The following is a 57,671-nucleotide window of genomic DNA, read 5'->3' as shown; positions in this document are numbered from 1 at the left end:
ATTGAGGGAGGTAGACGGTGCCAAGGGGCCGCGAACCGCGCCCGCCGGGGCTCAGCGACCGACGGTCGCCTCGGACCCGGCTTCCGCCGCGGCTTCCTCGGCCTTCCGGGTCTTCGCGGTCGCCCGCTCGACGCGCACGACGTGAGCGAGCAGGCCGAACCAGACGAGAGCCAGGCCGGCGACCGACAGCCACACCGAGGAATCCGAGAGCCCGAAGGCGAGCAGGATGGTGCGGACGTTCGTGAGGATGATGATTCCGCCCGCGGCGACCGCCAGCACCTTGGCCGGCAGCAGCTTCACCAGCCACGCGGCAAAGGGTGCTGCGATGACACCGCCGACGAGCAGCGCCGCCACGATTGTCCACTCGATGCCCTGTGACCCGAGCGCGATGAGGAACCCGAGCGAACCGCCGACGGCCACGACGAACTCGCTCGTATCGATCGACCCGACGACCTTCCGCGGTTCCAAACGTCCTGATGAGAGCAGCGTTGTCGTGCCGACCGGTCCCCAGCCGCCCCCGCCGACCGCGTCGAGCGTCCCGCCGACGAGCCCGATCGGGACGAGCATCGTCGCGCTCGGCCGCGACTTGAACGTCGGACGCGCACCGCCGAGTGCGAGGAATCGCCAGACGACATAGACGCCGAGAGCCAGCAGGATTCCTGAGATCCACGGGGTCGCAGCCTCCCCGTCCAGGCTGGCGAGGAGCGTCGACCCTGCGATCGCCCCGACGAACCCGGGACCGGCGAGAATCGCGACGGTCCGCCAGTCGACATTGCCGAACTTGTGGTGCGAGATCCCCGACATCAACGTCGTCCCCAATTCGGAGAAGTGCACCGCCGCCGAGGCGGCCGCAGGTGCCGTACCCGCCGCCAGCAGCAGCGTGGTTGAGGTGACCCCATAGGCCATGCCCAAGGACCCGTCGATGAGCTGAGCGATGAGACCGACGATCCCGAGGACGATGAGCTGACGCATGTGCTTGCCTTTCGTAAATGAAGCGAAGGAGGAGGCGCGGAAGGTGGACAAGACGCCGAAACTGCGGACGGTGCCAGGAGCGCAATGACGCGTTGACAACACACACTAGCGAAACTGTTGAGCAGAATGGAAAACTGCTGGCAATTCTACGAACTCGGTCGCCGTATGTCGAAAGATGACGCGAAGTGGCGAAATGTCGCTGATGAACAGCATGTGTGCAGCGTTGAGGCCGATGGGTTACGCTGTGCGAATGCATTCAATCGTGACGATCCCACCTCTCCGCAGTCGCGCAGTCGTTGAGCAATCGTGCTGTTCGGTTTCCTCGGTGGCTCCGCCACCCGCGGCGAGCCGGATGCGGGTGGCCGCGCACACGGTGCAGAGAATCGTGGCGGAGCGTGCACGGTGACTGCGCTGCCGTCGGTGGGGCTGATCTCCCACGGAACCTCATCGCCCACCGGGCAGGTCCTCATCGAGGTGCTCGCGGCCGAGGTCGCCACAGACCTGCGCATTCGTGGGATTGCCGACGAGGTCATGCTCGGGCATGTGGACGTCCAGAAGCCCGATGTCGATGAGGTGATCGCCCGACTGCCCGCCGACCGTCCGGTGATCCTCGTGCCGCTTCTGCTCTCGCCGGGATATCACGTCCATGTCGACCTCGCCGAGGCGGCTGACCGTGCCGAGCGGATGCCCCCGAACGGGGACGGTGAACCGGGCTTCGGGCCGCGACGTGTCCGACGGGCGCCCACGCTGGGACCGGATCCGAGGCTTGCGGAGATCCTCGCCGATCGGCTTCCGGCGCTGAGTGACAACGATGGCGTCATCCTTGCCGCTGCCGGCTCGAGCGACGAACGGGCGAACGAGGCCTGCTGTGAGATGGGCAGGCTGCTGGCGGCGAAGCTCGAGCGTCCCGTCGAGGTCGGATTCCTCGCCGGTGCCGGAGTGCCGTTGAGGGACCGTGTCGAGGAGGCGCGGAGCCGCGGAGCCCGCCCCGTGCTCGCGAACTACCTGCTGGCCCCGGGATTCTTCGACGACCTTGCCCGCAAGCTCGTCGACGGTGGCACTGCAAGCATCGGCAGCGTGAGTGGTGGCAGTGCGAGCATCGGCAACGCGAAGAGTGGTGATGCAGGCGGCGGACCCGCAGGCGTCCTCGCTCCGCCGCTGCTCACCGGTGGCGGAAGTGCTTCCGCCGTTCCGCCCCAGCTCGTCGACATCGTCCGCGATCGAGTCCGCGAAGGCATTCGCGCCCACGGCCACGCACACGCCCGAACCCATCAGGTCGCGCCGGAAATGCTCAGCGCCTGACCACACCCACGGCAGACCGTGACGCCATATGTCATTCCATGACACAATCACCTCCGGTGAGTTGTTGAGCAATTCGGCATTCATGTAGCGTGATTCATCACTGGTTCCCCTCAGCGTTTGGAGACGGCAATGTCCACTCAGGTGGAAGAGAACACGGAAACAGCAGGTAAACGAGCCGCAAAGCGGCCCGTCCGCCAGAAGAAGTCCAATGGGCAGTGGAAGATCGACGGCCATGAACCGTTGAACAAAAACGAGAACGATAAGGCCGAAGACAACGGCCTCAACGTTCGCGCCCGGATTGAGACCATCTACGCCAAGCGCGGATTCTCTTCGATCGACTCCGACGACCTGCACGGCCGCTTCCGCTGGTGGGGTCTGTACACCCAGCGCAAACCGGGTATCGACGGCGGTCGCACCGCGAAGCTCGAGCCGCATGAGCTCGAAGACGAATACTTCATGCTCCGCATCCGCATCGACGGCGGCAAGCTCACCACCGAACAGCTGCGGGTCATCGCGGACATCTCCAACGAATTCGCCCGGGGCACCGCCGACCTCACCGACCGGCAGAACATCCAACTCCATTGGGTCGAGATCGAGAGCATGCCGGGGATCTGGCGCCGCCTCGAAGCCGTCGGCCTGCAGACGACCGAAGCCTGCGGCGACGTCCCCCGAGTCATCCTCGGCTCACCCGTGGCCGGCATCGCCGCCGACGAACTCATCGACCCGACCCCGGCAATCGAAGAGATCTCACGCCGCTACATCGGGGATGAGTCACTGGCGAACCTGCCGCGCAAATACAAGACCGCGATCACCGGCCACCCCAGCCAGGACGTCGTCCACGAGATCAACGACTGCTCCTTCGTCGCCGTCGACCACCCCGACCACGGCGTCGGCTACGACCTGTGGGTCGGCGGCGCCCTGTCCGTCGTCCCCCGCTTCGCCGAACGCCTCGGCGCGTGGGTCGCCCCCGACCAGGTCGTCGACACGTGGCTCGGCGTCACCCAGATCTTCCGTGACTACGGCTATCGCCGCCTGCGCAACAAGGCCCGCCTGAAGTTCCTGCTCGCCGACTGGGGTCCGGAGAAGTTCCGCGAAGTCCTCGAAACCGAATACCTCGGATTCAAGCTCGCCGACGGACCGGCACCGGCCAAACCGATCACCGCCGGCGACCACGTCGGCGTGCACAAACAGGCCGACGGCCGCTACTACATCGGCGTCACCCTCATCGCAGGCCGCGCCTCGGGCACCCTGCTCGGACAGCTCGTCGACCTCGCCGAGAAGTACGGATCCACTCGGCTGCGCACCACCCCGCACCAGAAGGTCCTGCTGCTCGACATCGACGAAGCCGATGTCGATGACGTCGTCGCCGGCCTCGATGCGCTCGGCCTGTCGAGCCGCAAGGACCTCTTCCGTCGCTCGACGATCGCGTGCACCGGCATCGAATTCTGCAAACTCGCCATCGTCGAGACCAAGCAGACCGCCGCCGACGCCGTCGAGAAGCTCGAAGCCCGCCTCGCCGACATCGAGGAGCTGCCTCACCCGATCAGCTTCCACCTCAACGGCTGCCCGAACTCCTGCGCCCGCATCCAGACCGCCGACATCGGGCTGAAGGGGCAGATCGTCACCACCGACGAAGGCGAACAGGTTCCCGGATTCCAGGTCCACGTCGGCGGAGGCTTGGCCTCGAAAGACCGCGACGAAGCCGGACTCGGTCGCACCGTCCGCGGACTCAAGGTCACCGCGGAGAACCTCACCGAGTACGTCGAAACCCTCGTCCGTCGCTTCCTCGCCGGACGTGGGGAGACCGAGACGTTCTCTGAATGGGCCAACCGCGTCGACGAAGAGGAGCTGAAATGACCCACACGAACACGACCGCAGCCCCCACCGAGGCGGCCACCACCGCGACCGGTTCCCCGACCGAAACACGGTCCCGACCGGAACCGCGTCCCGTCGAGGAACTCAAGGCCCTCGCCGAGGCGGGTGCCCGGGAACTCGCCGGCGACCCGGAGAACGGTGTTCCCGAGGCCAACCCGGCCGACGTCATCCGCTGGGTGTCCCGGCACTTCGACACCGCGGCCTGCGCCGTGGCCTGCTCGATGGCCGACGCCGCCCTGCCGCACTACGTCGCCCAGTACCAGCCCGGCGTCGACGTCCTCTTCCTCGACACCGGCTACCACTTCCGGGAAACCTATGACACCCGCAACGAGGTGGCCCGCCGTGTCGACGTCCACATCGTCGACGTCCTCCCGGAGCAGACCGTGGAAGAGCAGGACGCCGAATTCGGCAAGGACCTCTTCGCCCGCGACCCAGGCCTGTGCTGCGCCCGCCGCAAGGTCGCACCACTGAAGAAATCGTTGAACGGCTACGAACTCTGGTTCACCGGAGTTCGCCGTGACGAGGCTCCGACCCGGACGAACACACCGCTGATCACCTTCGATGAGAAGAACGGCCTGGTTAAGGTCAACCCCCTGGCCGCGTGGTCGTTCGATGACCTCCTCGACTACTCGCGCGCCTTCGACGTCCCGGTCAACCCGCTGCTTGACCAGGGGTACCCGTCGATCGGCTGCCAGCCCTGCACTCGCCCCGTCGCCGAAGGGGAAGACCCCCGCGCCGGCCGCTGGGCCGGATCGACCAAAACAGAATGCGGACTCCACACATGAGCATCGACACCCAGTTCAGCCACGACACCCCCACCACCGAGGCGGCTTCGACCTCGCTGTCCACCCTCGACGTCCTCGAATCCGAAGCGATCCACATCATCCGTGAGGTCGCCGCCGAGTTCGAACGCCCCGTGCTGCTGTTCTCCGGCGGCAAGGACTCCGTGACGGTCCTCCACCTCGCGGCGAAGGCGTTCTGGCCGGCGAAGATCCCGTTCGGACTCCTCCACGTCGACACCGGACACAACTTCGACGAGATCATCCGCTTCCGCGACGAGACGGCCGAGAAGTACGACCTCGACCTCACGGTGGCGAAGGTCCAGGACTACATCGACGACGGTCGCCTGCGCGAACGCCCCGACGGAACCCGCAACACCCTGCAGACCCAGCCGCTGCTCGACGCCATCACCGGCGGGAAGTTCGACGCCGTCTTCGGCGGTGCCCGCCGCGACGAGGACAAGGCCCGGGCGAAGGAACGCATCCTGTCCCTGCGCGACGAATTCGGCGGCTGGAACCCCAGCAGCCAGCGCCCCGAACTGTGGAACCTCTTCAACGGACGCCACCTGCCCGGCGAACACGTCCGCGTGTTCCCGATCTCGAACTTCACCGAACTCGACGTGTGGAGCTACATCGCCCGCGAAGGCATCGAACTGCCCGAGCTCTACTTCGCCCACGAACGCGAAGTCTTCCAACGCGACGGCATGTGGTGGGCCACAGGCGAATTCTCCACCCCACGCGAGGACGAGACCGTGACGACCAAGAAGGTCCGCTACCGCACCGTCGGGGATATGAGCTGCACCGGAGCCGTCGAATCGACGGCAGATGACCTCGAGTCCATCCTCGCCGAGGTGGCCGCCACCACTGTGACCGAGCGCGGAGCCACTCGCGCCGACGACCGGATCTCGGCCGCGGCGATGGAAGACCGCAAGAAGGACGGGTACTTCTGATGACGACCACAACCACCACCGAAACAACCACCACCGAGGCGACGCCGACGTTGGACACTACGACGAAGACGCTGCTGCGCTTCGCCACCGCCGGATCCGTCGACGACGGCAAATCCACGCTCGTCGGCCGGCTCCTCCACGATGCGAAGGCGATCCTCGCCGACCAGCTCGCCGCCGTGACCGCCACCAGCCGGGAACGCGGATTCCTGGGAGGTGAGTTCGACTTCGCTCTGCTCACCGACGGTCTGCGGGCCGAACGAGAACAGGGCATCACCATCGACGTCGCCTACCGGTACTTCGCCACCGACCGTCGCTCGTTCATCCTCGCCGACTGCCCTGGACACGTGCAGTACACGCGCAACATGGTCACCGGAGCCTCGACCGCCGATGCCGTCGTCGTCCTCATCGACGCCCGCACCGGAGCCACTGAGCAGACCCGCCGGCACCTCACCGTCGTCTCCCGACTGGGCATCCGCCACGTCATCATCGCCGTCAACAAGATCGATCTGATCGATTACGAACAGGAGGCGATCGAGACCGTCGAGAACGACATCAAGTCACTCGCCGACGAGATCGGCCTCGAGACCCCGCACCTCATTCCGATCTCCGCCCTGGCCGGGGACAATATCGCCACCACCTCGGACAACACTCCCTGGTATCAGGGGCCGGCGCTGCTCGAACTCCTCGAGACCCTGCCGAGCGCGGACGAAGACACCGCCGACCTCGAAGCATTCCGCCTCGACGTGCAGACCGTGCTCCGTCCGCAAGGGGGACTGGCACCGGGACTCGACCCCGAGGAATTCCGGGACTACCGGGCCGTGGCCGGACAGATCACGGCCGGGCGGGTCAGCCTCGGCGATGAGATCGAGATCCACCCTGCCGGGCTGAAAACGACGGTGACCGGAATCGATACCGCCAGCGGACCGCTCACGACCGCGAGTGCGCCGCTGTCGGTGGCACTGCGTCTGGCCGATGACGTCGATACCGCCCGTGGCAGCGTCATCGCGGCGGCCGGCACCCTGCCCACCCCGCGCCGGGAACTGCGCGCCGAGGTCTTCCCGTTCACGGCCGAGGGCCTGCGCACGGGGGATCGGGTGCTCGTCAAGACGGGGACGACGACCGTGAAGGGGATCGTCAGCATCGAGGCCAAACGCAACCTCGAGACCTCCGGGCTGGAGCCCGCCGAGGTGCTCGCCGGCAACGACATCGGCCTGGCCCGGGTGAAGCTGTCAGCCGAGCTGCCGGTCCCGGATTTCCGCGACCACGGCACGGCGGGAGCTTTCGTCGTCATCGACCCGCAGACGGGAAATACGCTCGCCGCGGGAATCCACACCCCCGCATCAGCAGGGGAAGCAACCGAGGAACCGACGTCATGACACTCTTCCTCCCCCAGCAGCCAGGCACCGTGCTGCTCGTCGGTGCCGGACCGGGCGACCTCGGACTGCTCACCGTCACCGGTCTGCGCGCATTGGAACGTGCCGATGTCATCGTCGCCGACCGCCTCGGCGCCAGATCGGTCATCGACCAGCTTGAAACCGAACGCGGTGCACACCTGGACGCCCAACTCATCGATGTCGGGAAGCAGCCGGGGCACCATCCGGTGCCGCAGAGCGGGATCAACGACATCCTCATCACACAGGCGAAGCTCGGCCGTCGGGTCGTCCGCCTCAAGGGCGGGGATCCGTTCGTCCTCGGACGTGGGGGAGAGGAGGTCATCGCCTGCCGGGCCGCCGGAGTCGATGTCCGCGTCGTCCCCGGGGTGACCAGCGCGAACTCCGTGCCCGCGGTCGCCGGAATCCCGCTGACCCACCGAGGTGTCGCCACCGCATACACCGTCGTGACCGGTCACGACCAGTTGGAGGAGATCGGCGGGGGACGCGACCACACCGTCGTCGTGCTCATGGGAGTGGGCACACTCATCCACTCGGCCGGGGTGCTCGCCCGCTCGGGGCGCGGGGACGACTGCCCGGTCGCAATCGTCGAAGACGGCTTCGGTGAGAACCAGCGGGTGACCGTCGGAACCCTCGGAGACATCGCCTTCCGCGCGGCTCGCCGAGGCGTCCGGTCACCGGCCGTCATCGTCGCCGGTGATGTCGTGACCCTGAGCCCCTACGCCGATGGTGCGTTCACCTCGGCAACTGAGCCTGTGGCGACCGAGACTGCGGCAGCGCACGCATCCGACCTCGTGAGGAATCCATGACCTATATCATCGCCCAGCCGTGCGTGGATCTTAAGGACCGAGCCTGCATCGAGGAATGCCCGGTCGACTGCATCTACGAAGGCACCCGCTCCCTCTACATCCATCCCGACGAATGCGTCGACTGCGGGGCGTGCGAACCCGTGTGCCCCGTCGAGGCGATCTTCTACGAAGACGATGTGCCCGACGAATGGGAGGCCTACTACAAGGCGAACGTCGAGTTCTTCGACGATATCGGCTCCCCGGGCGGTGCGGCCGCCCACGGGGTCGTCGACAAAGACCATCCCTTCATCGCCGCTCTGGCACCGCAGAACACCGACGACTGACCAGCAGCGAGTCCTCGCTGACCTAAGACGAGCAACTTCTCTCAACTAAGACGAGCGACACTTCGCTCACCTACGACTGATCAAGGAAACTCATGCCCACCATCCCATTCCGAGTGGCCATCATCGGCGCCGGTCCCGCTGGCATCTACGCCGCCGACTTGCTGACCAAGGCCGAACATGACCTGGAACTGAGCATTGACCTGTTCGAACGGCTGCCCTCACCCTTCGGGCTCGTCCGCTACGGGGTCGCCCCCGACCATCCGCGGATCAAGGGCATCATCAATGCGCTCATCAAGGTCCTCGACCGCGGCGACATCCGCTTGTTCGGCAACGTCGAATACGGGGCCGACATCAACCTCGGCGAGCTCACCGACCGCTACGATGCGGTGATCTTCTCCACCGGCTGCTTCGTCGACGCACCGCTGTCGCTGCCCGGCATCGACCTGCCGGGTTCCTACGGGGCGGCCGACTTCGTCAACTGGTACGACGCGCATCCCGATGTCGCCCAGACCTGGCCGCTGGAGGCGGAGAAGGTCGCGGTGCTCGGCAACGGCAACGTCGCCCTCGACGTGGCCCGGGTGCTCGCGAAGCAGGCCGATGACCTGCACACCACGGAGATCCCCGACCACGTCTATGAGGGGCTGAAGTCCTCGAAGGTCACCGATGTCCACGTGTTCGGACGGCGTGGCCCTGCGCAGGCGAAGTTCACTCCGCTCGAGCTGCGTGAGCTCGGTCAGGTCGAAGACGTCGACATCATCGTCTACCCAGAAGACTACGAATTCGATCAGGGGTCGCTCGAGGCCATCGAGTCGAGCAATCAGGTCAAGCAGGTGACGAAGACGCTCACCGGCTTTGCGATGCGGGAGGAGACCGGGGCGAAGCGGCGACTGCACCTGCACTTCCTCCACGCACCGGTGGCCATCCTCGGCGAGGATCGGGTGACCGGTCTGCGCACGGAACGTCAGGAACTCGACGGGACCGGTGGCGTCAACGGTACCGGGGACTTCCACGACTGGGACATCGATGCCGTGTACCGGGCCGTCGGCTATGCGGGTACGCAGCTGCCGCAGCTGCCCTTCGACGAGGGTAAGAAGGTCATCACGAATCACGAAGGACGCGTCGTCGACGCCGATGATCAGGCTCAGGCCGCCGAGGCGGACGTCGTCCCCGGCGTGTACACGACCGGATGGATCAAGCGCGGCCCCGTCGGGCTCATCGGCCATACGAAGGGCGATGCGCTCGAGACGATCGGGCACATCCTCGACGATCAGGCCGCCGGGGCGCTCACCGAGCCTCTATACCCGGAGGAGTCCTCGATCGTCGAACTGCTCGAATCGAAGGGCGTCGACTTCACGGATTGGGAGGGCTATCACCGGCTCGAGGCTGCGGAGAAGGCCCTCGGTGAGGCTGAGGGCCGGGAACGCGTGAAGATCGCGACCCGTGAGGCCATGCTCGCCGAGGCACGGGCCCACCTGACAGCGGACGCGAACGCCGGGAGCTGAGACCGCGCGCATCACACATAATGAGCCGAAAAGAATTTTCACCGGATCTGGAGCCGCAGGAGAGCATAATTGGTCCTGGTTTCCTTGGAAGCCTCCTTAGTTATTGCCCTGGAACTCGCCATGGCTCTGGCCGTCAAAGTTGCGTTGGTCACCGGAACGATAATCAATGATCTGGACGTCGATAGACATTAGGTCTGGACCAATGTTGTTCACAGTGATATTTGCCGAGTTGCCTGGGCTTCCATCCGTGCGGGTGAAGCTGCGGATTAGCAGAGTGCCAAAAACGTTGCCACGTGAGTCCTTCCGCAAGTTGTTCAAAGCATGCTCTGCAGCGGGAACAATAATGGTGAAGGAGCAGAAGCTAGCTTCGCCATCTTCGTAGGTGCCGTTCCGCTCGTTTTACACGCGTGGAAAGTGCGCAATGCGTCCATTTGCGAAGGTCTTGCCGGCGCCAACTACGCGCGGTTCAAAGTCTTCAACAAGTCGTGCAGCTGGAACTGCAAAGGGTAGTGCTATGAGCCAAAGTAAATGTCCCTTTCAAACAATTGAGGCGGTGTTGCCTCTGAAGTACGTGAGCTCTCGACGAAGGATCGTTGGCTGAACTCAACGACTACCGTGTCGGCGATATTTGGATGGCCAAGCCATTGCTGGTCACCTGTGAGTTGCACAGGTTTAACTACACAACCACAGGATTGGAAGCTCTAACAATGGGCGCTGTGATGGCCCTCGTAAGTGGCACCCGGACTCACATGCATGTATCGTGCAAGGATCAGGTCTATGAACAAGATCAACTGCCGGGCCTCGGTCGCGTCCTTAAGCGGCGAGAGCTCGGGCGACTCTTATGAGTTGTCGTTAGAACTCAGAATGGCTGTTTGGCAGTCAACAGATCGTGATGGTTACCAGCCACGTCGGCATCTGGCATGATTCTGGCGTTAGTGTTCGGCACACTCTTTATAGCGTGAAAGCGTCACGGCAAGCCTAAACGAGGTCTAGGTGACGGCCTTCTCCACCTTGACTACCTGTTGAACCAGGCTCTCTTGACCGGAATCCCGTCTTTTCTGATCGCCAATTCCCGGTCGCATTGCAGGTTCAGTGACGCCTGCACATCACGCATAGATTAAAACTAACTACACCCGACTGTGGGCGCTAGAAAGGGCACATTCTTGACCAACTCACGGATTCTCAGACGCTTACAAGTGGTGGTCAGTCGATTTGGTCAGTGTGCCGCGAGCATTCACTACAAAGCTCACCGTCTCAGCACCAGAACGCTACCCGCCTGTCAGTCACAGGGTCGGAGGTGAATTCCTCTTCGCGCAATCGCTCAAGCTTGTTACAGCTCAGCCTACCCCTTGGCCTAAGCCCCGAGCCATCCTCCGTCAACGTTCAGCAATGTCCCGGTGACGTAGCTAGCGGCGTCTGACAGTAAGTACACGCAGGCGTTTCCGACGTCCATGGGGTCGCCAAGCTTCTTCTGTGGAATTCTCGCCATTATCCTTGCTTCGTCAGCGCGATTAGCTAAGAGGTCTTCGGTCATTTCGGTGGCGAAGTAACCGGGGCCAACAACGTTCGCTCGAATGCCGGCGGCTGCCCATTCCGCTGAAAAAGCACGCGCAGCTCCAACCAAGCCCGTTTTCGCCACCACATACGGCGAGATTCCTGGAAGCCCGATACTTGAGTTTAGCGAACCGATGAACACGTGCGAACCGACTCGTTGCTCACTCATTTGTTTCCGTGCGATCGAAGTGCTTAAAAAATACGGAGCATGGAGGTTCACGGTTTGGACACTTAGAAAATCTTCTGGGCTAATTTCCACCGCTGGCTTTCTCAGCTGTATTCCTGCGGCGTGCACGACGCCAGTGATAGGTGCACGTGCCGAAATATCATTTACTAGCTCGTCAACGTTTCCAAGCTGCCCGACGTCGGCGGGATGGGCATACGCTCGGGGCGAGAACATACCCGCATGTTCAAGTTGCTGGTTCAATTCATCTGCTGTTGTCTCCGCCTGTTTGGAATTGCGTGCAATGATCGTCACTGTTGCACCCGCGTGCGCAACCGCTGTAGAGATGGCCCGGCCAAGCCCTCGACTGCCGCCGGTTACGACAATGTGGGAGCCATCGAGTTGGAACGGAGTGCGCTGATTGGAAGAGGACATCGACTTCTTTCGTCTAAGTATTGGTTTGGTGGGGCGAACGTGAATGACTCTGCGAATGCTGTACGGGCAATCCGCTGCTCTGACAGGTCAAGCGGTGTGCAAACTGGTTAGAGAACCCTCCGAGACAAGTTTTGCCGCGGCGGCACTGACACGAGTGATGTGAGCTGCGGCGAGAGCCTGTGCACGGTCCGGATCCTTATCGGCAACAGCTTCTGCGATAGCCGCGTGCTCCGCGTGTGTCTTGGACTGTTCTGGCGCATAGCCGGCGCTGTTTTGGTAGGTCGAGGTCAAGATCTCATTGAAGGGCAGTGCCAGGTGAATAAAGAACGGATTCTGTGTCGCACGGGCCAAGGCAGTGTGAAAGCCGAGGTCGGCGGCGATGTAGTTGGCACGCGCTTCAGGCGAGTCTTCTGACAGTGGCTCGATTTGATCGACAAGGTTCTGAAGCTCGGCTACCGCTTCCGTTGGCCGGCGAAGCGCGGCGTATGCAGCCATATCCGGTTCAATAGCGCGTCGAACCTCGATTAGCTGCGAGAACGTACCACCGCCAAGGCGAAGCATTAACGCAATCTGGCCAGTCAGGTTCTTCTCGTTGAACGGCGCAACCTGCATGCCCCGTCTCGGGCGAATACTGACAACGCCGCGTGCCACAAGAATGCGCCCAGCTTCTCGAATCACGGTGCGGCTGACATCATACTCGTCAATTAGTTGCGGCTCTGTTGGGAGTTGATCACCTGGCTCCAAGTTCCTCGCCAAAATACTTGCCATGATGGAATCAGCAACTTGCTCTGAAAGTGGTCGCCGTGCAGCGACGGAGTCAAATGGGGACATTCTTCATCTATTCTTGTGTCGTATTATGCAACCGGGCAACGAAGCTCGGCGCCTTCTAACGCGCGTATTGCTTCTTCACTAGCAAGGCGCTGGAGGTTGTCAATTGACTCTTCATCGTAAAACGCGGCGTGTGGAGTCAGCAATACGTTTGTAACTAACCGAAGCCTCGAATCTTTAGGTGCTGGTTCAGGACGCGTAACATCAAGAAGTGCTCCGGAGAGATGACCTGAATCGACAGCTTCAGCTAAAGCATCCTCGTCAATCAGTCCACCCCGAGCAGTGTTAACGACGAACGCACCTTGAGGCATTTTCGCAAGAAAGTCCTTGCCCACCACGGATTCCGTTTCTGTTGTGAGTGGTGCATGAACTGACAGCGCAGTGGTACGTAGGGCCAGCTCATTAAGATCCACCTGCTGAACACCGAGTTCGTTAAAGATGCTCGGGGGCGCGAATGGATCATATGCGATGGTCGTGACTCCGAACGGACGCAACCGTTTATGTACGGCCTGCGCGATTCTGCCAAAACCAAGCAACCCGAGCGTATGCTGTCGCATGCTCAAAATCGGTCCGAGGCCAGTGGGCTTAATCCAACCGTGGTCATGGATCTCTCTGTTGAAAGAAGCGATTCTCCGAGCCAGCGTGAGTAGAGCCGTTGCTGCATGGTCCGCAACTGTCTCAACGCCATAGTCTGGAATATTCGCCACTCGAACCCCTGCAGTTTTTGCGGCCTGCAGGTCAACGTTGTCAAATCCAATGCCGTACCGAATCACGGTGCTTCCGCGTTTCATAGTGCTGAGCACGCGAGAGGTCATGGGAGCGAAGTTCACAAACGCCACGTCGGCTCCTTGGACAGCCTGAATTGCGGCGTCTTCCGTATCAACTGAGTACTCGGCGAACTCAGCCCCGGTGAGTGCCGCAGCAGCCTGTTCGTGTTTGGTGTCCGCGAAAGCGTGGTCCGTGACCACCATGCGTGGTGACATGAATTTCCTCGATCTTCGTCATTGAATTGGATGCTTCCTCCTTTGACTGCAACGACCCCATGGTCCCACTAGCCAGTCTGAGGGAAACGCAAATTCTTGTTCTCGGATGGACTTAGCTGTCATCCTATCATAGTATGAATAACGGTAAGCGGAATGACTGACCAAAGAAGGAGGCATCCGTGGGGCTACGAACGATGTGGTTGAAGCCACGAGCGTCGGGGAAGTTTGCGCTATTGGAGGGGCCCCTAGCGCTTCGCCAGCGCGTGAGGATTTGCCGCCCAACTAGTGCCTCGATACTTCAACTGGGCCAGCCGGCGGAATCATGCAAACAGAGAACCAGGCTCACGGTTGCACTGAAACGTAAGGAGGCGTGAATGATTCGTAAACCCACCACCGCGGATCGCGAACTTTATTCCACGGCAAGAAGACTAATGGAACAGCATCACGATCCTGAACTGCACCAAGTGGCTGCGGCAGCCAGAGGTGATGACGGACAAATCTACTGCGGTATTCACCTGGGGTCACGGCGCGTGAATGTTTGCGCTGAGTCGTCAGCCGTAGCGAATGCTGTTATGGCGGGCGCTGAGAAAATTACCGCAATCGTCGCGGTCTGCAAGAACGACCAGGGTGACGTAATCGTCACTAATCCGTGCGGAGTTTGCAGGGAGCTTATGGACTCATATGCGGATGACATCTCCATCATGATTGATAGCGCCGGCGAAGTCACCATGGCCTCACTGAATGAGCTCATGCCCCACCGGTGGATGTTTCCCCACGAAAACGATTGGACACCTAATGACCCAAGTATCAGCCAGTAATCAAGCACCCCAGCGGCATCCCAGGATGACCGATGTCTGCTTGGTCGCGCACGATATTGAGAAGAGTGCGAGATTCTATACAGAGAAGCTTGGATTCAAACTGCGTAGCCGTATGCCCGGGTTCGCTGATTTTGAAGGCCCAGGGGTGATCCTCGCGCTTTGGGAGGGCCCCCATCTCGAGGAGAATACGGGAGTCCCTGGCCGTGATCCGCGTGGTACGGGCAGGAGCGTCATGCTCGCCTGTGAGCTGGAGTCTCCAGCAGCGGTAGACCGAACGTATGCAGAGTATCGGGCGCGTGGAGTTGAATTTTATAGCGAACCGAAAGACTTTCCGTGGAATGCGCGATGCGCGTATTTCGACGGACCAAACGGTGAATTCTGGGAGTTCTTTGCCTGGTACGAGGGTGGAGAACCTGGCATCGCCTCAGACAATAACCACGATGAAAAGAGAAACCGTTGAACGCACCACGAATTCGAGCAAGTGACATATTGCCCGCACAGCGCGGTGGTTTCCACGTTGGCAGAATATTCAACCCGGAGGTTGGCGGGCCTTCGATCGTGCTGGCTGACGGTGAAGAACTCATTGACATCACCGATTTAGGGCCGACGACTTCCGTGCTCTTTGCCAGAGAGGATCTTCTTGCTACGCTACGCGATGCGCAAAGCGACCACGAGCGTCAACGCTGGCTGCTTCAGGATGCGCTTGAGTTCGATCCGCAAATTTCACCTGCAAGCGATTTGCGTCTGCTTTCGCCCATTGACCTGCAAGTAGTGAAGGCCGCGGGAGTTACCTTTGTCGAATCGATGCTCGAGCGCGTAATCGAGGAGCACTCGGGGGGCGATTCCACCAAGGCAGAGGGGATCCGCAGTCAACTTACCGAATCGATCGGCGGGGCGATCTCTTCCATAGAACCCGGCTCTCCGGACGCCGCGAAAGTCAAAGACATACTCAAGGCCGAAGGACTTTGGTCGCAGTACTTGGAAGTCGGCATCGGACCCGACCCTGAAATCTTCACGAAAGCTGCAGTGCTGTCATCAGTGGGTACAGGCAGTCTCATCGGGGTGCATGCAAAGTCTAGTTGGAACAATCCCGAACCAGAAGCGGTGATTGTGGTCCGATCTGACGGGCAGCCAATAGGCGCAACGCTCGGAAACGACGTGAACCTGCGTGACTTCGAAGGGCGCAGTGCACTCCTACTCACCGAGGCAAAAGACAACAATGCGTCATGTGCGATTGGACCTTTTGTTCGTATCTTCGATGAGGACTTTGATATGGATTCAGTTCGCAACTTGGACGTGGATCTCAGGGTTGAGGGCGAAGACGGCTTTGTGCTCGAAGGCACTAGCTCTATGAAGAACATCAGCCGAGACCCGGTAAGTCTCATAGCGAGCGCTTGGGGTGAGCACCACCAGTACCCAGACGGCTTCGTGCTGTTTACCGGAACACTGTTCGCTCCAACACAGGACCGGCACACAAAGGGCGGTGGGTTTACGCATGATCTTGGTGACATCGTTCGTATCTCTACACCGTCGCTTGGTGCGCTTGTGAATGAGGTAACGCAATCACAGGACGCGCCAGAGTGGACAGACGGAATATGGAACTTCATTCAAAACCTTAGTGCCCGCGGGCTGCTGAAAGCCGATCCCGCCTAGGACTTGATCGGTACTTAAGCGTCTCCAACTTACCCAAGCACGAAAGATAAGGACTTACACAATGTACGCAGTAACGAACCCGGCAACCGGTGAAACAATCAACACTTTCGAGTCTCTTACCGACGACGAGCTCCAGCTCGAGGTTGAACTGGCCGCTGCTGAATTTGCAAAGTGGAGCGCACGAACGCGCAAGGATCGCGCCGCGATTGCGAATAGAGCTGCCGATCTATTCGAAGAGCGCACCGAAGAATTCGTCACAATCATGACTCGCGAAATGGGTAAACTTAGTGACGAAGCGCGTGGTGAAATGGGGCTCGTCGTTTCTATCTTCCGCTACTACGCGGACAACGCTGAAACTCTTCTAGCGGATGAAGAACATGACATTGAGGGTGGCCAAATCACGATTCGCCGGCGCCCAACCGGTGTAATTCTTGGCATTATGCCGTGGAACTTCCCGGTGTATCAGGTTGCTCGCTTTGTTGCGCCAAACCTTGTGCTCGGGAACACTCTGCTACTTAAGCACGCATCGAACTGTCCTGAATCAGCTCTTGCCATCGAACAGGTTCTCCACGATGCCGGCATGCCTGATGGCGCATACCGCAACCTGTTTGTTTCAAGTTCGAAGGTCGAACAGGTAATCGCACACCCGGCGGTGCAAGGTGTTTCTTTGACAGGCAGTGAGGCTGCGGGGCGCTCCGTTGCAACACTCGCGGGCAAGCACCTGAAAAAGGTCGTCCTTGAGCTCGGCGGTTCAGATCCACTGATTGTCTTGGACTCCGACGACATTCAGCAGACTGCTCAAGATGTGGTTGAAGCTCGCTACAGTAACGCGGGTCAAGCGTGCAACGCCCCCAAGCGCATCATCGTGCTTGACGACCTGTACGACGACCTCGTTGCAGCGGCAATTGAAGCAACAAAGAATTTCAAGCTCGGAGATCCAGCTGACTCTGAAACTACGCTGGCGCCCCTGTCATCGCGCGATGCTGCTGAGGAGGTCGCCGAACAGATCAAACAGGCCGTTGCAGACGGTGCAACACTCCATACTGGCGGAGACCTCGTCGATGATGAGACCGCCTTTATGACACCAGCCGTTTTGACGGATGTCAACAAGGACAGCGCTGCTTACCGTGATGAGATCTTCGGTCCGGTTTCACTGTTCTTCCGCGTTAAAGATGTTGATGAAGCGATCAAACTCGCCAATGACACTAAGTATGGGCTGGGATCTAGCGTATTCAGTACGGACCGTGAGCGGGCGCGAGAGGTTGGTGCCCAGATTGACGCGGGAATGACCTATGTCAACCAAGCTGGAGGATCACAGGCTGATATGCCGTTTGGTGGAGTAAAGAGCTCGGGCATCGGCCGCGAACTCGGTCCGCTGGGCATTGATGAGTTTGCTAACAAGATGACGATCCGCCACTAGCCATCCGACACTCTCGTAAGAAGGGGAGACAAAATGTCAGATACGACTCGAATTCAAGCCGGTGAAAAGAACACATTGGTTGGCGCATCGATCATCGCGGGGAAGCCAGTCATAGGCAACCATGGGGCGAGCCACGCTGTGAATCCTGCAACCAACGAGAGCCTGGAACCCAGCTACACCCTCGTCGACCGGGAACAGCTCAGGGAGGCAACCCGGGAAGCGAAAGCAGCATTCGCGTCCTACTCGGTAACTGACTTGGGTACACGTGCCGCGTTTCTTGAAACTGTCGCGGACTATCTTGACGCACTGGCTGAACCGCTCACGGAGCGCTACGTGCTTGAAAGTGGGCTGCCACGTGCCCGTGCTGAGGGTGAACGCGGGCGCACTGTCAACCAATTGCGCATGTTTGCAAACGTGGTGCGTCAGGGCGATTTCATCGGCGCACGCATAGATCCGGCAATTCCAGATCGAAATCCGTCCCGAGTGGACATTCGACAGCGGAAGGTTCCCCTTGGCCCCGTTGCGGTGTTTGGCGCTTCGAACTTTCCTCTTGCGTTTTCAACCGCTGGCGGCGACACGGCCTCAGCGCTGGCCGCTGGTTGCCCAGTCGTTTTCAAAGCACATAACGCCCACCCTGGCGTAAGTGAGCTAGTTGGCAAAGCTATTACCGACGCAGTTGCTGATCATGGCCTACACCCGGGTGTGTTCTCACTTGTTTTCGGGCCCGGCCGCATCGTTGGTCAGGCGCTCGTGGCGGATGAAGCGATTAAGGCTGTTGGCTTCACCGGTTCGCGCCAGGGCGGACTCGCACTGGTCGAGACGGCTCAGAGCCGCCCGGTGCCGATACCGGTATACGCTGAGATGAGTTCAACTAACCCGGTATTTGTGCTTCCGGGTGCTCTGAAACAGAATGTTGACGCGCTCGCCGAGGAGTACATTGCTTCGGTGACGGGATCATCTGGCCAACTGTGCACTCAGCCGGGACACGTTTTTGTTCCAGCCACCGATGACGGTAACCGATTTGTTGAGGCAGTTATTCGTGCGGTCCAAGAGGTGGACGGCAAGACAATGCTGACACCCGGAATCGCGGATGCCTGGCTTGAAGGGACTACGCAGCTAAGCGGTCAGGGTGGCATGAACCTGCTCGGGCGGGGCGAAGGTGGCCAGACAGAAAATGCACCAGCGCCCGTCATATTTGAGGCTGACTTGGCTTCTTTCGTGGCGAACCCAGAAATGCAAATAGAAGTATTTGGTGCTGCGTCGGTTGTTATTCGATATGGCAATTTCGACGAGCTCGTAGAGTCAATTGCTCATCTTGAGGGGCAGCTAACAACTACACTCCAGATGGATGTTGAGGACTCCGAAGATCTCAGGGCGGCAGCTGACATATTGCCCGCGGTAGAAAGCCTCGCGGGACGCATTTTGGTGAACGATTGGCCCACGGGCGTAGAAGTTGGTCATGCGATGGTTCACGGTGGGCCATTTCCGGCGACCTCTGATCCGCGCACGACATCGGTTGGCAGCATGGCTATCGAACGCTTCCTGCGACCGGTTGCCTACCAGAACCTGCCAGCGGCGCTTTTACCTGATGCGCTAAAGGAAGAAAATCCTTGGAACCTGACGCGCCGGGTTGATGGCAAGCTTCAGCCCTGCGAAGCAGGAAGCCAATAATACAAGGTCCGAACTAACAAATAGAGCCTCGCTGTGTGAGCCATTCGCTCAGCGAGGCTCTATCCTCACTCGGACGTTCACCCGGATGCCCCCTTCCCCAGGGCTGCTCACCCGGGCCAGATGCCATGTCGGCCGGCGACCATTTCTCCACAAAGCCCGACAGGTCTGTCGCCGGGAGGGCGCAAACTCTAGACGAGAAAAACAGCTAGACAATCCACTCGCGCACTTGTCCTATCATAGTATGAATGGTAATCTCAAGAAGAGAGTTGACGATCCCGTTAATGGCGACGGACAACACTCCTGATATTGAAGGGAGCCACATTCAATGATGAACGGTGCAGGATTAAATCAAACCCGCAACAATGCCGTAAGCCACGAAGTAGCAAACTGGCGAAGAGTCGGACTAGCCCCTGATAGGCAGTTTAATGCGGGCTGCGTTGCCTTTGCGAATAGGCCTACATCCAACAGCTAAAGAACGCCTCGAAGAGGCGTGACTTACCTTAAGCTTCCCATTGGCTACTTTGGGCCTTGGCGGCAGGCAAACAGCGTGAAATATGCGCCGTCTCAAAAATCACCAGCAATTCGCTGTAAAGATCAATCAACCACCACCCACGTTCATTTTCCCAAATGATGAGTGAATGTGGCCATGAAGGGAAATCTGAAATGGCAAAGCAGCCTGTGTCGGATATCGTGCAGTTAACGAGGCGAACTGAGATTAATAGAACCAGGAAGTCAGCGTGGGTAGTTCTCGCGGCAATGGGCCTAGCGGCACTAATCGCGCAGATGTACAGTACCGTTGTAGCGCCGGCGCTTCCGAGCATGACAGAAGACTTGACGCTTACGCCCACTGCCTCAGCCTGGTTAACGTCCGCTTATAGCCTAGCCTTTGGGGCTTCGCTAGTCGCTGGTGGTCGAATGGGCGAACTCGTCGGTGAAGTCAAAATAATCGTCATCGGACATGTCATACTGGCTAGCGGAATAATCGTATCTGCAATTTCAGTTGCCGCGCCTCTTATGATTAGCGGTCGGATTATTCAGGGTATCGGAGTCGGAATTTGCGCTCCAGCTACCCTGACTATTGTGGTAAACACGTTTCCGAAGCGACGCCTAGGGTTTGCAATTGGACTCTGGGGATTCGCGCATGGATTCGGACTGTTTGTTGGCCCCTTAATTTCTTCTTGGTTGCTGGACGCAGCTGGTTGGCGCTGGACATTCTGGCTTAGTCTGCCGCTGGCGGTAGCAGTTACTGCCGTGACAATCGCAGCTACACGAGGATACAGTAGCGTACTGGCCAAGGGAAGATACGATGTTCCTGGCCTTATCTTCGGCGTGGGTGGAATTGCATTTGTCACTTATGGTCTGCAAAACGCTTCGGAGACTTGGAATTCACCTGCTACGTGGTTGACGCTTGCTGTCGGTGTGATACTTCTTGGCATCTTCGTGTTCATTGAGCTGAAGGTTGACAATCCGCTTGTGGACTTCAATCTATGGAAGAGTCGGTTATTTTCTGTTGGATTCTTCGCCCAAGCTGCGGTCGGGTTCGTCTATATTCCGTTCTTGGTATTTATCGGGTCTCTCTATTTTATTAACGTCTTGGGATATTCGCCTGTCAAGGCAAGCTGGGTCATCGTGATTACTACGGGCATCTGCATGCTTGCGGAGCCGGTAGGTGGAATGTGGGTGGACAAGAGTGGAGCTCGGGCCCCTATTACTTCGTCACTCGTAATGCAGGCGGTAGCACTCATCTGGGTCGGACTCTTTTTCACGCCAGATATGGCATTCGTGGAATTAATCATCCCCTTGGCCCTAATGGGTGTTGGTGTGGGGATCGCAATCCCTGCCTGTAATACGGCCGGTATGTCGGAGATTGAACCCAAACAATCTGGACAAGCTTCGGGTCTGCTTCAAATGACATTTAACATCCCCGCATCGTTCGGCGTGGCCGTTGTAACTTTTGTAAGTGGCTATATTTCGAGGAGCACGCCTTCGGATGGCATCACGACATCCATGCTGGCGTTGGCAGTCGTAGTGCTGGTTGGAGCTGTATTCACCTACCTGACGCTTAAACGTCGTGCGGACGCTTGACTTGCATATCTAATCGGCGGGTTCTGATTCTAATATTGGCAGCTGAGCTGGTTACGGTCCTAGCGATCATGTTTCGCGACCGCTGAGTGCGTGTCTGTGGTGGCTGGGCGTTCGCTCCCGTTAGATGGTCCAGGAACTCCGTGGCAGAGCGACACCGTCCTCGAATAGCTCACACCTGTGCGAGTCTGAACAAATCGCTGGCCGTCACAATCTCGACGTCTTCTGTGCCGTCGAGGTTTTGACGGCCAGCTCATCGCAGGTCCTTGCTGTGCTCTGACGATTCTTTTGGTCCAGTGCACCATGCACTGGCAGACTCACATCTTCTATTTGAGCTGGCCCCCCCCATCACGTCGGCGCCCACCTCAAGTGCTGAAACCTCACATAGTGACCCGAAAAGGTCCACCATTCGACCCCGGACACGGAAAAGCCGTGTTTGGGGTCGTCTGCGTCTGTGACCTTGCCAAATAACCTGGCTATGTAATTGACATCACTGAATGACAGGAGAAAACTAGCCGCGGAAATATAGCCGTCAATCCTGGGAGGCAAAGGTGCCCTCACACAGTTTCCTGTCATCGGGCTCGCCCACGAGCGTGACCGTCGTCCACGACAAAGGGCTCAAGCGCGATATCGGCAAGACCGGTCTGCTCTTCACCGGAGTCGGGTCGATCATCGGCTCCGGTTGGCTCTTCGGCGCCTTCGATGCTGCGAGCATGGCCGGCCCGGCCGCGATCCTGTCGTGGGCCCTGGGTGCGGTCCTTATCATCTTCGTGGCTCTGAACTACTCCGAGCTCGGTGTCATGTTCCCTGTCGCCGGCGGTGTCGTGCGCTACCCGCATTATGCGTTCGGTTCGTTCGCCAGCTACACCAGCGGGTGGATCACGTGGCTGTCGGCGGCGGGAACCGTCGGCATCGAGGTGCTCGCGGCCGTGCAGTACGCCTCGAGCTATATGCCGTGGCTGATGGAGTCGAAAGAGGGCGTCCTCGTCCTCACCGTGCCGGGCATCTTCGTGTCCATCGCGATGGTCGCGGTCTTCTGTGTCATCAACATGTTCGGTGTGAAGTTCTTCGCCCAGTTCAACAACGTCCTCGTGTGGTGGAAGCTGCTCGTCATCGTCCTCGTGTTCATCGGGCTGGCGCTGCTGGCGTTCAACCCCGGTCACTTCCACATGCCCGAGTTCGGCGGTTTCGCTCCCAACGGTATCGCCCCGATCTTCGCGGCCCTGCCCGCGGCGGGCATCGTCTTCTCCTACCTCGGTTTCCGTCAGGGTGTGGAGTTCGCCGGCGAGACGAAGAACCCGCAGAGGAACGTGCCCTTCGCCGTCATCGGTTCGATCGTGCTCACCGGCATCATCTACATCCTTCTGCAGGTCGCGTTCATCGGTGCCATTCCCACCGACCTGCTCAAGGACGGGTGGGGCGGACTGTCGTTCTCGAATTCGGCGGGACCGTGGGCGGAGATCGCGATCATGCTCGGCGCGATGTGGCTGGCGATCATCCTCTACATCGACGCTGTTGTGTCCCCGGCCGACACCGGCCTGATCTTCACCGCGCTCACCCCGCGGCTGTCGTACTCGCAGGCACGAGTGGGCAATGCTCCGAGCGCTATGACGAAGCTGAACAAGAAGGGCATCCCGTGGTTCGGTCTGCTCATCACGTTCATCGTTGCGTGCTTCCTGTTCTTCCCATTCCCGTCGTGGGCGAAGATGGTCGGGTTCATCACCTCCGGCACCGTCATCTCCTTCGGCTCCGGCCCGATCACGGTCGCGGCTCTGCGTCGTCAGCTGCCCGATCAGGAACGTCCGTTCCGTCTGCCAGGCGGGGACGTCCTGCCGTTCCTCGGATTCCTCGCTGCGAACCTCATCGTGTTCTGGACCGGGTGGGACACGAACTGGAAGCTGTTCCTGGCGATGGCGCTCGGCTACGTTGTCCTCGGCCTGCACTATGCGTTCAGCGACCGCAGCAAGATCCCGCCTCTGCAGTTCAAGTCCGGTTGGTGGATGATCCTGTGGCTCGGGGGACTGGCCGTGCTCAGCCTGCTGAGCAACTACGGCGAAGGTGCCCTGAACGTGCTTACGTTCGGCTGGGGCGAACTGGTCTGCACCATCTTCACCGCCATCGTCTTCTACGTCGGCATCAAGACCCGGCTCAAGTCGGACGAAGTCGTCACCAACGTCGAGAACACCAAGGAGACCGCAGCCGAACACATCGACGGGGAGTGATTCCGTCGAATCGTTTGTTGTGAGATAGCGAAACCCTCGCCGAGTCGGCCCGACCCCCGTACATCCACGAACAGCGGAGTACGGGGTCGGGCTGGCCGGGTGGCTTCTGCACCCCGGTCTATTTCCTCTTCCATTAGAGAGGGCAAGGTAACTGCCGAACGGCGAAGCCTATTCGGAATAGTCTGCAGGGTGAAACAAAGGGCGTTTTTCGCGAGCTAGACCCAATCGTTAGAACTCTCGGCCGACAAGTCCGCCAACTTCTGTGTCCAATATTGTGCGCACAATGCCAGCCTTAAACCAGTCTCGCTCGAGTAGTTCGTCCGGTACATCATTACTGTTGATAGTGCAGATGTACTGTCCGCCTGTCGACTCGACCATCGATTGCGCGAATTGCAATGCGCCCGCTCGTTGACGAGGATCGACGCCGTCGAAGACAGAGGAATCGTGCACGAGGAAATCGGGATGATGCGCGGAAGTGATGCCTTCTTCGAGCATTGTGAGATCAAAGCAGAATAGGGTCATCCTGTCCACGCCGGTGCTCCCTGAGCCAGCGGCACGTATCGCGAACTTATACCCCGCGTCATCGACGGATACCGTCAGAGCCGCATCTTTACCGTAAAGTGCTCTCATCTTTTGACTGTACCGGTCGCTTATTCGGTCCAGCTTCTCTCGCGTCGCAGTTAAGTATTTGGTCGCTTCGTTCCGTTTCGTGGACTGCTCCAACTTGAGCTCTTCTCGACGTGTCACAAGCTCACGGGCTTGCTCGATCTGGAGGTCAAGTGCGGCCATGCGAGCTTCGATATCGCTGAGCTCGGCGCGCATCTCGTTGAGTTCATCGAGCGCGCCCCCAGCATCAAGCGTTCGTAAGAAGCCATCTCGTTGCTCGTCAAGTTGCGAAAGTTCCGAAGCACGTGCCGCGATGCGTTCATCGAGAACTTCAATTTCGCCGCGCAGAAATGAGCGGCGATTTGCCAAGAGCGTGTCGTGGAAACTGCGGACCTGGTCAGATCGGCGTCTGAAACCGTCGGCAAGGATTGCACCGGCTGCGCCGAGTAGGTCCTCGACCGGCAATGCGTCGGTCTCTTCGATTTCAAGGGATGAGAGATACAACGCGCGCATGCGCTTGTCAACGACCGCCTCGTCCCGTAGGCCGCTGATCTGAGCCGTTAGTTCATCAGCACGCGCGACCAGCGAGTTCGGGTCCTCGAGGATGCGGAACCCCGAGATGCGTTTCCTCCACTCGTCGGCCTCATTTTTCAGAGCGGCGCGTTCCATAACGAGTTCGTCTTCGGGACGGAGCGTCGCGACCAGTCCCTCTTTAGACGCGGCGGTGATAGTTTTTAGTTGTTCCAAACCTTTTTTGACGGCGGCTAAATCGCGGATCACTTCCCAATCCAACCCGAGCAGAAATGCAACATGCTCACGGCTGTTTATCGCGCTCTGTTGCGCGACTACCTTTAAAGGGTCTTTTGGGGTATGAGTCCTTATCACATAAGACAAAAGTGTGCGCACCGATATTCCGCCGGTTACCTGGCGCTCTTCCGGCTCCAACTGAAAAAGCGAGAGTCCTAGAAGCGCTTTCCAGCTGTCTACGGAGATCTGCCCTTCTGAGAGCCATGGATTGATGACCTCATGCGCAGGATCATCGGCCGATATCGAGAGCCACCGGCCACTCGCTAGAGAACGTGTCGCTGCAACTTTGCCGCCGAACATTTCCAGCGTCAGGGTGACTTTCCATCCGTCTTCGGCAAGCGGTTGCAAGCTCTTATCGAGATTACCGGCCAAAACGTAGTTCAACAGCATGAGCATTGTCGACTTGCCACGAGCGTTGCGACTGTCCTGGTCGGTGGAATCGTGTGCTCGGTCGGCGATGACCGCATTGAATCCTGGCTGGAAGTTGATAGCTTTAAACTCGTTACGGTTCGCGGTAAGGCTAATCAGCACGGCGAAACCCTCACCATCTGGTCATCGTAGTTGAGAACTCCCGCTCCGTAGAGAAAAGTCAGAGCTGTAACGAAACTATCGTACGTTGACGCGTTAGCCGAACGTCTGTGTTCCCCGTACAGTTGCCCTACGCTCAATGCTCGGTCGCCCAAAAGCGCTAGCAATGCAGCGGCTTCACCGACGATGGTGCGCTCAAGCGGCGTAAACTTGTCTGGGAAGATCTCACTCATGCTCAAATACCTCGCAAATCTCGAAGAGATAGGCGACCACCGCGAGCGCGGCCGCACGAACTCGAGGATTGTCACGCGGGCCAGCGTTCTCGATCGCAGTCTCGACAAGGTAGTCGAATACATCATCTGGCTCGAGGTTCTGCGCGCGCGCGGCGTAGTATTCACTCTTGAACTGCGCAACTAAGCTATGACCAAAAGAGGGCGCGATTGTGGTTTGAAAGCTGATGAAGGCTTCGACGCGTGTCGCCTGGGACAAACCAGCGGTGATCCGCTGAACGGATTTTTCGCCCAGCTCATTTAGCTCAATTTTCTCCTGTACTGGCAATGCGAGTTCTACGTCGAGATTCGGAGATGTCGCCGGCGTGCTGGCGAGCACAGTGCACACTACTTCGAGCTCCTCGAATGTCACTTTGCCAAGAGCGTTCCTCACAGCACGCTCCACAGCAATCTCATGTTTACGTTTGGCGTCCTGCAAGAACTCGCACGTGTGGAGATTTAGCTGTGAATCCACGGCATCGTGATGCGGGCTACACAAGTAGATCAAATTGTCTGCTGAGCCTCGTTCTTCCGGCGTCATTGTTTCGTCATAGCGGGGCCCATCAGGACTCGCCGCGGCAATGTGCGCAACTCGACCGGTCGCCTTGGGACGGTCGCCGTCGGCCCTAGGATCCACAGTCAGATCTGTTCCGCAGCCAGGATAGGCGCATTTGTTGCCGCTTCGAGCAATGACAACCTTCTCCTGAGCGGGGGGTACGCGGTCCCGCCGAGATGTCTGAGCCATATTCGAATTATATCGGGCTAGTTCTGGTTGGCCTTAAGTCGTGTCACTCGACTGTCATCACCTTGCCCGACGCGAGCCCGCTACCACCAGCAAACCGCGCAAAGTACTCCAGCGCCTCGAACGAATCCACAGCATCCGGATTCGCCACACGATCCAGATCATGCCCCTGAATGAGCCGCTTCACCGGGACTTCGAGCTTCTTCCCCGTCCGAGTATGCGGAATGGCCGGAACCGCGATGATGTCATCGGGCACATGTCGCGGCGACGCCTTCGACCGCAGCTCCCCAGCAATCCGGTCCCGCAACCCGGAATCCAACGAAACCCCAGATGCCAACACAACGAATAACGGCATCCAATACCCGCCGTCCGGCTGCTCGGCGCCGATGACCAGGGATTCGGCCACCTCTGGGATGCCGTCGACGACGTCGTAGATGTCGGCGCTGCCCAGGCGCACGCCCTGCCTGTTGAGTGTGGCGTCCGAGCGGCCTGAGATGGTGACGCTGCCGTGGTCGGTGATGGTGATCCAGTCGCCATGGCGCCAGACTTCGGGGAACATCGAGAAGTACGTGTCGCGGTAGCGCTCACCGTCCGGGTCGTTCCAGAACTTCACCGGCATCGACGGCATCGGGGCGGTGATGACCATCTCGCCGACCTCGCCCACCAAAGGATGACCAGCATCGTCCCAGGACTCCAACGCCACACCGAGGACCGGCCGTGAGAGTTCCCCGGCCCAGATCGGCACGTTCGGGGCGGATCCGGCGAAGCCGCTGACGACGTCCGTGCCGCCGCTCGTCGAAGCCAGCTGCACGCGCTCGCCGACGGCATCGCGCACCCATGGGAAGCAGTGGGCGGGCACCGGGGCTCCGGTGGCACCGATCGTCCGCAGCGCGGAGAGGTCGAACTCCCTGCCGGGTTCGATCCCGGCCTTCATCCCGGCCAGGAAGATTCCGGGACTCACCCCGAGCACATTGGCCTTCGTGTCCGCGGCGATCTCCCATAGCCGGCCCGGCCCCGGGTAGAGGGGACTGCCGTCGAAGCACACCGTGGTCGCACCGCCCACCAACGCCGAGGCGACGAGGTTCCACATCATCCAGTTCGTATTCGTATACCAGAAGAATCGGTCACCCGGCCGGATGTCGAGGTGGAGACCCAGCAGGCGCAGGTGATCGATGACGACCCCTCCGTGGCTGTGCACGATCCCCTTGGGAATCCCCGTCGTACCCGAGGAATACAGCACCCACAGCGGGGTATCGAAATCAACGCGCGTGAACTCGGGTTCAACATCCGCGGAGGCGATATCGTCCCAGGCGGTGAGGTTCGTGATCTGACCGTGTTCAACGATGAATTCCTCGCCGAGGTTGCCCACCCCGACCACGGCCCGCAGGCTCGGCATCCGGTTGGCCAAATCCGCGACCTGGTCGCGGCGGTCGAAAGCTTGACCGTTCCACAGGTAGCCGTCGGCGGCGAAGAGCACCTTCGGTTCGAGCTGGCCGAGTTTAGTCGCGGCACCTTCGGCGGCGTAGTCCTGAGCACAGGCAGACCAGATCGCACCGATTGAGGCAGACGCGAGGAAAGCGATGAGCGTGTGGTGGGTGTTCGGCAGGTAGCCGACGACACGGTCGCCTTCGCCGACTCCTTGGATGCGCAGCCAGGCGGCGACGGATCCGACCTGGCGGCGCAGTTCGCGCCAGGTGGTCTCGGTACGAGTGCCGGATTCTTTGATCGTGATGATGGCCGGTTCGTTGGCGAGTTTGTCGTCGAGTCCGGCTCGCAGGGCGTGTTCGGCGTAATTCAACCGAGTGCCGGGGAACCAGTCGGCACCGGGCATGGACCGATCGGAGAGGACTTCGGTGTAGGGCTCATCGGCGATGACGTCGAAGAAGTCCCAGACCGCACCCCAGAACCCGTCGAGGTCGCTCACCGACCACTTCCACAGATCGTCATACCCTGCCATGGATTTGCCAGTGCGCTGGTTGGCGTAGTCGGTGAAGTCGGCGATCTGCGGTCGCGGGGTCTGGTCGGGGTTGGGAAGCCAGATCGGTTCAGCGGTCAATTCTTCTCCTCAGCACAGCGGTGGGCATTGGCGTATGAGTCTCATCAGGAGGAACGACTCGGTTCGTCCTATAAGTGACGTGCTGAGTCCACTTTACGCGGGAGCAGACGATGCCTGTCGTCGCCTGTGCCCCATGTTCGTGCGTATTGGTATGAAGAAGCCCGGCGCAAATGGCGAGACCAGGTGGAGAGTGTACTAGGTTGAGGTCATGGCACTGACGGACGACGCACTCGAGAAGATCAAAGAACTCATCGTCAGCGGTGAGCTCGGGCCAGGGGACCGCCTCCCCCCGGAGGCCGAACTATCCGAACGGCTCGGTCTCTCGCGCAATTCACTGCGAGAGGCGGTGAAGGCTCTCGACTTCATCAACGTCCTCGATGTCAGGCGCGGGTCCGGCACGTATGTCACGTCCCTCGCCGCCGAGGACATGGTCGAGGCAGTGTCGTTTCTTGTCGACGTCCACGCGTCGGGGTCCTTGCGTGAGATTCTTGAGGTCCGGCGCATCTTCGAAGCAGAAACCGCCTATCGTGCTGCCTCACGCATCGACGAGACTGGCCTCGATGAGCTTCGGGCCACAATCGCTGACACCGACCCGACTTCGATTGAGTCGTTGGTTGCACAGGATTTCGAGTTCCATTCCACGATCGCCCGTTATGCGGGCAATGACTACTTGGCAGCAATGCTCGAAGCCGTCTCCGTGAAGACGACGCGGGCAAGGACGTGGCGGGGGATGAGCGAAGACGGGGCCGTGGAGAAGACGTTGAGCGAGCATCGCGCGATCATCGATGCGCTCGCCGCCGGTGACGCGCGTCTGGCTCAATCGATCATGGTTCTGCATGTCACCGGAGTACAGCGCTGGGTAGATCATGTCGACGTCGACGATGAGGATGCCATCGGCGCCGACGCCGATATCGCCCAAACCCCACCAGCGTCAGGCGATTGATCACCTGAATCGGTTGATCTGACATTTGACGAATCACAAACGCCGAGGCGGCTGTGCGCGGAGAGTCGTTGCTCCCGCCCACAGCCGCCTCGGCGTGTGAAATGAGATTCATTCGGCGCGCAATCGCAACCCCTGCATACCTCCGTCGACGGCCAGAGTGGAGCCAGTCGTCGAGCCCTGCAGGGGGCTGGCCAAGAACGCAATGGAACGGGCCACCTCGACCGGCTCGACGAGTCGACCGTGGGGCTGACGCGCATTGAGCTGACGCAGCTCCTCCTCGGGTTTCTCTGCCTTCGACATCAGGCCACTCATCACCCAGGGGGTGTTCGCGGTACCCGGGCACACAGCGTTGATGCGGATGCCTTCGCGGACGTGGTCGGCCGCCATGGCCAGGGTCATCGAGTAGATGGCTCCCTTGGTCGCGGAATAGAGTACTCGCTCGGGCAGACCAGCAGTCGCGGCGATCGACGAGGTGTTCACGACAGCCGCGTGCTCGGACTTGCGCAGATAAGGCAGCGCCGCGGCGGTCACGCGGGCGACGGAGACGACGTTGACGTTGAGGACCTTGTTCCACTCGGCATCGTCGTTCGCATCGACCTGGCCCTGGGCTCCGATGCCTGCGTTGTTGATGACGATGTCGATTCCGCCGTATTCCGCGGCAGCAGACTCGACGGCGGCTTCGACCGAGGCACGGTCGGAGACATCGCACTGCAGTCCGAGAGCACCGTGCGGGGCTCCGTCGGGGTTGAGGTCGAAGACGGCGACGTTCGCACCGGATTCCAGCAGCAGCTCAGCGACGGATCGGCCGATGCCTGAGGCTCCTCCCGTGACGATCGCGGTCAGTCCGGCGAATTCTTCTGATGTGCTCATTTCATTTCGGCTTTCTCAATAGTTGTGATCCGTGTAAATCGAGGAACGTTGGCCCAGCAGACTGAAGAAGTCGGCCCATCTTGCCGATCCTGTCTGCTCAGCCCAGGAGCAGGTCGGCGCCGACTCCGGCGGGAACCTCGACCTGGAAGAACTCCTGGCGCTGCCGGCCGAGTCCCTCGATCTCGACCTCGGACACATCGCCGGGAACCAGATAGGGGAATTTGCCGGACAGGGCCACACCTTTTGGGGTTCCCGTGGAGATGATGTCGCCGGGTTCGAGCTGCATGTACTGGGAGAGGCGGAAGACGATGTCCTCGACGGGGAAGATCATGTCCGAGGTCGACGAACCCTGGCGCGGTTCGCCGTTGACCCAACTGGAGAGTGAGAGATCGTGGGCATCAATTGCGTCCGCGGTCACGAGGACCGGCCCCAGCGGCATAGAGTCCTTCACGCACTTGCCCTTCGACCACTGTCCGCCTGAGTGGACCGACTGGTAGTCGCGCTCGGACAGGTCGTTCGCGGCGAGGTATCCGCCGATCACGTCCAGGGCTTCCTCTCGGCTTTCGAGGTAGGCGGCCTGCTTGCCGATGACGATGCCCAGCTCGACCTCCCAGTCGAACTTCTGTGCCCGCGGCGGGATGCCGATCGCATCGTACGGACCGGTGATCGTATTCGGTGTCTTGAAGAAGATGATGGGCTGTTCGGGGGCTGGGTCACCGGACTCGGCCGCATGCTCGGCATAGTTCTGTCCGATGCAGATCACTGCGGACGGGCGGGTGATCGGGGCGCCGATGCGCTGGCCCTCGACGTTGACCTTCGGCAGGCTCCCCGTGTCTAGGGCCTGCGTCACGCGTGCCGGCCCGTCGGCCCAGAACGCCGGGTCGATATCACTGACAACGCTGCTGATGTCGAAGTGATCATCTCCGACACGAACGACGGGCGTCTCCTGATCGCGTGCGCCGATTCTCATGAACTCCATGGGTATCTCCTTCTGCGGGTGTTTTGACGGGACCGAAGACTCGGTCTCTTGCTGTGGGGTGAGCTGACAAGCGCCAAACCTGTCCGGTACAGACCTACGCACTCATTCGCCGAATGACTTCGGGTCGACGGCGAGCAGTCCGGCCGCGACCGCGTCGGTCCAGAAGGCATCGGGTACAGGCTGGCGGAAGAGGTCCGTGTTGCGTCGGACCTGAGCGGCGGTGCGCATGCCCACAGTTACGTTCGTGACGGCCGGGTCCCGGTAGCTGAACGCCAGTGCGGCGGCGGGTAGGGTCGTGCCGTGTGAGGCCGCGAGTTCCGCGAGATTCTGCGCCTTCTCGACGATCGGGGCCGGGGCATCCTCGTAGTTGTACTTCGCCTGTGCGAGGGGGTCTTCGTTGGCGAGGATGCCCGAGTTGAAGACCCCGACGTTGACGATTCCCACGCCGCGGCGCTCGCACTCGGGGATGAGCTCTTCACGTCCGCCTTGTTCGAGCAGGGTGTAGCGACCGGCCTGCATGACGAGGTCGATATCGGTCTCACGGACGAAGCGAGCGAGCATCTCGGCCTGGTTCATACCCGCGCCCCAAGCTCCGATGATGCCTTCGTCGCGGAGCTGGTTGAGCATGGGCACTGCCCCGTCGATTGCCTCGGTCCAAAAGTCGTCGGGGTCATGGATGAAGACGATGTCGATCTTCGCCAGGCCCAGCCGCTCGAGGGACTCCTCAATTGAGCGGCGAATGCCGTCACCGGAGTAGTCGCGCACGCGCACACGGTCTCCGGGCACCGCGAAGCCCTCGTCATCGAGTTGGCGCGGTTGGTCAGCCGGACGGATCAGACGTCCGACTTTCGTTGAAAGCAGGAACTCGTCTCGTGGGCGATCGGACAGAACCTCGCCGATGCGGCGCTCACTCAGTCCGAGACCGTAGTGGGGAGCGGTGTCGAAGTAGCGGATTCCCTGGTCCCAGGCCTCAGTGACAGTTCCGACGGCTGTTTCATCGTCGATGCTCCGGTAGAGGTTCCCGATCGGTGCACCGCCGAAGCCGAGTTTGCGCTGGTCGTGCAGTCGGCGGACGACAGGGTTCTTGATGGTCATGATCGATTCCCCAATCCATAGAATTCGATGGCGGTTCCGCCGGTGACCGCGGCTGCCTCGTCGGCGGTGAGTCGCTTGCGGAACTCTGAGTTGACTGCGTTCATCCACTCGGGGGCCGTGAGACCGTGGGCGAGGGTGGAGACCGGATGGTCGGTGCCGAGCATCGTCCGCTGTGCCCCGAACACCTCGATCATCTCGATGAAGTCGCGGACGAGTTCATGTGCACGTGCGACATCGACAGGGCCGGTGATCTGCCCGGGCAACCCGGAGAATTTCACGTGCAGTCCGGGCAGGCTGGCCAGGTCCCGCATTGATTGGGCCCAGACCTTGCGATCGGAGATCGGACCGTCGGGCATGGGTTTGCCGAGGTGGTCGATGACGATTCCCGCAGCCGAACCGCGGGCACTGGCGATCGCGTCCAGGAAACCGGTGAGCTCCGGCAGCTGGCCGCCGCGGACGCAGATGTCGAACGTCAGGCCCGCATCGAGGACAGTGATGATTCCGTCTCTCAGCAGCGGAGCCGCCAGCGACGAAGCGAGTTCGAGATCGCCGAGGGGACGGCCCTCGAGATTGTCTCGCACTCCGACCACGAGTGGATTCTCGCCCAGTTTCGCAAGCATCTCGCTGAGGTGGGAGTCGGTGAGGTCGACGGCCGCTACGAGTCCCCAGATCGTGGGGAATCTATCGGACATCTCGGCAAGCCATTCCACTTCTGCAGTGGTCTGATCCTTCGCGGCGCCGGCCTCGATGACGACAGCTCCAGAGGTCGACGACGGAATGTCCTCGGGCAGACTCGTCTGCGGAAGCTGAGGAATCTCGGTCATCCACGGGTAGTCGAGCCTGCTCCTGTCCCACAGGTGCAGATGTGTGTCGACGACGGGCGGCGCGGGCGTAATCATGCTGTGACGACCCCGACAGTGAGCAGGAGGTTGGCATACTGGCGTTCATCACCGGTGGCGATGACGACGGCGACATCGGGTTCGCGCGCGGCATCGTAGAAGGCGAACCGCTCGTGGCCGATGAAGGAGACCCCGGGCAGGATCTCTTCGTAGCCGGTGACTGCGGGTGCCTTCGACGAGTCCGCTGTGAGCATGAACTCGCAGGATTCGACGGTCATCGTCCGGCTCATCGGGAGGAGTACCTGATCAACCGTGAGCAGTCCGGGCGCGACATTCAGTCCGATGCGTTCGGCGGTGGCGGGCGCACCGGTGACGTGTGGATAGTTGCCGTCGGCGAGCAGGATCTTCGATCCGTGGCCGCACCGCGCGAGCGCCGCCAGCAGTTCCGGGTGAGTAATCGGTGTGGTGAGCATGGGTTCTCCGCTCAGTTCTGGGTCGAGGACTGGGGGTGCTTGGCGGCTCGTTCGGTCCGCCAGAATGCCTCGATCTCCTCGAGAGATCTGTTGGACGTTTCGGGTACCCGCGCGAGGACGAACCACAGTGCGCTCGCGGACAGCAACGCGAAGATGAAGAACACGATCGATCCTATGGCGTCGAGGGCGACGGGGAAGGCCCAGGAGAAGATCGCATTGAATAGGTACTGGGCGAAAGTGATGATTCCGGTGCCGATGGCGCGGATCGATAGGGGAAGGACCTCAGGGACGAGGAGCCAGAAGACCGGTCCCATGCCGATGCCGAAGGCGAAAGTGTAGATGAAGACGGCGAAGATGCTGATCCATCCTGCATCAGGCAGCAGCCAGAGTCCGATCATTGCGATGGTCTGACCGATCATCGAGATCGCGAGCAGTTTCACGCGTCCGAGCTTGTCGATGATGGGCAGGGCGATGGCGGTAGAGGCGACGAGGGCGATGCCGACGCCATAGTTCGCATAGGCTCCCGCGTTGGCGCCCATGCCGGACTCCGCGAAGATGATCGGCGCGTAGTAGACGACAGCATTGATTCCTGTGAAGACCTGGAAGAAGGTGAGGATGAGGAGGACGATCATCGGTCGGCGCGCCGACCGCAGGACCATGCCGATGCCGCCTTCTTGCTGAGCGAGGCTGGCCTTGATGTCATTGAATTCCAAGCGGGCGATTTCTTCGGTGCCGCGAAGGGAATTCAACACCTGCCTGGCATCGTCGTCACGGCCGCGGGTGATCAGCCACCGGGGACTGGCGGGGGCGAGCACCATGCCGATGAGGAAGATGACAGCGGGCAGTGCTCCGATGCCGAGGATCCATTCCCACCGACCCGAAGCCTGGAAAGCGTCGCCGACGATGTAGGCGGCGAGGATTCCGAAGTTCACGGCCAACTGGTAGAGACCGGTGAGGAGACCGCGGATTCGGGTGGGGGAGAGCTCGGAGAGGTAGATCAGCCCGAACATGTTGGCGATGCCTACGCCCAGTCCGAGGAAGAATCGGGCAGCGCCGAGCACCACCGGATTGGGGGCGATGGCACAGGCGATTGAGCCGATGAGGAAGATGACGGCTGCCACGATAAGGAGGTGGCGACGATCGAATCGTCTCGCGGCAAGCGTGGCACCGATGATCGACGGCAGGGCACCCCACAGGAGCAACGAGGTGATGAGCCCCTGTTCTCCGACGTTGAGCCCCATCTGATCGATGAGGAGAGGCAGGGCCCCGGAGATCGCGCCCGAGTCGTAGCCGTAGAGCAGTCCGGAGAACCCGGCAAGGACTGCGATGAGGATAACCTTGCCTGGAATCGGTTCCTTCGAATGGTCGCGAGCCATGTCAACAGCGGTGTCAGATGATTCAGTCACGTCGTCGTTCCTGTCATGCGGTGGTGTGTGGATTGTGTGGTGGAGACCTGGTGGGGTGAGAGTGTGCTCAGGCAGAAGCCTCGGCGGGTGCCTTCGCATCTGCGGTATCGGGCAGCTCCGTCCATTTCGGTCCTTCCGGGAAGGCGAAGGCGTGGAGAGTCTCGGGTTTGATCTCGGCTCCGGCGCCCGGTGCCGAGGGGGCCCAGTAGCGTCCGGAGTGGACATCGACCGGTGTGACGAAGTGTTCGTGCAGGTGGTCGACGAACTCGATGCAGCGATCGTCCATCGAACCCGAAACGGCGACGAAGTCGAACATCGACATGTGCTGGACGAGTTCGCAGAGGCCAACTCCGCCGGCGTGCGGGCAGACGGGGACTCCGGCATGGGCGGCGAGGAGAAGATTGGCGATGTTTTCGTTGACTCCGGCAACGCGGGTTGCGTCGATCTGCATCACGCGCAGGGCGTCGGCCTGCAGGAACTGCTTGAACAGGATGCGGTTCTGACAGTGCTCACCGGTGGCCACCGGGGTCGGTGAGATGTGCTTCTGAATGTAGGAGTGAGCGAGGACGTCATCGGGCGAGGTCGGTTCCTCGACCCAGCGCAGATCGAACTCGGCCAGATCACCGATCCAGTCGACGGCCTCGGCGGAATCCCAGTGCTGGTTCGCGTCGATGGCGATGGGGAAGCCCTCACCGCAGATGTCCCGGGCGATGCGCAGACGTCGGATGTCATCGTTGCGATTGGCCCCGACCTTGAGCTTGATCTGTTCGAAGCCTTCGTCGAGTGCTTCCCGGCAGAGCCGAGCGAGCTTCTCGTCGGAGTAGCCGAGCCAGCCGGGAGAGGTGGTGTAGGCCATATAGCCCCGGTCGCGCAGCTCCTGCATGCGTGCAGCCTTGCCGGATTCGGCCTTCTGCAGGATCGACAAGGCATCGTCGGCGGTCATGAAGTCGCTGAGGTAGCGCAGATCGACGAGGTCCAGGAGCTCCTGCGGGTTCATCGAGCCCAGCAGCTCCCACAGCGGCATGCCTGCGCGTTTGGCCTTGAGATCCCACATGGCGTTGACGACGGCGCCGATCGCCATGTGGCTGACGCCCTTCTCCGGGCCGAGCCACCGCATCTGCGAGTCATGGACGAGTTCCTTCCAGAAGCCGCCCATGTCGTCGATGATCGCTTCGACATTGCGTCCGATGAGGGTTTCGGCGATGACCCGGATCGCTTCGGTCTGGATGTCGTTGCCGCGTCCGATGGTGAACACGAACCCGTGTCCGGAATCTGCTGGCGCTGCGTCCGTAGTCACGATGAGGTAGGCCGCTGAGTAATCAGGGTCGGGGTTCATTGCGTCGGAGCCGTCGAGGCTCAGCGAAGTGGGGAAGCGCAGGTCGATGACCTCGACCTCGGATATCTGAGACATGATTCCCTTTCTCGGGCACAGCAGAAAACTATAGATCGGATGTGTTGATCGAGAAATGGCGATCTTCTCGATGAAACCTCATCTGCTTTTCTCATTTGCAGTGTAGACATCCTATGTTTTCTCCGTCAAGGTGTTGACCACAATGAGATTCTGCCGGTATGCCCGCTCCAGCCGGTTGTCTTTTCCGTGTTTCATCCGACGTGAATGGAAATGGAACGGATTCGGCCCGCTCCCGGAGAGGTCTCCGAGGCGGGCCGAGCAAGAAGTGGCAGAAAGTTGTCTTTAGCCCCACACCCCACGCGTATCGTGAACGATCTTCTGTGTGAGCAGAGTCCGGTCGATGCGGGTGAACTCATTGTGGTCGACGAGCAGCAGCACGATATCGGCGGCGCGGATGGCTTCGTTCACCTCGGTGAGAGCGACGTTGTCGCGCTCCTCGAGTTCAGAAGGCAGATTGTCGATGTTCGGCTCGACCGCCATGATGTTCGCGTTGGGAAGTTCGTCGGCAAGCTTGCCGACGATCTGCCGTGCGGGGCTCTCGCGCAGGTCATCGATGTTCGGCTTGAACGCCAGGCCGAGTGCCGCAATCTGCACATCCTGGATTCGACGTGCCTGGGGGAGGAGCTTGTCGAGCACGTACCTGGGCTTCGAGTCGTTGACCTCACGTGCGGTCCGGATCAGTGACGACTGCTCGGGTGCAGTCGAGACGATGAACCACGGGTCAACGGCGATGCAGTGGCCGCCGACGCCGGGGCCGGGCTGCAGGATATTGACTCGGGGGTGGTGGTTCGCGAGCTTGATGAGCTCCCAGACGTTGATGTCGAGACCGTCGGAGATCACCGACAGTTCGTTGGCGAAGGCGATGTTCACGTCGCGGTAGGCATTCTCGGTCAGCTTTGCCATCTCTGCGGTGCGCGCATCGGTCATGAGGAACTCGCCCTCACAGAACAGTTCGTAGAGGTCGCGGGCACGTTCGCCGGCATTGCCGTTGAGAGTGCCGACGATGCGATCGTTCGTCCGCAGCTCGATCATGATCCGGCCGGGCAAGACCCGCTCAGGGCAGTGTGCGAAGTAGACTGTCTGTGCGCTGCCGGGCTTGAGCGTAAGATCCGGGCGTTCCTTGATGATGGTCTCGGCCAGGAACTCCGTTGCTCCGGGTGGTGACGTCGATTCGAGGATGATGAGCTCATTGCCCTCGAGCAGAGGGGCGATCTGCTTGCCCGCTGTCTCGATGTAGGACAGGTCCGGTTCGTGCCCGTCCTTGAACGGCGTCGGCACGGCGACGATGTAGTTGTCCGCGTGCGGAGTCTCGGTCGTCGCCCGCAGATAGCCCTGCGATACGACACCGGCCACCGTTGTCGCCATATCAGGCTCGACGAAGGGAACCTGGCCGGCGTTGATCGTGGCGACGGCATCGGCGTCGATGTCGACACCGACGACCTCTGCGCCCGAACTCGCCAGAACAGCCGCTGTCGGAAGGCCGATATAACCGAGGCCGATGACGGCGACTGAGGGGCGTTGAGAGGTGGCGGTGGGCGTCATGTGTGCGATGCTCCAAACTCGAGATGAACGACTTCTGATGTTACCCGAGAGCCTCTCGAGGCAACCTGACAACAATGACTGATGAAATGACCGCTGACATGACTTCATCATCAACTTTGAGTGAATGAGCTGTGAAGGTCTTCTGATCCGGTCAGTCGGAGCGTTCCCGTCATGATGAGATAGACGGAGCCGGTATGTCCAAGCTCAAGAGAACTGCATACCATTACCCTTATCGGCATAGATGCGAGAACCCTGCCCCGCCGAGGCGGTCCCCGTGGTTCTCCCGACCAGGAGTTCGTGCGTGACCCCCACTGTCCTCACCGTTTTCGGCACCAGGCCGGAAGCCATCAAGGTGGCCCCTCTCATCCGGGCGATCGAATCGAGTGCGACCCTGCGCTCCCGCACAGTCGTCACCGCCCAGCATCGTGAGATGCTCGACCAGGTCAATGATCTGTTCGGAATCGTCCCTGACGTGGACCTCAACATCATGTCCCAAGGACAGACCCTCAACGGGATCGCCTCTCGTGTCATCGGGGACCTCGACACCGTCCTGGAAGATGAGGCTCCCGACGCCGTGCTCGTCCAAGGCGATACGACCACCGTCATGGGTGCCTCCATCGCCGCCTTCAACCGCGGCATCCCGGTCATCCACCTCGAAGCCGGGCTGCGCTCGGGCAACCTGCTCAGCCCGTTCCCCGAGGAAGCCAACCGGAAGCTGACCAGTCAGATCTCAGCACTCCACCTTGCCCCGACCACACGGTCACGAGACAACCTGCTGGCCGAGAGCATCAATCCGGCCGACGTCGTCGTCACCGGAAACACCGTCATCGACGCCCTCCACATCGCTGTTGACATGAACGTGGCGCCGGCTGACTCGGTTGTCGCCGACTATGTCGACTCCGACCGTGCAAAGCTGCTCGTGACAACCCACCGTCGGGAGAACCTCGGCTCGTCCATGGAGAACATCGGAGACGCCCTGGCGGACCTGGCCGCCGCCCGACCGGAACTGCTCATCCTGCTCCCGGCCCATCGCAACCCGCTCGTGCGCGAAGCCGTTCTTCCCCGTGTCGGCAAATTCGATAATGTGTTGGTCACCGAACCGCTGTCCTACGGCGAGTTCACCACGGTGATGGCAGCCTCAGACATCGTCCTCACTGATTCCGGCGGCATCCAGGAAGAAGCCCCCAGCCTCGGCAAGCCCGTCCTCGTCATGCGTGAGAACACCGAACGCCCCGAGGCTGTCACCGCAGGGTCGGTCAAACTCGTCGGCACCGACACCACGGTGATCGTCACCGAAGTCTCCCGACTCTTCGATGATGCGCTCGCCTATGAAGCTATGGCCAAGGCCGTCAATCCCTACGGTGACGGACGAGCGGCTGCTCGGTCGGTCGCGGCTATCGAATCGCTGCTCGGCGTCGGCGATCGCATCGCGGAGTTCGCTCCGGATGTGGCCTTCGCCGACTGAGCGAGACGTGGCCCGCCCGAGTCAGGTGCGGACAACGTCCTTGAGGATCTGGGTCAGCACGGGGCGTTTCGGTGGCACATGCCCCTCACCCGCATCGATGAGGACAGGCTCGACCCGTTGGCTCTCCGGCAGAGCGCCCATGAACGGCGAATAGTGATGATCCATATGATCGCCGTCCCCTGAATTCTGTACGTAAAGCACTGAATTTTCGACAGGGCGGCTGTAGACGTCGATGACATCGGTGCATACAGGCAGATCAGTGATCGGAGATCCACCCCACGCATAGTTGAGATACCGGTTGACGATGACCGGCACGTACGCGCCTATTGCGGTCTGAGGATTGACCGGAATCGCGGTGGACCCGGGAAACCGGGAGGAGAAGTACAACGATGCGAAACCGCCGCCGGAGGCTCCGAAGAAGATGAGCCGACGGTTCGGTCCGTCGAACTTCGCAATGATCTCGGTCAGAGCGTCCTGCAGGTTCGGCTGCCTGACATTGCCGGCATACCAGCCGAGTCTGATCCGGGAATCGACGTAGAGCGAGGGATCGCTGATGAACAGTCGGTTCGCATCGATGTCTTCGGAGAAAGTCGATCCGGAGAATACAGGATAGCGGCGAACCGCTTTGGTGATGGCGGCGTGGAAGAAGACGATCGTGGTGTCCGAGCCGCGGTCGTCGTAGCGCAGGTCGACCGGAATGTCGCCGAGCATCACCGTGTACGTCGTCGAAGGTCCTGGCAGCGGACCACCGAACGCCGTCGGTGACTCGATGTGGTGGTGGCCTTCTTCGGGGACGGCCCGTGCGATCACTTCTTCAGTTCCTTCTCGATAGTCTGCAGCACGTGAGCCAGAGAGCCCTTCTCCGACCGGCGCAGACCTTCCCGGTAGAGCAGTGCCAAAGCTTCGATCGTCAGCGCCGTCGGATCAGATGACGAGGTGCCGTCGGATTCGAGGGCCTCGGACAACCAGCGGCGAGCCACGCTGCGGTTTGCCCTGATGCGGTTGTAGATCTCCTCGATCGAATCCCGAGCTGCACCCAGAGCGTTTTCGACATCCTCGCGGACAGCGGTGATTGTGCGGTCGTCCAAACGCACGGCGCAGGTCGGGATCTTCAGCAGTTCGAAGAGACCAGGCATCTTGTGCCCGTGAGTCTCCGAGTAGACACCAACGCTTGGAACCGCCTGAGACGATGCGAGGATCACGGAATGGAACCGTGAAGTGACCAGGGCGCCGACGTGCCCGAGCTCGTCGATGAAGGCCCTGAACCCCTGGGGATCGCTGAGTTCGACCCGGTCGGCCCCGGCAAAGTCGCCGAGGTGGTCGGCCAGTGTCGCTGAGATCTCACGATCGGCACGCGTCTGCACGATGATCTTCACTCGACCGCCATCGCCCAGATGCGCCTCGGCGATCGACGAGAAGAGCTGAAACGCCTGCGAGCTGCGGAACTGAGACCCCCGGAACTTGCTCTGCACGAATGCCGATCGCCGTGATCCCGAACGGATCCCCATGTCTTCGGGTCTCAGCACTATGCCCAGCACAGATCCGTCTCGGTCTGCTGCCTCTCGTTCGCGGAGACCAGGGACGAAGAATCCGGGATCGAGCAGGACCGGAAACTGCGAGGAGTCGTGCGATGATCCGAGCCGCTTCGATTCGAGGTCGCGGTAGGCAGCAGCTTTGAATCCCTTGTGGATGAAATCTTCGAGCAGAGCGCCGAACCTTGTGCGGAACGGTCCGACCGTTGATGGGAGCAGCACCACGGGTGTGCCGATGGTGTGCGCTGCGAGGGCTGGGAGAATCCGCCATACGAGGTCGACGAGGTTCTCGCTGGTCGGCGATTCGAAGAGATGCTCGCCCGCGTTGAGGACGACGAGATCGACGTCACCCATTCCTGTATCTTCCGCGAAACGCTCAGGATGGGCGATGTAGTCGATGAGGAGCTCGATCTCCTCTCTGCCGCCTCGCTCAGTTCCGTCTGCCGGAACAGTCGTCAGGTCCAAGCCCTTGAGCGTGAAGCTCGACTGCCGCCGGTACTGATCCGCGGGAGCGAGCAGTACGGCCGTCGAGTTCTCGACGTCGACCCCGGTGTGGCGCATCAGCTCGAGCGCGCCTGCATTGATGGCCAGGTCACCCCAGTTCGAGGCGACGTGCCCGTAGAACAGCATCGTTCGAGTCATGATGTCAGCCTATCCAGCACCGAACCCATGACCGCGCCGACGGCTGACCAGCTGCGTTGGGTCTCCGTCCAGCTGGCGGCGGCCTCGACTCTGTGCTCAGTCGCCACCGGGTCGGTTATGACGGAGGTGACCGCCTCGGCGAGGGCTTCGGCCTGTCCGCTGGGGACGACGAGGCCGCGCCGTCCGTGACCGACGATCTCAGCAAGTGCCGGAACGTCGGAGACGATGACGGGTTTCTTCGCAGCCATTGCTTCGAAGGGCTTGAGCGGAGAAACCGCCCGGGTGGCCGGGGTGAGCAGCCGAGGATAGGCACACACGTCGATGACCGAGTAGAGGTCTTTGACCTGGTCATGCGGGACACGTCCGGTGAACGCAATAGTCGATTCGTCGAGACCGAGTTCGGAGGCGAGTGCCTGTACCCGAGCGGATTCGGCTCCATCGCCGACGAGAAGGGCACCTATTCGGATACCGCTGCGTCGCACGAGGCCGATGGCGCGGACCAGGACGTCGAGCCCTTCGTAGCCGACGAAGGTGCCGATGTATCCGATGATGGGAAGGTCGGTGCTCCAACCGAAGCGAGAGAGCACACGGGGATCTTTGTCGACTGCCCCGAAGGTCGCGGCGTCGACGGCGTTGGGCATGATCTCGATGGGGCTGCGCGAACGAATCCGCGAAGAGATGATGTCGCGCATCGCCTCGGTGATCGTGACCACGGAGTCGCAGTTCTCCAGCACCGCGTTCTCCAGGGCCACGGTGCGTGCGCGACGGCCTTCCATCCGGGCAGTGTTCTCTGCTTCGTAGACGAGTTCCCACATACCCGAGACCTCGTAGACGACGGGGAGGCCGAAACGTTTGGCCGCAATGAGTGCCGGCAGCGCCGACACATAGGTCGAGCGCACGTGGACCGCCGAGGGGCGCTCGCGGCGGATCACCTCGGCATAGTGATCAACGGATTCACGCATATAGGCGAACTCCCCGTCGAAGCGTGCAGCATTGCTGCCCAGACGCAGGTACCGGATTCCGTCATGCAGCACCTCGGCAGTCGCCCCCGGTTCCAAATGATTCGCAGCTTCGGGGAAACCAGGCCGGGTCAGTGCGGTGAGCTCATAGCCGTTGGCAACGATGGTCTTGAGGACGTTGTGGGCACGAACTGCATATCCGCCGCTCTGATCGGGTGCACTCGCATGAAGAACGGTGAGTATCTTGCCTGCGACCGGGGAGAACGAAATCGTCGAACTATCGGCTGCTTCCGCCAGCTCGTCCAACATCTCAGACGCCGCAGCCGCCTCCCGGATGATGGGCCTGTCCGCGGCGGATGCGGCAGCAGGGTCGGCGACGAGGGCGATCTCGCTGAAGCGGCCGGTTCCGTAGAGAGCTCGGATGAGACGTGCCTTGAAGACCTTCCCGCGCTCTGATGGCAGCGCGATTGTGGCAAGGCCCAAGGTTTCGTCGTAAAAGCCTGATGCCAAGAGGTGGCCGGTGAGGACGTTCCTCACCGCAGCAGTCTCGGCCCGGGTTCCGCGAAAACGCAGCAGCTTGGTGAAAGCGCGGTACGTCGAGGACAACGGCAGCAGCCGGAACGACTCCACGCGGAAGGCATCAACGACGACTCGCACATGCTTGCTCACTGCCGGTGAGCCGATGATGGCTTCCAGCCCGAGCGCAGCGGCCAGGGCTGTGACGTCTTCGGCTCCGGGGAGTACGAGATCAGCGGTCGGGCCTGCATCCAGCAGCTCGGAGCCGCGCACCGACACGATCACGTTCTCACCGGATCGGTTCGGAGCGAGCAGAAGTGTTCGCGACCGTTCGAGCAGTGGCCTTCCGAGCCGCTCGGATATCGACAGTGCCGCATCCGTGGATTCGGTGACGACGGCAGACACGACGGGCAGGATCGCCAGGCGTTCGAGCACAGAATCCAGCGCATCCTGCGCCCGCACGGTTGACTGGGTGCGGATGCGGACAACATCATGGTGGATGCCGTCTGGGCGGTCGTCGAGTCGTCGAATGAGCGTCTGGAACCATGGAGTCTCGGTGCCGCCACCGAACTCGATCGGCGAAGAGCCTCCAGTACCGGCGAGTGAGACACCGCCTTCGGCAGTGACTGTCAGGTCGAATGTCTCCCGGACACCCGCACCGGAGTCCTGGTGGGGCAGTTCATTCAGCAGGGGCTCCAGCCGTCGTCGCTGCCAGGGTTTCGCTCCGGAGGCAATGGCATGGTCGGTCAACAGACGTGCCAAACGGGGGTGACCGTGAGTGGAGAGATGGTCGGCGACGAAGCGTGACCGCAACGACGAGCCCTCAGCAACGGCGATATGGAAGAGAATTCGGCGGACCGTCGCCGAGGTCGTGAGGTCCTTGAGCTCGACGCAGATCCGGCGCGCGGCCATCCCGATGTCGTCGGCATGGTCGGCCAGGGCCCGGGCAGCGGCCGATACTCCCGCGACGATCGATTCAGGGTCCGGAGAAAGGGCGGGGAACGTGGCGTCGGTCTCGATGGTGTCACTCATTGATGGCTTCCCTGAGGATGCTGTTGATCGCCGTGGTGGTGGCGGGCCTCGGCAGAGGGTTGTGCCCGCCCCGGACGTCGGAATAGAGCGACACATCGAAGCATGAGCGCTCGCCTGACTGCGCCGGCAGAGCGGCGACGAGGGCGGGCAGCTGGGCAAGTGAGTCATTCTTGCTGGCTGCGTTGATGAGACAACGTGTGCGCGGAATATGACCGAATGCGGCGAACGCGTGAGCGACCGAGGTCCTGTCAGGGTGATCGATGGCGATGTCCTCGGTCGGTTGGTCCTCGTAGGAGTACCCAGCGATGGTGTCGACGAAGGTCGGCATGTATTTCGTCCAGTCGATCTGCGGATTGTTCACCAGCGCACGGCTGCCCTCGTCTCGGGCGGCGGCTTGAAGGGCTTGGAAGCCTCCTGCGCTGGTGCCGAAGTAGAGCCGCGCGCCCGCGGGAATGTCGAGGCACTCTGCTGTGAAGCGGGCGGTCTGTGCCATTGCGGGGTTGGCATAGCGGCCCTGCGTTCCTTGTCCCCAACCGATGCTGATCCGATTGTCGGAACGCAGGGTCGGGTCCGAGAGGAAGAGAATATCCGCTTCGATGTCGTCGACCCATGTCCGGCGTTGGAAGATCTCCTGCGGATCCTTCTCCGGTGTGCGCCGGACGGCCCCATTGAAGGCGATGAGCAGTCGACCTGTCTGTTCCGGCCGGCACCACAGCAGAGCCGGCACGGTGACCGTACCGACGTGGAAGTCGAATCGTTGGAAGGTGCCGGGCCGCCGTACGATGCAGTCTCCGGGCAGCAGTGTGCCCAACTGGTCGAACGGAGGCTCTTCGGTCATCGAAGCCTCAGACATGCGGCACAGAGTGGAGCTCGGCGAGTTCTGAGTCCTTCCACGTTGTCTTGCCGTAGAAGTGAGTGAGACGACGGATGAGGTTCATGCACTCGTCCTTGTCCTCCTCGGCGGCGAAGGCGAGCTTTTGGACGAACCATCCCTTGACGAACTGTTCGAGCCGCTTCGCGTTGTAGTCCTCGAGCAGCCCGACCTCGCGCAGCCACGCAGACCGGTCCTCCTCCAAAGGGAGGTACTTCTCGTAGAAATGGGGATTGATTGCGTTGACCGTCGAGTTCGTCACCGCCGCGTAATAGGTGTGGATCGGTGTGGGCGTCAGCCCGATCCGATTGGCGTGGAAGAGCATCTGCTGGAAGAAGTACGAGTCCTGTCCGACAGCGCCGATCGGCTGGTAGATGCCGAGCCCCTTCAACCACTGCGTGTCAGCCACGAGTGCCTGGATGCTCATCGGTTGGAAGTTCACACGCGAGAGCGCATTGTCTTCGAGCACGCCGTCGTCGCCGACGACCGGTCGCAGGATGCCCGCGTTCTTGATCATGATCCGGTTGTGCTTGAACCGCATCATATTGCCGATGGCGAAGTCGTATCCGTGCTCTTCGACCATCTCGAGCAGCAGCGCAAAACCGTCGTTCGTCTGCTCGTTGTCCGGATCAAGGTAGGTCACGTACGGGGCGCGGGTGAGTTCGAGCCCCTTGTTGCGTGGACGTGAGGCGCTTCCTGAACCACCGGCCGGGAACCGGTGGACTCGAACGTTCGGGTAGGCACGGTCGAGTTCGTCGAGGATCGCAGGTGTTTCGATGTCCGTGGATCCGTCGTCGACGAGGAGGATTTCGCAGCGGTCGAAGATCGAGGACCGGCGCAGGGACTCGAAGCACTTGAACTTCAGGTGAGGGCCGTTGTTGTACACGGGCACGATGACGCTGATCTCGGGCTCGACCGTGACGTCGATCGTCTCGGCTCGCTCGAGGACGAGATCCGAGGCGATCGCCAGCGTTGTCCGCTCGGGCCCGACACCGTCACCGAGGTGGCTGCCGACGGGGCACCACGTAGCAGTGATCTGTTGGTCGGAGTCGACCGGACCGACGAATTCGTAGAGAGGCTCAGCGGTATCGATGGGCAGGATCCGAACCTCATCGACGTCGGTGAAGCGGAAGGCGTTAACCGCGTCCTGAACGAGGTGATGACCGAAATCGGAATGCCCGGTCAGGTTGATGACGACGTCGCCGTCGGCTCCGGCGACACGGTCTGAGCCGTTTGGAAGAGCCGCCATCGGACCCGCATAAGACTGTATCCGGCGGAAGTCTTCGAAGTCGGATTCGGCCAGTCCGGTGATGTAGACCGTGTGATCGGGTGAACCGGAATCCAGCCCCATCTCCTCGGCGATCGTGTCGATGCGGTCGAATGCGGTGTTGGCGGTGAAAGCGGCGCGGATTCCCGCCACCTGTGCCTGCCGGATGCTTCTCTGTGTCAGAGCACGGTACGTCTGCTTCATGTCGAGAGAGGAGTCGGGCATACACACCTGCGGATAGAGGGAGTTCACTCCCGCGTTGTAGTTCGAGACGATGAACGTGCCCATGGCCTGCAGCTCGATGATCCGGTTGGCATACATCGATTGGGAGTTCACGACCGAGTTGAGGTTGATGCCCACAGGAAGGAGACGCTGCAGGTCGAGCAGGGTCTCGTGATCGATCGGCCTGTGCAGATGCGGCAGGTACCGCTCAGGGAAGAGATAGCGTTCAGCCTTCGCGAACTTCTCCGTGTCTAGTTCGAGGTTGCGGTCGACGATCGTGAGATCAGCTCCGGCCGATAGCAGACCGTCGAAGATCCTTTGGGCAGACGACTTCCGCTCCGGGTACTTGTGCTCGAACCAGGATCCGGCGAAGACGAACTCGCGGCCGGAGTGGCGCATGCTACCGAGGGGATGGTGATGGACGAAGTTAACTGCGAAAGGCAGCACAGTCACCGGCACTTGGTGGTGGAGGTACTCGCGGTATCGGGGCACGCATTCGACAGCGCTGGTGAACACGTGGTCGGCGAACTTCGCAAGGGGAGCGAACTGTTCGTAGTTCGGAGGATCCTCCTTCGAATAGAAGGCGATCGGAATCTCGTTCTCACGGGCGAATGGAACGACCTGCGACTCGAGAACCTGGCGTGCCGGCGAACCGGACAGTGCGATGTTGAACCATTCGTCGTCGAGGCCGCGCCAGGCAGAGGTGATGAGCAGCAGGTCGGTGTCCGCCATGTCCTGCTCATAGGTCTCAGGACTGATCGGCACCACATGAGCCGCGTCCTTGAGCGAGTCGAAGAGGAACCGGTCGGCGATGATGCCGATGCGCAGCTTCCGTCGAGGATCCCAATGCTGCCCCGAAGTTCTCGGCAGCTGCTGAGCTTTTTCGACGAGGGCCGAGATCTTGGTTTCGACTGGGGCGGCGAAGGAGCGATGGCGCTCGAGGTACTCCTCACGCGAATCAGCCAGATCGATGTAGGGGTGCCGTCCGAACAGACCGTCGATGAAATAGTCAGACTGCGTGTGTACCTCGAGTGACTTCTGACGAGCGCGGGTTGCCTTCAGCTCCCTGATTCGGGTGTCAAGAGAGGCCTGCCGCTTCTTGATATCGGCGTCCTTCATCGCTGACCGACCTTCTGCTGGGATGTGCTGCGTTGCAGACGGCGCAGACGCCAGTACGCGCGCTGCACCTGCATGGCTTTGGAGCTCAGCAGCCGTTCGAGCCGTTCATTGACCGAGGCGAGTTTCGCATCTCGTTTCGCGACTTCGTTCTTCAGTCGCTCGATCTCCTTCTCGCGCTTGTTGATGCCTCCCAGCAGCTTCGACTCACGGTCGTAGGCGCTGATGAGTTCCTTGGCGAGTTCGGCATTGAGCGACGAAGTCTCATCAATGACACGGGAGACGTTCTCGCGGACGGATCCGAGGTCCTCGGCTCCGGTCGTGGTGGTCTTCAAATGGGCTCCAGTTGTCCAACGTCCGCAATGGAACTTCTGGCCATCGGAAGCGGTGGAGTCCCACTGCGAAATCTTCACAGCATGACCGTCACGCTACTGACCGGATCAGACCGAAACTGCCCATTTCACCAACAGTTCACCTGGCGCATACGAAGAATTCCGCAGGCCGGTCGATTCGGGCCGGTCTAACGATCAGCAGAGCGTCGACGAGTGGAGCCTCAGAAGCAGTAGTGGTCCGGAGCGTATCCGAATGCGTGGACGTCCCCGTTGGCCAATAGGTGGCTGTCGTCGACGCTCCACGTGTGTGCATGGTATCCGCGGACCTGGACGAAGTTGAACCTGTCAGCCGAGTAGATCTGGGCTCCGGAAGCGATGAGTCTCTGTTGGAGCTCCGTGTCCTCACCGAGAGTGCGCTCCGCGAACGGATTGTCCAGAAGCGTTGTCCGATGCGTCATCAGAGTCGGTCCCATGACGAGGTCGGTGAACCGGTGCTCGCGTTCGGGGAATCGGCAGATGACGATGTCACGGCCCCGAATGTGCAGGTAATGCGCTTGCTTGCCGACGAGATCGGCATTCGAATAGCGCAGTGCCGCGAGCTGGTCGCCCAGGTAGTGCGCTCCGTAGACATCGTCGTCGTCCATCTTCGCGATGACGGCCCCGGAGGCCGCCTGAACTCCGCGATTGAGGCAGACTCCCAACGGCTGCGCAGAATCGACCTCGACGATCTGCAGATGCTCGATCCCTGCTTCTGCGGCGCGGGCACGCAGATCGGCAGGTGCCGTGAATCCGTGGGTCACCAGCACGAGTTCCCTATCCGTGTGCAGCTGCGCGGCATGGGTGCGCAGAACCTCGCCGAGGTGGTCGGGTCGATTCGTCGACACCACAGCCGAGACGGACGTGGGGAATGGCTGCGCATAGTCCAAGCCGAGCGATTCCATCACTGTCATCGCTCGCTGCGTGTAGGTGTGCTCGGCCCAGATGCGTCGTTGGGCAAGGTGGACGGTGCGGTCTCTCAGTTCGGGGCTGCGCACATAGGCGCGCAGAGTCCACTCTGCTTCCTCCTGCGTCTCAGGCTGGGGGACCTCGGTGGTGGGGAAGAACTCTCGGGTCGCAGCACTCGGTGTGGTGACGACGGGGGTGCCGGCGGCACTGATCTCGAAGATCCTGCGTGCGCACATGCTCGGGGAGTCGGTGACGGAGTTGACGTTGAGGAAGACCTTGAAATGTTTGTAGGCGGTGAGCAGATTGCGGTACGGAAGCGAGCCGACCACACGCCCGGCCAAGCTGCCGGGGAACTGATAGCGCTCATCGTTGCCGAGGAACCGGGAGAAGATCTCCAGACCGTACTGCATCCTCGGCGATACGGCGTCAGCGGCACCGAGCAGCAGGTCCATCTGCTCTCTGCGCTCCGGATATTTGTGGGCGAAGTACATGCCGGCGAAGGCGATGTCTCTGGCGGCGGCATTCCGTGCAGGACGTGAGGGATTGTGGACCGCCGGCTGTGCAGCGAACGGCAAGGCGGCGACTCTGTCGTGACCGAGTCTGGAGCGATATTCGGGGATCAGCCTGACATCGCTGGTGAAGACGACGTCGAACATCTGTGCCAGGGGCAGAAAGTCCTCGAAGTGCGGGGGATCCTCCTTGTTCCAGAAGACGGTTGGAATGCCTCGGCGACGGCACTCGCCGAGCAGTTCGGTGATCTCGGGGCTCGGACCCGATGGGCTCGTGAGCTTGAATTTCCACTGACCGTCGTTGCCGCTCCAGGCAGACTCGACGAAGACGAAGTCGAGACCGTCGAGCTCGGTCGACCACTGTGTCGGTGACAGCGGTCGGAGCGACCATTCATAGCCGAAGCTCTCGGTCGAGAATTCGTCGAGGATGACCCCCACAGACAGCTGATCGAAGACCGGAGTGCGATGCTGCATCGGCAGGGGAGGAAACAGTTCTGCGAGGACCTCCGCCGACAGACTCCCCGTGGCGACCTCAGCGGAGGCTTCTGCGGCACCCTGGACCAACGAGCGGCGACGCCGCCACTTCGCGACTTGGCTGATTCCGCCGTTGCGCAGATGCCACACAGCGGTCCTCAGTGTGCGAAGTGGTGTCGGTGACACGTCATGAGTCCTCTCGGCGGTAGCCAGGGTGCGGAAGCGGGGAAGTGAATCGAAGTCAGCCGACGGCTATCGACGCTCAAAGTTCACAACGTCATTTCTGTATGAAACCTGTTAACGCCAATAGTACAATCGGAAAGTTGCAAGTGGCTTGGCGAAGCCGGACGAGAAACCAGAATGAAAAGAGGACCGTGGGAAGCAAGTCTGACCCCATTCCCTCACGGACCCCAATGCGACGGCATGGCAGAGCCATGGCTTTGTCACTCATCGATGGTCTCGTCTTCGCGTTCCTCGTCGTAGCGATGACGCTCGTGAGATATGACTTCCACACCTATCTCGTCAACGGCCCGGGAATGCTCGTCTGTTCGGCGATCGCCCTGGTCGTCTTTTTCATCGGCGGGCCATTGGCGATCTACCGCGGTCGCTACCGACGTGGCTCGACTGATCAGTTCGCGGCAATCGTGGGAACGGTTGCTTTGGGCGTCGGGATCATGTGGGTGGTCGAATTCGCCTTCGCCAGCCGACTGCTCATCCCGACCAGCGTCCCGATCACAGCGGGAGCGCTGATGGTCGTGATCAAGAGCCTCGAGAACTGGATTCGTCGCAACTTGAGGCAGCGCAGCCTCACCATGTCCGGTGCGTCGCGACCCACGATCGTCGTCGGCGCAGGAAACCAGGGCATGCTCGCCCTCGATATGATCGCTCAGGACTCGCACAACGAGTTCGTCGCTGTCGGCATCCTCGACGACGACCCGGCCAAGCGGCATCTGCGCTACAACGGAATTCGGGTGCTCGGACCGATCGCCGACATCTCCGCCCATGTCGATCGCACCGGCGCTGGGGCAGTCATCATTGCGATCTCCGACCTGCCTCCGGAAGATCTCTCCCGCATCGCGTCGAATCTCGAGTCCCGGCCTGTCGAGATCAAGATCATGCCGAAGCTCTCGGACTCCGCGTTGGCGCGTCCCGAGCCGGACGCTCATGACGTCGCCGGCCTGCGTCACCGAAGCTTCCGCGATGTCAGCCTCGAAGACCTCATCGGACGCAAACCGATCTCGACGAATATCGACGACATCGCCTCGGCGATCACCGGCAAGGTCGTCCTCGTCACCGGAGCCGGCGGCTCCATCGGATCACAGCTGTGCCGTCAGGTCGCCCGGTTCGACCCGGCCCGGCTCATCATGACCGACCGGGACGAATCCGGCCTGCATGCCACCGAGCTCGGTCTTGAGGGTTCAGCCCTTCTGACCAGTGATGACCTCGTCCTCGGAGACCTGCGTGACCCGGCATTCATCGATACCCTCGTCGCCGAGGCGAAGCCGGACATCATCTTCCACGCCGCAGCGCTCAAGCACCTGACTTTCCTCGAACGCTTCCCTGAGCAGGCGGTGCGCACGAACGTCGGAGCCAGTCTCGATCTGCTCAACGCGGCAGTGGCCCACGACGTCGATGCCTTCGTCCACATCTCCACCGATAAGGCCGCCGGCGCGACCTCGGTTCTGGGGCGGACGAAGTTCTCCATCGAGCGGGCGATCGCCTCGGTGGCCGCGGTAACCGGACGACGGTATATGTCGGTGCGTTTCGGCAATGTGCTCGGCTCCCGGGGGTCCGTGCTCGAAACCTTTGTGGCTCAGGTCGCCGCCGGCGATCCCGTCACAGTCACCGACCCCGAAGTCACTCGCTACTTCATGACCGCTGATGAGGCCTGTGAGCTCGTTCTGCAGGCCGCAGCGATCGGTGGCCCCGGAGAGACCTTGGTCCTCGACATGGGCGAACCGATCCGCATCGCTGACCTCGCCAAACGAGTGATCGCGCTGTCGGGCCGCAGCGATGCGCAGATCGTCTATACGGGGCTGCGGCCGGGGGAGAAGCTCACTGAAGCACTTCTGTCACCGGGAGAGGCCAACAGTCGCCCCAACCATCCGCTGATCACGCAGGTGCCGATCACTCCGATCGATCTGGAGAAGCTCGGTGCCTTGATCGCCGAATCTCGAGACCCGCTGGTCTTCACCCACCGTTCGGCCCTGGAGGCCCACCTGACGAGGCTCCTCGATTCCGAAGCGACACCGGTCACCGATGACGCCACGGATGCCATCGGCCCGGTCTCGACCGCCTCAGGAATCGCCGAACCGGACGTGGAACCACATGACACCGGAGTCGGCCGCTGATGGCTCTGCAGTCGCTGGTGATCCTCGTTGTCGCTGCTGTCATCACGGCTCTCAGCGCCCTCATCGCCTTTCCGCTGCTGCGTCGAGCGGGGGTCGTCGATGTTCCCTCTCATCGCTCCTCGCATACTCTGTCGACCGTACGCGGCGGGGGAATCGCCATCGGCTGCGGCATCACCGTGGCCACAGTTCTCGCCATCGTGTGGAGCGTCAGCGAAGACGGGGTCTTCGGCCTCGGCGGCGTCCTCCTGCCGATCGGTTTCCTGGTGCTGACCTGGTGCTATTCGGCCATCGGGATGAGCGACGACCTCGACTCCCTGCGCCCCGCCGGGCGCCTGATCGGACAGGTCATCCTGGCTCTGCTGTTCAGCGCGATCATCGCAATGTTCTCAACCCAGGGAATCGCCCACGTCATCGCATTCGCTTTTATCGGAGTGACCACTGTCAACGCAGTGAACTTCGTCGACGGACTCAACGGCTATGTCACCGGGTGGACCATAGTCACCGCCGGATGGTTCGCCTTCGTTGGTTCCTGGGTGGGCGAGTACGACATCGCACTGCTTGCTCTGGCATTGACCGGTGCCGCTGTCGGGTTCCTGCCATTCAACCTCGGGCGGGCCAAAGCTTTCCTCGGAGACACCGGCAGCTACGGAATCGGCGCGGCCGTCTTCGCCCTCGCGATCTGGCTGTTCGTCCAAGGCGTCCCGATCGTCGTCATCATCGCACCGATGATCTTCGTCTTCTTCGACGTCGGACTCACTCTGGTACTGCGACTCTTTCGGGGAGAGAATATCCTCTTGCCCCATCGCGAACACATCTACCAGCGGATCCAGCAAGCTGGGTGGCCACACGGATCCGTTTCGCTCTTCCACGCCGCATTGAGTGTCCTCGCCTGCATTATGGCAGTTCCGACCCTCATCAGCGGAAATACGGCGACGACGTACCGGCTCATGTGTTCTGGGTCGGATTGCTCGCCCTCTACGCGCTGCTGCCTACGTGGTTGAATCGTCGCGCCCGTACGGAGGCAGTGACCGCATGAGGATCGTACTGCTCAGCCATTACTACTATCCCGAGGTCGGCGCACCGCAGCGACGGTGGCGCATCCTCGTCGACCATCTGCGGGCTGCGGACACGACGTCATCACGGTGGCGCCACACCCGCACTACCCGTATTCCGACCGAACGGATTCTTCGGCTCCAATGTCGGGCGGGGCGACGTCGAGTCGACGTGCGCCTCGCGGCACTGGACAGAGGCGTCGATGGTGAGCGGATCCTCCGCGTGCCCTATCTGCACAGTGGGTCGTCGATGGCCCGGCAGCTGCTCGATCAGTCGTGTCGGCGACTGGCGCGATGTCGCGGTCATCGATCGCTTCGGGGCAGAATGCGTCCGACGTCATAGTCTCGACGACTCCGGCACTGCCGTTTCTGCTGGCAGGGACACCTTGTCGCGACTGCTGCGCGTGCCGCATATCGCTGAAGTGCGCGATGCGTGCCGGACCTCATCTCGGAGATGAACTTGGTCACCGGGCACTCGGAAGTATCTTCCGGGACGCTGACGCGGAGCCTCGAGCATCGGCTTCTGCCGGACCTGCTCACTCGTGCTCAACGGCGTGCGGCGGTCGTGGTCGTCACCACGGAGGGTTTCAAACGTCGCTTGGAACAGCGCGGGTGACCGCCGAGGTGGTCCGCAGCGGAGTCTCACCCGCTGAGTTGGAGGTGCATCCGGGCTGACTGCCACGGGGCGATTCCGCTCATCCCGACGCCGACGCGACCGGTGCCCTCGGGATACGGCCAACCGCGGTACGGTAGCCGATCGCAGTGGACTCAATCTGCTGTATGTGGCACTGTCGGGCGGTCTCAGGACCTCAGCACCTCGATTCGTGCTCTGGCTCGCACCGACGGTGTGCGACTGCGCATCGTCGGCGGCGGCGTCGATACTGCGAACTCAAGACCGTCGCTGCGGAATATGGGGTACCAGTGAATTCCATTCGCAGATCGCCGTGCCGAACTCGCGGGCCATTGGGAGTGGGCAGACGCGGCTCGTCAGCCTCAGCGCACTCGAATCCTATGAATGCACCGTGCCGTCGAAGCTCTATTCACTGATGGCTCGTGGAATTCCCATCCTCGGAGTAGTCGCCGGTGAGGCCGCCGATATCGTCACTCAGACCGCGGCAGGAGAAGTTGCGATTCCCGGCGACACTGATTCAGTCGCAGCGGCAATGACGCGGATGCGAACTCGAGTCGAAGCCGGTGAGAAATTCGGAACGAATCCTCCTGCAGGACAGAATCCGCGCGACTGGGTGATTCGGAATGCTTCGGCAGCTGCCATGGGCATACCTACGAACGCATTCTTCGGCAGGTGGTGTCGTGAAACTGCGCTTCCTTGCCCGAGAGCTGACGAACGTCATCGTGACGACGGCTGGTCATATCAATGACGATCGAGTGTTCTTCGGTATGCAGTTGGCACGTCGACTGCCGGGCCCGCCTCGCGTTTCGTCGGATACGCACTCGGACGTCTGCCGGCGACGCCAGTCGGCGGCTTCTGCCTGGCTGCTCGGAGAAGAGACGACGGCGAAGTCACTGGTCTCCAGTTCTTCTGCCTCCTCACGTCTGCTCGGAGAGATTGCGCTCAACCTCGGCATGCTCGACGCCGCTGATCGCATTGCGGACTCACTCGAATCCGCCGCACAGTTGCGGTCCCGCATTCTCTGGACCCAAGGCAATATCGACGAGGCGATCAGGGTCCTCCCGACGGTAAACGCAGGAAACGCCTCTCCGCTGAGCGAAAGTCCATGTCGCCTGGCTGGTGGCCAGGCACCGACGCACATCTCATTGCTCGGCCCGCACATCGTTCAGGTATTGGTCCTTCCTCGTCCCTGCACGTGCTGACGAACTCATTGCCTCATACCCGATCGGGCTACGCCTACCGCAGCCACCTTATCCTCACTACTCTCAAAGATGCCGGGTACCAGGTTGCAGCCGTTACTCGTCCCTCCTATCCGGTGACGATCGGACGGCTGAGCCAAGACGCTGTCGAATCCGTCGACGGAATCGACTACCTGCGTGACGTGCCACTCCGGCCTGCGGCCACACCTACTTCGCGTCTCGCGGACCAGGCGGCATGGATCGCGGACCAAGCTCTCGAACGTCACGTCGACCTCCTTCACACCACCACGCACTATGTCAACGGTCTGGCCACCGGGGCGGCCGCCAGAGCCGTTGGACTGCCGTGGGTCTATGAGGTCCGCGGAGTTCTCGAGGAGACTTGGGCCGCTGCAGGCAGCACTCCCGCAGATCGGATCGCGCGTCGGGAGAGCCAGCGGTTCGCCATGATGCGGTCGAAGGAGATCGAAGTCGCAGCAGCGGCTGACGCGGTCATCACCTTGGGTGAGACGATGCGTGAGCACCTGATTGCCGGGGAGTTCCGGCAGATGCCATCACACTCATCCCGAACTCGGTCTCCGAAGCAGTCGTGGACACCGATGTCACCCGCACTCCGGCCGATATGAGAAGAAGCCTCGGCCTGCCCGGCGACGGAATCTGGGTCGGCACGGCGGCGTCGATCGTCGGTTATGAGGGCCTCGACGACCTCGTCGACGCCGTCATCCTCGCCCGCAGCCAAGGGACGGACCTGCGGCTGCTGATCGCCGGTGACGGTGTTGCCCTGCCGGAACTGCGCGAACGCGCCGCGGTCCTGGGAGAGAACGCAGTGTTCACAGGCCGAGTCTCCCAATCCCAAGCCATTGAGTACCAACTCGCGCTCGATGCCATCGTCGTGCCGCGGAAGGACGAACCGGTCTGTCGTTTGGTCACTCCGATCAAACCGATCGAAGCGATGGGCCTTGCCCGACCCGTGGTGATCTCCGATCTGCCGGCACTGCGCGAATTGGTGCGGACAGTGCAGGTGTGTCGACACCGCCGGAGAATCCGCTGAAACTCGCGGAACTGCTGTCCGAGCTCGCGGCCGATGACACAGCGAGGGCAAGGTTCGGAGACAATGGACGAGCACACGTTCTTGCAACTCGCAGGTGGAAGGAAATCGGACGACGATATGGGCAGGTCTATTCTCAACTCGTGGGAGTGATGCGCGATGAGTGAGACGACGAACCCCCTCGGGCTGAGTTCGATCCCGTCCGTGTCGAGCGAAGGCCTCGTACCCGTCGGTCGACGGACGAGTCTGAGCAGCTACCTCGCCGCGCTGTGGAACCGCCGGCACTTCATCATCGCCGAGTCCGAGCCAAGATGAGCGGGTCGACGAGGAAGAACCTTCTCGGCTACGGCTGGCTCTTCCTCAATCCGCTGCTTTCGGTGCTCGCGTTCTGGTTCATCTTCGGATTCATTCTGCAGACCTCTCGAGGTGTTCCGAACTTCCTCGGGTTCCTCGTCGTCGGAGTGTTCTTCTTCGGGTACACCGGCAAGTGCATGACCGGCGGAACCGGGCGATCCGCTCGGGCGCGTCGATGATCAAGGGATTCCAATTCCCCGTGCCGCACTCCCGATCTCCACTGTTGTCCGCAATTTCCTTGACTTCATGCCGACGTTGCTCGTCATGGTCATCGTGCTGGCAATCGTGCCTCCGCTAGAAGTCATCACCTGGCGTGTCTTCCTCGTCATTCCCGTCATAATTTTGCAGACGATCTTCAACGTCGGTCTCGCCTGCTTCCTCGCGCGTCTTGGCCACAAGATCCCGGACCTCACGAACTTCATGTCGATTGTCAGCCGATTCTGGCTCTACGGCTCGGGAGTGTTCTTCTCAATCGAAGACCGTTTGGGGAATCACCCGGCACTCTTGGAGGCAATGCAGTACAACCCCATGCATGCTTATCTCACGCTGGTGCGATTCACTACTCTACGGAGTCGATTCGGATCCGAAGATGTGGATCGTCGGCACAGTCTGGGCCTTCGGTCTGCTCATCGTCGGTTTCCTGTTCTTCTGGAGAGGGGAGAGAGAACTATGGCCGACTCTGAGGTTCAGGACCCCACTATCATCGCCGAGAACGTCCAAGTCCGATACACCGTCAACACCAACGATCCAGGTAGCAAGGCAACTGGAATCCGACGCCTGACGAACAAAATCGTCGGGCGGCAAGGCCAGACCACCGTGCGAGCACTGCGTGGAGTCAACTTCGTTGCCCGCGAAGGCG

General features: G+C 61.1%; 48 protein-coding genes. 25 read left to right on the top strand and 23 right to left on the bottom strand.

Going from position 1 to position 57,671, the window contains the following annotated elements; translation table 11 throughout:
• Positions 1-51 precede the first annotated feature (51 nt).
• A complete protein-coding gene (locus BLU88_RS00240) occupies positions 52-972 on the bottom strand; it encodes a sulfite exporter TauE/SafE family protein (protein ID WP_092008997.1) in 921 nt (306 codons plus the stop codon).
• 306 nt (positions 973-1,278) lie between these two features.
• Here BLU88_RS00240 and BLU88_RS00235 point away from each other — a divergent pair, with 306 nt between their 5' ends.
• From BLU88_RS00235 to BLU88_RS00200, 8 genes are all read left to right on the top strand, one after another.
• Positions 1,279-2,274, top strand: coding sequence for a sirohydrochlorin chelatase (locus BLU88_RS00235; RefSeq protein WP_231939503.1), 996 nt, complete (start codon positions 1,279-1,281; stop codon positions 2,272-2,274).
• Between the two features lie 129 nt (positions 2,275-2,403).
• Positions 2,404-4,131 carry a nitrite/sulfite reductase gene (locus BLU88_RS00230; protein ID WP_092008996.1) on the top strand — a complete coding sequence of 576 codons (1,728 nt, stop codon included), beginning with the start codon at positions 2,404-2,406 and terminating at the stop codon, positions 4,129-4,131.
• Complete coding sequence (locus BLU88_RS00225) at positions 4,128-4,934, top strand: phosphoadenylyl-sulfate reductase (RefSeq protein ID WP_092008995.1); 807 nt, start codon at positions 4,128-4,130, stop codon at positions 4,932-4,934. Before BLU88_RS00230 ends, BLU88_RS00225 begins: the two co-directional genes overlap by 4 nt.
• A complete protein-coding gene (cysD, locus tag BLU88_RS00220) occupies positions 4,931-5,878 on the top strand; it encodes a sulfate adenylyltransferase subunit CysD (protein ID WP_092008994.1) in 948 nt (315 codons plus the stop codon). The genes BLU88_RS00225 and cysD overlap by 4 nt, the downstream gene beginning before the upstream one ends.
• On the top strand, positions 5,878-7,254 hold the full coding sequence (locus BLU88_RS00215; RefSeq protein WP_092008993.1) for a sulfate adenylyltransferase subunit 1: 1,377 nt from the start codon (positions 5,878-5,880) through the stop codon (positions 7,252-7,254). Before cysD ends, BLU88_RS00215 begins: the two co-directional genes overlap by 1 nt.
• Entirely contained in the window at positions 7,251-8,078 is an 828-nt protein-coding gene (cobA, locus tag BLU88_RS00210; protein WP_092008992.1) for a uroporphyrinogen-III C-methyltransferase, read from the top strand. The genes BLU88_RS00215 and cobA overlap by 4 nt, the downstream gene beginning before the upstream one ends.
• The gene (fdxA, locus tag BLU88_RS00205; protein ID WP_092008991.1) at positions 8,075-8,401 is read left to right on the top strand and encodes a ferredoxin; all 327 of its coding nucleotides are present in this window, start codon (positions 8,075-8,077) and stop codon (positions 8,399-8,401) included. The genes cobA and fdxA overlap by 4 nt, the downstream gene beginning before the upstream one ends.
• A gap of 92 nt (positions 8,402-8,493) precedes the next feature.
• On the top strand, positions 8,494-9,903 hold the full coding sequence (locus BLU88_RS00200; protein ID WP_092008990.1) for an FAD-dependent oxidoreductase: 1,410 nt from the start codon (positions 8,494-8,496) through the stop codon (positions 9,901-9,903).
• 1,354 nt (positions 9,904-11,257) lie between these two features.
• Here BLU88_RS00200 and BLU88_RS00190 read toward each other — a convergent pair.
• The 3 genes from BLU88_RS00190 to BLU88_RS00180 form a co-directional block, all read right to left on the bottom strand.
• Entirely contained in the window at positions 11,258-12,055 is a 798-nt protein-coding gene (locus BLU88_RS00190; RefSeq protein WP_092008988.1) for an SDR family NAD(P)-dependent oxidoreductase, read from the bottom strand.
• An 87-nt stretch (positions 12,056-12,142) separates the two neighbouring features.
• Positions 12,143-12,886, bottom strand: coding sequence for a FadR/GntR family transcriptional regulator (locus tag BLU88_RS00185; RefSeq protein WP_092008987.1), 744 nt, complete (start codon positions 12,884-12,886; stop codon positions 12,143-12,145).
• Positions 12,887-12,909: 23 nt separating this feature from the next.
• Positions 12,910-13,866, bottom strand: a complete 957-nt coding sequence (locus BLU88_RS00180) for a C-terminal binding protein (protein WP_092008986.1) — start codon at positions 13,864-13,866, stop codon at positions 12,910-12,912.
• A 374-nt stretch (positions 13,867-14,240) separates the two neighbouring features.
• On the opposite strand from BLU88_RS00180, the gene BLU88_RS00175 reads away from it, so the two are divergent.
• The 7 genes from BLU88_RS00175 to BLU88_RS00145 all read left to right on the top strand — a co-directional run bounded on the left by BLU88_RS00175 (position 14,241) and on the right by BLU88_RS00145 (position 23,732).
• A complete protein-coding gene (locus BLU88_RS00175) occupies positions 14,241-14,684 on the top strand; it encodes a cytidine deaminase family protein (protein ID WP_092008985.1) in 444 nt (147 codons plus the stop codon).
• Positions 14,608-15,144 (top strand): VOC family protein, encoded by a 537-nt coding sequence (locus BLU88_RS19085; RefSeq protein ID WP_407922839.1) that lies wholly within the window; start codon positions 14,608-14,610, stop codon positions 15,142-15,144. Before BLU88_RS00175 ends, BLU88_RS19085 begins: the two co-directional genes overlap by 77 nt.
• A complete protein-coding gene (locus BLU88_RS00165; protein WP_092008983.1) occupies positions 15,141-16,337 on the top strand; it encodes a fumarylacetoacetate hydrolase family protein in 1,197 nt (398 codons plus the stop codon). The genes BLU88_RS19085 and BLU88_RS00165 overlap by 4 nt, the downstream gene beginning before the upstream one ends.
• Positions 16,338-16,398: 61 nt before the next feature.
• Positions 16,399-17,757, top strand: coding sequence for an NAD-dependent succinate-semialdehyde dehydrogenase (locus tag BLU88_RS00160; RefSeq protein WP_092008982.1), 1,359 nt, complete (start codon positions 16,399-16,401; stop codon positions 17,755-17,757).
• Positions 17,758-17,790: 33 nt separating this feature from the next.
• Positions 17,791-19,428 carry an aldehyde dehydrogenase (NADP(+)) gene (locus BLU88_RS00155; protein WP_092008981.1) on the top strand — a complete coding sequence of 546 codons (1,638 nt, stop codon included), beginning with the start codon at positions 17,791-17,793 and terminating at the stop codon, positions 19,426-19,428.
• A 627-nt stretch (positions 19,429-20,055) separates the two neighbouring features.
• Positions 20,056-21,513 (top strand): MFS transporter, encoded by a 1,458-nt coding sequence (locus BLU88_RS00150; protein WP_092008980.1) that lies wholly within the window; start codon positions 20,056-20,058, stop codon positions 21,511-21,513.
• 548 nt (positions 21,514-22,061) lie between these two features.
• Positions 22,062-23,732, top strand: a complete 1,671-nt coding sequence (locus tag BLU88_RS00145; protein WP_197678157.1) for an APC family permease — start codon at positions 22,062-22,064, stop codon at positions 23,730-23,732.
• A gap of 228 nt (positions 23,733-23,960) precedes the next feature.
• Here BLU88_RS00145 and BLU88_RS00140 read toward each other — a convergent pair whose 3' ends face one another.
• The 4 genes from BLU88_RS00140 to BLU88_RS00125 are packed head-to-tail and all read right to left on the bottom strand — an operon-like array spanning position 23,961 to position 28,740.
• Positions 23,961-25,676, bottom strand: coding sequence for a DUF2326 domain-containing protein (locus BLU88_RS00140; protein ID WP_092008978.1), 1,716 nt, complete (start codon positions 25,674-25,676; stop codon positions 23,961-23,963).
• Positions 25,670-25,906 (bottom strand): ABC-three component system middle component 6, encoded by a 237-nt coding sequence (locus BLU88_RS19080; protein ID WP_092008977.1) that lies wholly within the window; start codon positions 25,904-25,906, stop codon positions 25,670-25,672. Before BLU88_RS19080 ends, BLU88_RS00140 begins: the two co-directional genes overlap by 7 nt.
• A complete protein-coding gene (locus BLU88_RS00130; protein WP_157688892.1) occupies positions 25,899-26,687 on the bottom strand; it encodes an ABC-three component system protein in 789 nt (262 codons plus the stop codon). Before BLU88_RS00130 ends, BLU88_RS19080 begins: the two co-directional genes overlap by 8 nt.
• A 43-nt stretch (positions 26,688-26,730) precedes the next feature.
• Positions 26,731-28,740, bottom strand: a complete 2,010-nt coding sequence (locus BLU88_RS00125) for an acetoacetate--CoA ligase (RefSeq protein ID WP_092008967.1) — start codon at positions 28,738-28,740, stop codon at positions 26,731-26,733.
• Positions 28,741-28,948: 208 nt separating this feature from the next.
• On the opposite strand from BLU88_RS00125, the gene BLU88_RS00120 reads away from it, so the two are divergent.
• Positions 28,949-29,683 (top strand): FadR/GntR family transcriptional regulator, encoded by a 735-nt coding sequence (locus tag BLU88_RS00120; protein ID WP_092008965.1) that lies wholly within the window; start codon positions 28,949-28,951, stop codon positions 29,681-29,683.
• Positions 29,684-29,791: 108 nt separating this feature from the next.
• Here the strand turns inward: BLU88_RS00120 and BLU88_RS00115 are convergent, their stop codons facing one another.
• The 8 genes from BLU88_RS00115 to wecC all read right to left on the bottom strand — a co-directional run bounded on the left by BLU88_RS00115 (position 29,792) and on the right by wecC (position 38,298).
• The gene (locus BLU88_RS00115) at positions 29,792-30,553 is read right to left on the bottom strand and encodes an SDR family NAD(P)-dependent oxidoreductase (protein ID WP_092008963.1); all 762 of its coding nucleotides are present in this window, start codon (positions 30,551-30,553) and stop codon (positions 29,792-29,794) included.
• A 97-nt stretch (positions 30,554-30,650) separates the two neighbouring features.
• Entirely contained in the window at positions 30,651-31,532 is an 882-nt protein-coding gene (locus BLU88_RS00110; protein ID WP_092008962.1) for a fumarylacetoacetate hydrolase family protein, read from the bottom strand.
• Between the two features lie 102 nt (positions 31,533-31,634).
• Positions 31,635-32,627, bottom strand: a complete 993-nt coding sequence (locus BLU88_RS00105) for an aldo/keto reductase (protein ID WP_092008961.1) — start codon at positions 32,625-32,627, stop codon at positions 31,635-31,637.
• Positions 32,624-33,526 carry an amidohydrolase family protein gene (locus BLU88_RS00100; RefSeq protein WP_092008960.1) on the bottom strand — a complete coding sequence of 301 codons (903 nt, stop codon included), beginning with the start codon at positions 33,524-33,526 and terminating at the stop codon, positions 32,624-32,626. The genes BLU88_RS00105 and BLU88_RS00100 overlap by 4 nt, the downstream gene beginning before the upstream one ends.
• Complete coding sequence (locus tag BLU88_RS00095) at positions 33,523-33,939, bottom strand: RbsD/FucU family protein (protein ID WP_092008959.1); 417 nt, start codon at positions 33,937-33,939, stop codon at positions 33,523-33,525. Before BLU88_RS00095 ends, BLU88_RS00100 begins: the two co-directional genes overlap by 4 nt.
• An 11-nt stretch (positions 33,940-33,950) precedes the next feature.
• Positions 33,951-35,345 carry a sugar porter family MFS transporter gene (locus BLU88_RS00090; RefSeq protein ID WP_231939500.1) on the bottom strand — a complete coding sequence of 465 codons (1,395 nt, stop codon included), beginning with the start codon at positions 35,343-35,345 and terminating at the stop codon, positions 33,951-33,953.
• A gap of 67 nt (positions 35,346-35,412) precedes the next feature.
• Positions 35,413-36,756 (bottom strand): enolase C-terminal domain-like protein, encoded by a 1,344-nt coding sequence (locus BLU88_RS00085; protein ID WP_092008957.1) that lies wholly within the window; start codon positions 36,754-36,756, stop codon positions 35,413-35,415.
• Positions 36,757-37,038: 282 nt separating this feature from the next.
• Positions 37,039-38,298 (bottom strand): UDP-N-acetyl-D-mannosamine dehydrogenase, encoded by a 1,260-nt coding sequence (gene wecC, locus BLU88_RS00080; RefSeq protein WP_092008955.1) that lies wholly within the window; start codon positions 38,296-38,298, stop codon positions 37,039-37,041.
• A gap of 301 nt (positions 38,299-38,599) precedes the next feature.
• On the opposite strand from wecC, the gene wecB reads away from it, so the two are divergent.
• Positions 38,600-39,763, top strand: coding sequence for a non-hydrolyzing UDP-N-acetylglucosamine 2-epimerase (gene wecB / locus BLU88_RS00075; RefSeq protein WP_092008953.1), 1,164 nt, complete (start codon positions 38,600-38,602; stop codon positions 39,761-39,763).
• Positions 39,764-39,784: 21 nt separating this feature from the next.
• On the opposite strand, the gene BLU88_RS00070 is transcribed toward wecB, so the two are convergent.
• The 7 genes from BLU88_RS00070 to BLU88_RS00045 form a co-directional block, all read right to left on the bottom strand.
• On the bottom strand, positions 39,785-40,573 hold the full coding sequence (locus BLU88_RS00070; protein ID WP_092008951.1) for a hypothetical protein: 789 nt from the start codon (positions 40,571-40,573) through the stop codon (positions 39,785-39,787).
• Entirely contained in the window at positions 40,570-41,937 is a 1,368-nt protein-coding gene (locus BLU88_RS00065; protein ID WP_092008948.1) for a polysaccharide pyruvyl transferase family protein, read from the bottom strand. The genes BLU88_RS00070 and BLU88_RS00065 overlap by 4 nt, the downstream gene beginning before the upstream one ends.
• Positions 41,934-44,444, bottom strand: coding sequence for a glycosyltransferase (locus BLU88_RS00060; protein ID WP_167356837.1), 2,511 nt, complete (start codon positions 44,442-44,444; stop codon positions 41,934-41,936). The genes BLU88_RS00065 and BLU88_RS00060 overlap by 4 nt, the downstream gene beginning before the upstream one ends.
• A complete protein-coding gene (locus BLU88_RS18250) occupies positions 44,437-45,297 on the bottom strand; it encodes a hypothetical protein (RefSeq protein ID WP_231939499.1) in 861 nt (286 codons plus the stop codon). The genes BLU88_RS00060 and BLU88_RS18250 overlap by 8 nt, the downstream gene beginning before the upstream one ends.
• Positions 45,290-47,923, bottom strand: a complete 2,634-nt coding sequence (locus tag BLU88_RS00055; RefSeq protein WP_092008942.1) for a glycosyltransferase — start codon at positions 47,921-47,923, stop codon at positions 45,290-45,292. Before BLU88_RS00055 ends, BLU88_RS18250 begins: the two co-directional genes overlap by 8 nt.
• Complete coding sequence (locus tag BLU88_RS00050) at positions 47,920-48,255, bottom strand: hypothetical protein (protein WP_092008941.1); 336 nt, start codon at positions 48,253-48,255, stop codon at positions 47,920-47,922. Before BLU88_RS00050 ends, BLU88_RS00055 begins: the two co-directional genes overlap by 4 nt.
• A gap of 218 nt (positions 48,256-48,473) precedes the next feature.
• Positions 48,474-50,366 (bottom strand): glycosyltransferase family protein, encoded by a 1,893-nt coding sequence (locus tag BLU88_RS00045; protein WP_231939498.1) that lies wholly within the window; start codon positions 50,364-50,366, stop codon positions 48,474-48,476.
• A gap of 248 nt (positions 50,367-50,614) precedes the next feature.
• Between BLU88_RS00045 and BLU88_RS00040 the strand changes: the two genes are divergently transcribed.
• The 8 genes from BLU88_RS00040 to BLU88_RS18990 all read left to right on the top strand — a co-directional run.
• Entirely contained in the window at positions 50,615-52,531 is a 1,917-nt protein-coding gene (locus BLU88_RS00040; protein WP_167356835.1) for a nucleoside-diphosphate sugar epimerase/dehydratase, read from the top strand.
• The gene (locus tag BLU88_RS00035; RefSeq protein WP_092008937.1) at positions 52,531-53,532 is read left to right on the top strand and encodes an MraY family glycosyltransferase; all 1,002 of its coding nucleotides are present in this window, start codon (positions 52,531-52,533) and stop codon (positions 53,530-53,532) included. Before BLU88_RS00040 ends, BLU88_RS00035 begins: the two co-directional genes overlap by 1 nt.
• Positions 53,533-54,894: 1,362 nt before the next feature.
• Entirely contained in the window at positions 54,895-55,416 is a 522-nt protein-coding gene (locus BLU88_RS18030; protein ID WP_157688890.1) for a hypothetical protein, read from the top strand.
• 8 nt (positions 55,417-55,424) lie between these two features.
• Positions 55,425-56,036, top strand: coding sequence for a glycosyltransferase (locus BLU88_RS00020; RefSeq protein ID WP_157688888.1), 612 nt, complete (start codon positions 55,425-55,427; stop codon positions 56,034-56,036).
• A complete protein-coding gene (locus BLU88_RS00015; RefSeq protein WP_092008929.1) occupies positions 56,000-56,461 on the top strand; it encodes a glycosyltransferase family 4 protein in 462 nt (153 codons plus the stop codon). The genes BLU88_RS00020 and BLU88_RS00015 overlap by 37 nt, the downstream gene beginning before the upstream one ends.
• Positions 56,462-56,617: 156 nt before the next feature.
• Positions 56,618-56,773, top strand: coding sequence for a hypothetical protein (locus BLU88_RS18025; protein WP_157688886.1), 156 nt, complete (start codon positions 56,618-56,620; stop codon positions 56,771-56,773).
• Entirely contained in the window at positions 56,770-56,991 is a 222-nt protein-coding gene (locus BLU88_RS00010; RefSeq protein ID WP_092008928.1) for a hypothetical protein, read from the top strand. The genes BLU88_RS18025 and BLU88_RS00010 overlap by 4 nt, the downstream gene beginning before the upstream one ends.
• A 67-nt stretch (positions 56,992-57,058) precedes the next feature.
• The coding region (locus tag BLU88_RS18990) for an ABC transporter permease (RefSeq protein WP_167356834.1) at positions 57,059-57,671 on the top strand (613 nt) is incomplete at its 3' end.

Source organism: Brevibacterium siliguriense (genome assembly GCF_900105315.1).
Classification (GTDB): domain Bacteria; phylum Actinomycetota; class Actinomycetes; order Actinomycetales; family Brevibacteriaceae; genus Brevibacterium; species Brevibacterium siliguriense.
Note: the sequence above shows the minus strand (reverse complement) of the source record. Positions and strands in the feature narration are given on the sequence as shown.

Bases quoted from the DNA above. Each gene is read 5' to 3' on its own strand.
- BLU88_RS00240 (WP_092008997.1), bottom strand. From the start codon at position 972: ATGCGTCAGCTCATCGTCCTCGGGATCGTCGGTCTCATCGCTCAGCTC.
- BLU88_RS00230 (WP_092008996.1), top strand. From the start codon at position 2,404: ATGTCCACTCAGGTGGAAGAGAACACGGAAACAGCAGGTAAACGAGCC.
- BLU88_RS00225 (WP_092008995.1), top strand. From the start codon at position 4,128: ATGACCCACACGAACACGACCGCAGCCCCCACCGAGGCGGCCACCACC.
- cysD (WP_092008994.1), top strand. From the start codon at position 4,931: ATGAGCATCGACACCCAGTTCAGCCACGACACCCCCACCACCGAGGCG.
- BLU88_RS00215 (WP_092008993.1), top strand. From the start codon at position 5,878: ATGACGACCACAACCACCACCGAAACAACCACCACCGAGGCGACGCCG.
- cobA (WP_092008992.1), top strand. From the start codon at position 7,251: ATGACACTCTTCCTCCCCCAGCAGCCAGGCACCGTGCTGCTCGTCGGT.
- fdxA (WP_092008991.1), top strand. From the start codon at position 8,075: ATGACCTATATCATCGCCCAGCCGTGCGTGGATCTTAAGGACCGAGCC.
- BLU88_RS00200 (WP_092008990.1), top strand. From the start codon at position 8,494: ATGCCCACCATCCCATTCCGAGTGGCCATCATCGGCGCCGGTCCCGCT.
- BLU88_RS00190 (WP_092008988.1), bottom strand. From the start codon at position 12,055: ATGTCCTCTTCCAATCAGCGCACTCCGTTCCAACTCGATGGCTCCCAC.
- BLU88_RS00185 (WP_092008987.1), bottom strand. From the start codon at position 12,886: ATGTCCCCATTTGACTCCGTCGCTGCACGGCGACCACTTTCAGAGCAA.
- BLU88_RS00180 (WP_092008986.1), bottom strand. From the start codon at position 13,866: ATGTCACCACGCATGGTGGTCACGGACCACGCTTTCGCGGACACCAAA.
- BLU88_RS00175 (WP_092008985.1), top strand. From the start codon at position 14,241: ATGATTCGTAAACCCACCACCGCGGATCGCGAACTTTATTCCACGGCA.
- BLU88_RS19085 (WP_407922839.1), top strand. From the start codon at position 14,608: ATGAGCTCATGCCCCACCGGTGGATGTTTCCCCACGAAAACGATTGGA.
- BLU88_RS00160 (WP_092008982.1), top strand. From the start codon at position 16,399: ATGTACGCAGTAACGAACCCGGCAACCGGTGAAACAATCAACACTTTC.
- BLU88_RS00155 (WP_092008981.1), top strand. From the start codon at position 17,791: ATGTCAGATACGACTCGAATTCAAGCCGGTGAAAAGAACACATTGGTT.
- BLU88_RS00150 (WP_092008980.1), top strand. From the start codon at position 20,056: ATGATGAGTGAATGTGGCCATGAAGGGAAATCTGAAATGGCAAAGCAG.
- BLU88_RS19080 (WP_092008977.1), bottom strand. From the start codon at position 25,906: ATGAGTGAGATCTTCCCAGACAAGTTTACGCCGCTTGAGCGCACCATC.
- BLU88_RS00130 (WP_157688892.1), bottom strand. From the start codon at position 26,687: ATGGCTCAGACATCTCGGCGGGACCGCGTACCCCCCGCTCAGGAGAAG.
- BLU88_RS00120 (WP_092008965.1), top strand. From the start codon at position 28,949: ATGGCACTGACGGACGACGCACTCGAGAAGATCAAAGAACTCATCGTC.
- BLU88_RS00115 (WP_092008963.1), bottom strand. From the start codon at position 30,553: ATGAGCACATCAGAAGAATTCGCCGGACTGACCGCGATCGTCACGGGA.
- BLU88_RS00110 (WP_092008962.1), bottom strand. From the start codon at position 31,532: ATGGAGTTCATGAGAATCGGCGCACGCGATCAGGAGACGCCCGTCGTT.
- BLU88_RS00105 (WP_092008961.1), bottom strand. From the start codon at position 32,627: ATGACCATCAAGAACCCTGTCGTCCGCCGACTGCACGACCAGCGCAAA.
- BLU88_RS00100 (WP_092008960.1), bottom strand. From the start codon at position 33,526: ATGATTACGCCCGCGCCGCCCGTCGTCGACACACATCTGCACCTGTGG.
- BLU88_RS00095 (WP_092008959.1), bottom strand. From the start codon at position 33,939: ATGCTCACCACACCGATTACTCACCCGGAACTGCTGGCGGCGCTCGCG.
- BLU88_RS00085 (WP_092008957.1), bottom strand. From the start codon at position 36,756: ATGTCTCAGATATCCGAGGTCGAGGTCATCGACCTGCGCTTCCCCACT.
- wecC (WP_092008955.1), bottom strand. From the start codon at position 38,298: ATGACGCCCACCGCCACCTCTCAACGCCCCTCAGTCGCCGTCATCGGC.
- BLU88_RS00065 (WP_092008948.1), bottom strand. From the start codon at position 41,937: ATGACTCGAACGATGCTGTTCTACGGGCACGTCGCCTCGAACTGGGGT.
- BLU88_RS00060 (WP_167356837.1), bottom strand. From the start codon at position 44,444: ATGAGTGACACCATCGAGACCGACGCCACGTTCCCCGCCCTTTCTCCG.
- BLU88_RS18250 (WP_231939499.1), bottom strand. From the start codon at position 45,297: ATGTCTGAGGCTTCGATGACCGAAGAGCCTCCGTTCGACCAGTTGGGC.
- BLU88_RS00055 (WP_092008942.1), bottom strand. From the start codon at position 47,923: ATGAAGGACGCCGATATCAAGAAGCGGCAGGCCTCTCTTGACACCCGA.
- BLU88_RS00040 (WP_167356835.1), top strand. From the start codon at position 50,615: ATGGCTTTGTCACTCATCGATGGTCTCGTCTTCGCGTTCCTCGTCGTA.
- BLU88_RS00035 (WP_092008937.1), top strand. From the start codon at position 52,531: ATGGCTCTGCAGTCGCTGGTGATCCTCGTTGTCGCTGCTGTCATCACG.
- BLU88_RS18025 (WP_157688886.1), top strand. From the start codon at position 56,618: ATGAGTGAGACGACGAACCCCCTCGGGCTGAGTTCGATCCCGTCCGTG.
- BLU88_RS00010 (WP_092008928.1), top strand. From the start codon at position 56,770: ATGAGCGGGTCGACGAGGAAGAACCTTCTCGGCTACGGCTGGCTCTTC.